Below are 57,671 nucleotides of genomic sequence, written 5' to 3' on the forward strand. Positions count from 1 at the left end.
TGCGGCAACCCAGCAACCGGAACATCACGAGAGGTGTCGATCCACTCCCCCAACACCAAACCCCGCTCGGCATCCGAGAGCACCTCCACACCACCAACCCGCACACCCGGATCACCAGCCACGGCCTCCAACACCCGCACCAACCGCCCCGCCAACGCCTCCGCCGACTCGCGGTCGACGAGGTCGGACTGGAAGTCCAATCGGAAGCGGAGTTCCTCACCGGGGTGGGCGACGAGGCCGTAGGTGTAGTGGATCGCCGAGCGGCTCTGAGCGGAGGCCAGGCGCAGGCCGCCCACGTCGGCCGAGGAGTCGAGGCCCGCGCTGTCGAGGGGGTAGTTCTCGAACACCATGGAGGTGTCGAAGAGTTCGCCCTTGCCGATGGCCCGCTGGAGGTCGGCCAGGCCGAGGTACTGGTACTCCAGGAGGGCGGACTGTTCGCGCTGTAGGCGCCGGAGGAGGTCGCCGAGGGACTCGGCGGGGTCCAGGCGCAGCCGCAGGGGCAGGGTGTTGATGAAGAGGCCCACCATGTCCTCGACGCCGGCGAGGTCGCCTGGGCGGCCGGAGACGGTGACGCCGAAGGCGATGTCGGTGCGGCCGAGGAGGTGGGACAGGGCAAGGCCCCAGGCGCCCTGGACGACAGTGTTCAGAGTGACGCCGAGGGTGCGGGCGCGGTCGGCCAGGACGCGGGTGGCCTCGGCGGGCAGGCTGAACTCGACCTTGTCCGGGACGACCGGGGTGCGGCCGGGGGCCGCAGGGGCGATCCTGGACGGTTCGTCGAAGTCCTCGAAGGCATGGGTCCAGGCGTCCAGCGCGGCGCTGCGGTCCCGCCCTGCCAGCCAGGCGAGGTACTCGCGGTAGGGGCGCGGGCGGGGCAGGGCGTCGGCGTCGCCTCGGGAGACGTACAGAGCGAGGAGTTCGCGCAGGAGGACCGGCAGTGACCAGCCGTCGAGGACGGCGTGGTGGACGGCGAGCGCGAGCCGGTGCCGTTCGGGGGCGAGGCGTATCAGGGTGAACCGCAGCAGCGGCGGCCGGCCGATGTCGAAGCGGTGGGCGCGGTCCTCGGTGATGATCCGCTCCGCCTCGGCCTCGCGGTCGGCCTCGGGCAGGCCGGCGAGGTCGGTCTCGGTCCAGCTCGGTGGGGCGTCGCCGAGGACGACCTGGACCCACTCGCCGGTCTTGCGCTGGCGGAAGCCCGCGCGGAGGTTGGTGTGGCGCCGGACGAGGGCCTGCGCCGCGGTGTGCAGCGCGGCGGAGTCCAGGGTTCCTTCGACGTCGAAGACGAGCTGGACGGTGTAGATGTCGGCGCCGCTGTCGTCGTAGACGCTGTGGAAGATGAGACCTTCCTGCAGCGGCGAAAGGGGCAGGATGTCCTCGATGGAACGGGACTTACGGCTCACGGCTTTCCTCACTCGTCTTCCTGGTCTGCGAAGAAGTCGTCTTCGAATGCGTCGATCTCGTCCTGGCTGACGGTCACCAGGGACACGTCCGACGGGGTGAGACCCCCCGCGTCGGGATGCCGGGCGTGCTCGGCGAGGCCCCGCAGGGCGGCCAACCAGCCCTCGGCCACCTGGCGTACCTCGGTCTCGGACAGCAGCCGCCGGGCCCAGGTCCAGGTGGCGACGAGTTCTGGCCCGTCGGTGCCGTCCTGGGTGAGGGCGTTGAGTTCCAGCACATGGGTCAGGGGTGTGCCGGGGTCGTCGCCGGGGACGAGTGCGCCGACGCCGGGTACGGCGGTGAAGTCGGCGGCCTCCAGGGCCGTGACACGGCCCAGGTAGTTGAATCCCACCTGCGGTCGCGCGAGTTCGGCGAGCACGGTCTTCGTCTTGGGGTTGAGGTGGCGCAGCAGGCCGTAGGCGACTCCGTTGTCGGGGACGGCGCGCAGCTGCTCCTTGACGGTCTTCAGGACGCGGCCCGCGGTGGGGCCGCCGGCGAAGGCGTCCTCGTGGGCCGTGCGGTCCAGCGGGCCCGGGTCCAGGCGCACGGGGTAGAGGCTGGTGAACCAGCCGACGGTGCGGGACAGGTCGGCGCCGGGGACGAGGTGTTCCTCGCGGCCGTGTCCCTCGACGTCCACGAGGAGGCCGGGGCCGCCGGGGCCGGGCCGGTCGGCGAGAACCAGGGCGAGGGCGGTGAGGAGTCCGTCGGTGACACCGGTGCCGAAGACGGAGCCCACGGTGGTGAGCACGGTCTCGGTGACGTCCGCGGGCAGCGTGAGCGTGAGAGAACCGGACGTGGCGTGGGTGTCGCGTGCCGGGTCCAGGGTGTCCGTGCCGAGCGGCGGCTCGCTGCCGCGCAGGGTGTCGGCCCAGTGGGCGAGTCCGTCGGTGCGTGCCGGGTCCGTCGCGGCGGTGTGCAGGGCGGTGGCCCAGTGCCGGAAGGACGTGCCGACGGGGGCGAGTTCAGGGGTGCCGCCGGTGGCGGCCGCCTGCCAGGCCTCGGCCAGGTCGGAGACGATGATGCGCCATGAGACCCCGTCGACGACCAGGTGGTCGGCGAGGAGCAGGAGCCTGCCGGGCGTGTGCGGGCCGCGGTCCAGCCAGACGGCCTGGAGCATGACGCCGTCGGCGGGCGCGAGCCGGTCGAGGCCTGCCTGTGCGTGCTCGGTGAGCAGCCCGTGCAGGGTGCCGGGGTCGGCGTCCGCGGCGTCGACGCGGGTCAGGAGGTGCGCCGCGTCGAGGGTGCCCGGCTGCGGGATGTCCGCGTGCGGCAGACCGGAGTCGTCGGTGGCGCAGCGCATGCGCAGGGCGTCGTGCCGGTCCAGTACGGCTTGCAGGGCGCCGCGCAGATCGTCGTGGGCCATGCCCGCGGGGACCTGGATCACGACGGACTGGTTGAACCGGTCGAGGCGGCCGCCGCGTTCGGCGAGCCAGTGCATGATCGGGGTCAGCGGGACGGGCCCGGTGGCGGGTACCTGCGGGGTGTCGTCGACCGCGGCGGGTGTGCGGCCGGTGATCGCCTCGGCGAGCGCAGCGACCGTGCGGTGGTCGAACACGTCGCGCGGGGTGAGTGTGAGCCCGGCCTTGCGGGCCCGGCTGACGAGCTGGATGGAGACGATGCTGTCGCCGCCGAGGTCGAAGAAGCTGTCATCGACGCCGATCCCGGGCACGCCCAGGACCTCGGCGAAGAGCGCGCACAGCGTCTCCTCCACCGGCCCCGTGGCGGCCCGTCCGGCCAAGCGGGGGGTGTAGTCGGGGGCCGGGAGCGCCTTGCGGTCCAGCTTTCCGTTGGTGGTCAGGGGCAGTTCGGGCAGCGGCACCAGGGCGGTGGGCACCATGTAGTCGGGCAGCCGGGCGGCGAGGTGGGCGCGGACCTCGGTGAGGTCGACAGGCGCGTCCGCTAGGACGACGTAGCCGGTCAGGCGCTTGTCGCCGGGCTGGTCCTCGCGGACGACGACCGCACTCGCCCGGATGCCCGGGTGGGCGGCGAGGGCGGCCTCGATCTCGGCGAGTTCGATACGGAAGCCGCGCACCTTGACCTGGTCGTCGGCGCGGCCGACGAACTCCAGCTGTCCGCCGGTGTTCCAGCGCACCAGGTCTCCGGTGCGGTACATGCGCTTACCGGGCGCGCCGAACGGGCAGGCCACGAAGCGTTCCGCGGTGAGGTCCGGGCGCGCCCAGTAGCCGCGGGCGAGGCCGCTGCCAGCCACGTACAGCTCGCCGGGGACGCCGTCGGGCACGGGATGCAGGGCGGTGTCGAGGACGTACATGCGCATGTTGTCCAGCGGGCGTCCGATGGGGACGACGCTGGGCAGCCGCTGGGCGTCGGCCGCGCCGACCGGGTTGCGGGTGGCGAACACGGTGGTCTCGGTGGGGCCGTAGCCGTTGACCACCTCGATGTGCGGGCAGCGTTCCAGGACGCGGCGCACGGCGGCGGGTGGGACGACGTCGCCGCCGGTCCACACCTGGCGCACGCCCCTCAAGCAGTCGGGCTGCTCCTCGGCGAGGACCGCGAACAGGCCGGCGGTCAGCCACAGTCCGGTGATCCCGTGTCCGGTGATGAGCGCGCCGATGGCCTCGACGCCGAGGTCGCCGGCGGGCGCGACGACGACGCTGCCGCCGCACAGCAGGGCGACCCAGAGTTCCAGGGTGAGTGCGTCCCAGGCGTGCGGGGAGTGCAGCAGGACGCGTTCGGCGCAGTCGGACGTCCACCACTGGTCCTGGGCGAGGTCGGCGATGTTCCGATGGGTCGCGGCGACGCCCTTGGGCAGGCCGGTGGAGCCGGAGGTGAACATCACGCAGGCCAGGTCGTCGGGTGTGGGGACGAATACAGGTGCGGAGGTGTCCTCCTGGGCGAGGGCGTCGGCAGTGGCCGGGTCGTCGACGACGAGGACGTCCAGCGGGCCGGCGACGGTCTCGGCCCGCTCCCGCTGGGCCCGGTCGGTGATGATCAGCGGGGTGCCGGTCTCGCCGATGATCCAGCGCAGCCGCTCGTCCGGGTAGGTGGCGCTGAGCGGCACGTAGACGCCGCCGGCCTTGAGGACGGCGAGGACGGCGACGACCAGGTCGACGGAGCGTTCCGTCAGCAGGGCGACCCGGGTCTCGCGTCGCACGCCGGCCCGGCGCAGCCGGTGTGCCAACTGGTGGGCACGGGCGGAGAGTTCGGCGTAGGTCAGCTCGGTGCCGTCGCCGACGACGGCCGTCTTGTCCGGCGTGGCCGCGGTGTTGGCCTCGAAGAGCCCGAGCAGCGTGGCCGCCGGGGTGGGCCGGGCGGTGTCGTTGCGGCCGTCGACCAGCAGCCGGCGTTCCTCGGCGCCGAGGACGTCGACCCGGCGGACGGGGGCGTCGGGGCTGGCGAGGACCGCTTCCAGGACGCGCACCAGCCGGTCGGCGAGGGTGCGGGCCGTGGTCCGGTCGTACAGGTCGGCGGCGTATTCGAGGCGGCCGGTAAGTCCGGGTCCGTCCGTGTGGGCGCGGACGAAGCCAAAGGACAGGTCGAACTTGGCGACGCCGGTGTCGAGCCGGTACGGGGCGACGTCGAGTCCGGGCAGGTCGGCGACCTGGGCGAGGGCCTCCTGTTCGGCGGTGTCGTCGAGGGTGAGGACGGTCTGGAACAGCGGGTGCCGGGAGGTCGAGCGGGTGACGTCGAGCGCATCGACGAGCCGCTCGAAGGGCACGTCCTGGTGGGCGTACGCCGCCAGGTCGAACTCCTTGACCCGCCCGACCAGTTCATGGAAGGACGGCTCGCCGGACAGGTCGGTGCGCAGCACCAGCGTGTTCACGAAGAACCCGACCAGGTCCTCCACCGCGTCGTCGGCGCGGCCCGCGATCGGCGTACCGATCGGGATGTCGGTGCCCGCGCCCAGCCGCGACAGCAGCGTGGCCAGCGCGGCCTGGAGCACCATGAACGGGGTGGCGCGCAGTTCGCGCGCCAGCGCCGCCAGCCGCTCGTGCAGGGCCGCCGGCACCTCGAACTCCACGACGTCACCGGTGTACGACGCCGTGGCCGGACGGGGCCGGTCGGCGGGTAGGTCGAGTTCCTCGGGCAGTCCGACCAAGGCCTCCTGCCAGAAGGCGAGCTGGCGGGAGACGAGGCTGTCCGGGTCGTCCTCGGAGCCGAGCACGTCGTTCTGCCACAGCGTGAAGTCGGCGTACTGGACGGGCAGTTCGTCCCGGTCGGGGGCGTGACCGGCGCGGCAGGCCGTGTAGGCGGCAGCGAGGTCGCGGGCGAGGACGAGGGCGGACCGGCCGTCGCCGGCGATGTGGTGGAGCACTACCAGCAGGACGTGCTCGCGGTCGCGTGAGAACAGCACGGCGCGCAGCGGGAGCTCGGCACCGAGGTCGAAGGCGTACCGGGCGGCCGCGCGCAGTTCCGTCTCGAAGGTGACCGAGTGCAGCGCGGGGCGCGCCTGGTCGAGGACGACCTGGTACGGGCCCTGCTCGTCCTCAGCGAAGACGGTGCGCAGTGTCTCGTGCCGGGCTGCCACGTCGGCCAGGGCCGCTTCCAGGGCCGCCCGGTCGAGGTCGCCGGTCAGGCGCAGGGTCAGCGGAATGTTGTACGTGGCGGACGGACCCTCGAAGCGGTGTAGGAACCAGAGCCTGCGCTGGGCGAACGACAGCGGCAGCCGCTCGGGGCGTTCGGCCCGGGCGACCGGGCGGAGGGTGCCGCTCGCGGTCGGGTCCAGGACCGGTGCCAGGCCGGCGACGCTGGGCGCCTCGAACAGGTTCCGCACCGACAGCTCCGCGCCGAGCGTGGCGCGAACGCGGTTGACCAGGCGGGTGGCCAGCAGCGAGTGACCGCCCAGATCGAAGAAGCCGTCGTCGGTACCGACCCGCTCCACACCGAGCACCTCGGCGAACAGACCACAGAGGATCTCCTCGCGCGGCGAGCGCGGAGCGCGGTACCCGGCCGCGTCCGGCGTGCCGTACTCGGGCGCGGGCAGCGCCTTGCGGTCCAGCTTGCCGTTGACCGTCAGCGGCAGCGCGGCGAGGGGCACGACTGCCGACGGCACCATGTACTCGGGCAGTTCGGCCGTGAGTCGGGCCCGTACGGAGGCGGTGTCGAGAGTGTCGCCGTCGGGTACGGCGTAGGCGACGAGGCGCTTGTCGCCGGGCCGGTCCTCGCGGACGACGACGGCGGCCTGGGCGATCCGCGGGTGGGCCAGGACGACGCTCTCGATCTCGCCGAGCTCGATGCGGAAGCCGCGGATCTTGACCTGGTCGTCGGCGCGGCCCAGGTACTCCAGCTCGCCGTCCGCGGTCCACCGCGACAGGTCGCCGGTGCGGTACATACGCTCGCCCGGCGCCCCGAACGGGCAGGCCACGAACCGCTCCGCGGTCAGCCCGGGACGGTTCAGGTAGCCGCGTGCCAGACCGGCACCGGCGACGTACATCTCGCCGGTGACGCCGGCCGGGGCCGGGCGCAGGGCGTCGTCGAGGACGTACACCCGCAGGTCGCGGATGCCCCCGCCGATCAGGCTGCGGTGCTGGGCCGTCCAGGCGGTGGAGTCGAGGGCGCGCACGCTGACGTGGACGGTCGTCTCGGTGATGCCGTACATGTTGACCAGCACCGGGTCCGTGTCGCCGTGTCGGCGGCCCCAGCTCTCCAGCCGGCCGAGGTCGAGCGCCTCGCCGCCGAAAACCACCCAGCGCAGCGCGAGCCGGTCGCCGAGGCCGGGGTGGTCCCGGTCGGCCTGCATCAGCTGGTAGAAGGCTGAGGGGGTCTGGTTGAGCACGGTGACCCGCTCGCGCACGAGCAGCCGCAGGAACTCCACCGGGTTGCGGCTGACCTCGAACGGCACGACGACGAGCCGGGCGCCGTGCAGCAGCGGACCCCACAGCTCCCACACCGAGAAGTCGAACGCGGCGGAGTGGAACAGGGTCCACACGTCGTCCGGGCCGAAGCCGTAGGTGTCCTCGGTCGCGGTGAACAACCGCACCACGTTCGCGTGCGGGACCACGACGCCCTTGGGGCGGCCGGTGGAGCCGGAGGTGTAGATGACGTACGCGGGGTGCGCCGGGCCAGCCGGGAGGCGGTCGCCCGCGCCGGCGGCGGGCTGCCCGGTGGCGGCCGTGGCGAGCCACTCCTCGTCGACGACCAGGACGGGGGCGGTGTCCTGGAGGATGTAGGCGATGCGCTCCTGCGGGTAGCCGGGGTCGACCGGGACGTACGCCGCCCCGGACTTCACGACCGCCAGCAGGGCCACGACGAGGTCGAGGCCGCGCGGCAGGGACACCGCGACGAACCGCTCCGGGCCCGCGCCGTGCGCCACGAGGTGGTCCGCCAGCCGGTCGGCCCGCTCGTTCAGCTCGCGGTAGGTCAGCGACCGCTCGTCGCAGGTGACGGCGACCGCCTCGGGGGCGAGGGCGACGCGCTCCTCGAAGAGCTCGGCGAGCGACCGGGCCGGAGCGGGCGTGCCGCCGGTGCCGGCCGCGGCCAGCAGCCGGGCGCGCTCGGCGGCGTCGGTGACGTCGATGCGGGTGACCGGCCGCTCGGGGTCGGCCAGCACGGCCTCCAGGACGCGCACCAGGCGCCGGGTGAGGATCGCGGCACTGTCGTGCGTGTACAGGTCGGCGCTGTAGGCGAGGCTGCCGGAGAGTCCCGCGGGGGTGCCGTCGGCGGTACGCCGCTCCTCGAAGACGAGGGACAGGTCGAACTTCGCCGCCGTGGTATCCACCGGCTCGGGCCGGACGGCGAGGCCGGGCAGGCCGCGCAGCGCGCCGAGCGCCTGCTCGGTGGTGTCGTTCCAGGTCAGCGAGGTCTGGAAGAGGGGGTGGCGGGCCATGGAGCGGGCCGGGTTGAGGGCGTCGACGAGCCGTTCGAAGGGCACGTCCTGGTGGGCGTAGGCCGCCAGGTCGAACTCCTTGACGCGGCCCACCAGTTCACGGAAGGACGGCTCGCCGGACAGGTCGGCGCGCAGCACCAGCGTGTTCACGAAGAACCCGACCAGGCCTTCCAGGGCGTCGTCGGCGCGCCCGGCGACCGGGGTGCCGATCGGGATGTCGGTCCCGGCGCCCAGCCGCGACAGCAGGGTCGCTAGGGCGGCTCGCACCACCATGAACGGGGTGGCGCGCAGCTCGCGCGCCAGCGCGGTCAGCCGCTTGTGCAGGGCGCCGGGCACCTCGAACTCCACCACGCCGCCGGTGTACGAGGACACGGCGGGCCGGCGGCGGTCGGTGGGCAGCTCCAGCTCCTCGGGCAGACCGGCCAACGCGTCCTTCCAGAACGTCAGCTGGCGCGCGAGCAGGCTGTCCGCGTCGGCCGCGGAGCCGAGCGTACGGCGCTGCCATAGGGCGTAGTCCGCGTAGTGCAGCGGCAGTTCGTCCCAGCTCGGGGCGTGCCCGGCACGGCGGGCCGCGTAGGCGGCGGCCAGGTCCCGCGCGAGCGGTCCCACCGACCAGCCGTCACCGGCGATGTGGTGCAGGACGAGCAGCAGCACATGCTCCCGCGTGCCGAGCTCGAACAGCCGCACCCGAAGGGGGAGTTCGGCTGCCAGATCGAAGGCGTGGCGGGTCTCTTCGGCCAGCCTCTCACCAAGTACGGCGTCGTCGGCGGCCTCGGCCCGAAGGCGGGGTGCGGCCTCGCGGGCGTCGAGCACCCGCTGGTAGGGGCCGTCGGCGTCCTCGACGACGACAGTGCGCAGCGGCTCGTGCCGGGCCACCACATCGGCCAGCGCGGCTTCCAGCGCGGCGCGGTCCAGGTCGCCGGTCAGCCGCAGCGCGGCCGGGATGTTGTAGGTTGCGGACGCCACGTCGAACTGGCTGAGGAACCACAGGCGTTCCTGCGCGAAGGACAGCGGCACCCTTTCGGGGCGCTCGTCCGCCCGCGCGGCGGCGCGGGAGGGGCCGGTGCCCTGCCAGGCGGCGAGTCCGGCGACGGTGGGCGTCTCGAACAGGCGGCGTACCGGCAGCTCCTCGCCGAGGGTGGCACGGATGCGGTTGGCCAGTCGGGTGGCCAGCAGGGAGTGGCCGCCCAGGTCGAAGAAGCCGTCGTCGATACCAACCCGCTCCACGCCGAGCACCTCGGCGAACAGGCCGCACAGGATCTCCTCGCGCGGGGAACGCGGGCCGCGGTATCCGGCCGTGGACATCGCCGCGTATGCGGGGGCGGGCAGGGCCTTGCGGTCCAGCTTGCCGTTCGGGGTGATGGGCAGGTTGTCGAGGGCGACGAACGCCGAGGGCACCATGTGGGCCGCCAGCCGTTCGGCGGCGTGCCGGCGCAGGCGCACCGGGTCGGCGTCCGCGCCGGGTGCGGGCACCACGTAGGCGACCAGGCGCTTGTCACCGGGCTGGTCCTCCCGTACGACCACCGCCGCGCGGGCCACGGCGGGGTGGTCCGCCACGACGGCGGTCACCTCACTCGGCTCGATCCGGAAGCCACGGATCTTGACCTGGTCGTCGGCGCGGCCCAAATACTCCAGCTCACCGTCCGCGGTCCAGCGGGCCAGGTCACCCGTGCGGTACATACGCTCACCGGGTGCGCCGTAGGGGCAGGCGACGAAGCGCTCCGCGGTCAGCTCCGGGCGGTTCAGGTACCCGCGGGCCAGACCCGCGCCCGCGATGTACAGCTCGCCCGGCGTACCGACGGGAACCGGCCGCAGAGCCGGGTCCAGGACATACAGGCGGGTGTTGACGATCGGGGCGCCGATCGGCGGCACGATCGCACCGGCCAGCGGGGTGCTCATGCTGGCGCACACCGTCGACTCCGTCGGCCCGTACGCGTTGATCATCCGCCGGTCACGGGACCAGCGCGCCACCAGATCCGGCGGGCAGGCCTCACCCGCCACGACCAGGGTTGTCACCGTGGGCAGCGCGTCGTCCGGGAGCACCGCCAGCCCGGACGGCGGCAGGGTGATGTGGGTGATCCCCTCCGCACGCACCAGTTCGGTCAGCGCCGGGCCCGGCAGCAGCCGCTCCGCAGGCGCCAACACCAGCGTGGCACCCGCGAGCAGCGCCATGCACAGCTCCGAGACGGCCGCGTCGAAGCTCGGCGAGGCGAACGACAGCACCCGGCTGTCGGCGGTGACGGCGAAGCGCTCGATCTGCCCGGCGGCCAGGCTCGCGGTGCCGTGGTGGGAGACCGCGACGCCCTTCGGACGGCCGGTCGAACCCGAGGTGTGGATGACGTAGGCGAGCGACGTCACAGCGACCGACGGGAGATCGTCCGCGGCGTGGCCCGCGATGTCCGCCGCGGCCAGCCACGCCTGGTCGACGACGAGTACGGGCGCGACGTCGTCGAGGATGTGCGCGATGCGCTCGGCCGGATACTCCGGATCGACCGGGACGTACACCGCCCCCGCCTTCATCACCGCCAGCAGCGTCACCACCAGATCGGCCGAGCGTGGCAGCGACACCGCCACACACCGCTCCGGACCCGCACCCCGCTCGACCAGCAGCCGCGCCAGCCGGTTCGCCCGCGCGTTCAGCTCCGCATAGCTCAGCCGGACACGCTCGAACACCACCGCCGTCGCATCCGGGGTACGCGCCACCTGTGCCTGGAACAGCCCGGGAAGGCTGTCGCGACGCACCGGACGCTCAGTGGCGTTGAAGTCGTCCAGCAGCATCCGACGCTCATCGGCGCCGAGCGCGTCGACGCGTCCGACGGGCAGCTCCGGTGCCTCGGCCATGGCCGTCAGGACGCGCAGCAGGCGGTCCATGACAGTGTGTGCCGCCTGCTCGGTGACCGGGCCGGGCTGGTGGTCGAGGCGGAAGTGCAGTTCGTCTCCGGGAGTGGCGACGAGGCCGTAGGTGTAGTGCACGGCGTCACGGGTGCGGGCCCTGGTGAGCTTGAGGCCGGTGCCGGCCGCGACCGTGTTCAGGGTCTCGGCGTCCAGGGGGTAGTTCTCAAACACGAGGGAGGTGTCGAAGAGTTCGCCGAGGCCGATGGCGCGCTGGATGTCGGCGAGCCCGAGGTGCTGGTGCTCCAGCAGCCGCGCCTGCTCGCGCTGGGCACGCGCCAGAAGCTCGCCGAGGGGCTCGGCTGGGTCGATGCGCAGCCGTGCCGGAACGGTGTTGATGAACAGACCGATGGTGTCCCACGCGCCGTCCGCCTCGGCCCTGCGGCCGGAGACGGTGACGCCGAACGTCACGTCGTCGCGGGCGAGCTGGCGGGCGAGGACCAGTCCCCAGGCCGCCTGGACGGCCGAGTTGAGCGTCACGCCCAGGGCCCGCGTCCGCTCGGTGAGCCGTGCGGTGACCTGGGCGGGCAGGACCGCCTCCACGGTGCCCGGGAGCAGCAGGGTGCGGCCGGGGTCGGGGGCGGCGACGAGCGTCGGCTCCTCGAATCCGGCGAAGGCCTCGCGCCAGGCGGCCTCGGCGGCGGCTCGGTCCTGGCCGGCCAGCCACGCGAGATGGTCCCGGTAGGGCCTGACCGGCGGCAGCGGGCGCTCGCCCCGGTACAGCTCCAGCAGTTCGCGGACGACGACGGGCAGCGACCAGCCGTCCCACAGCACGTGGTGCGAGGTGATCGCCAGCCGGTGGCGCCTGTCGCTCAGCCGCAGCAGGGTGAACCGGACGAGCGGGGGCCGGGTGGGGTCGAAGCGGCGGGTCCGGTCGGCGTCCAGCAGCCGCCGGTCCTGCCGCTCCCGCTCGGCCTCGGTCAGCGCGCCGAGGTCGGCCTCCTGCCAGGGCAGCGGGACATCGCGCAGCACGGCCTGCACGGGGGCGCTCAGGTTCTGGTGCAGGAAGGCAGCCCGCAGGTTGGGGTGGCGCCTCAGCAGCGCGGCCGCGGCGGCGCGCAGCCGGTGGGTGTCCGGCTCGCCCTCGATGTCGACGGCGAGCTGCACGGTGTAGACGTCGCCGGACTCCTCGTCGAAGGAGTGGTGGAAGAGCAGCCCCTCCTGCAGGGGGGACAGCGGCAGGACGTCCTCCAGGCCGCCGGCGAATCGCCGCTCCAGTTCCTCGATCTCGCGCTGGCCGAGCCGTGCGGGGGCGATGTCGGAGGGCGTCAGACCGCCCGCGTCCGGCCGGTTTACCAGGGCGGCGAGGCCGCGCAGGGCCTCGAACCACTCCTCGGCCAGCAGGCGCACGCGGTCCTCGTCGAACAGGCGGCTCGCCCAGGTCCAGGTAGCGACGAGTTCGGGCCCGTCGAGGCCATCCTCGGCCAGCGCGTTGAGTTCCACAGCATGGGCGAGGGGCAGGCCGGCGTCGGCGGAGCCGCCGATGCCGTTGCTGCCGGGCACGACACCGAAGTCCGACGCGTCGCCCGTGGAGGCGCGGCCCAGGTAGTTGAAGCCGAGCGCGGGCGAGGGCAGCGCGGCAAGTTCGGCGCGAGTCTGTGCGTCGAGGTGGCGCAGGACGCCGTAGCCGAGGCCGTGGTCGGGCACCGCGCGCAGCAGTTCCTTGGTGCGCTTCAGCAGCCGGTCGGCCTGGGGGCCGCCCGATCGCAGTCCGGCGCGCGCCTCGGCGTCCAGCACGCGGGCGTCGAGCCGTACCGGGTACAGGCTGGTGAACCAGCCCACGGTGCGGGAGACATCGGCGTCGTCCGCGCCCATCGCGTCACGGCCGTGGCCCTCCAGGTCGACCAGCACGGTCGGGTCGTCGGTGCCGCGCCAGGCGGTGACGGCCGCCGCGAACGCGGCGAGCAGGACGTCGTCGGGCCGCACCCGGTAGCGGGCGGCCGCGGTGGCAAGAACGGCCCGGGTCACCTCGACGGGCAGCCTGAGTCGCAGCGAGGCGGCGGTGCCGTGCGTGTCGAGCACCGGATCGAGAGCGGGGACACCGTCGGCCACCGGATCTGGGGCCGGCATGTCCGTCGTGGCCGCGGATCCCGCCAGGACCTCCCGCCAGTAAGGCAGTTGGTCCCGGTACGTCCCGTCGGCGGCTGCCGCGTGGCGGAGTCGCGACCACGAGCGGTAGGACAGGCTCGGCGTGGCGAGCGCGGGGGCACGGCCCGTGCCGGCCGCCTGCCAGGCCTCGGCGAGGTCGGGCAGCAGGACGCGCCAGGACACGCCGTCGACCACCAGGTGGTGGGCGACCAGGACCAGTCGGCCGGACGCGGCCGGGCCCCGGTCGAACCACACGGCCTGGAGCATCACGCCTTCGCGGGGCGCGAGCCGGGACCGGGCGGCCGCGGCGTGCTCGGTCATGAGTTCGTCCAGCTCGGCGTCACCGGCCCCCTCCGCGCCGACCCGGCGCAGCAGGGCACCGGCCGCCACCGAACCGCGTTCACCGACCGTGAGCGACCAGGGCTCGCCGTCGGCCAGGCGCATTCGCAGGGCGTCGTGGTGGTCGAGGACGGCCTGCAGGGCCGTCAGCAGGTCCCGGCGGCCGAGTGCGGCGGGCACCCGCACGGCGAGGGACTGGGCGAATCCGTCGACGGGACCGCCGCGTTCGGCGAGCCAGTGGGCCATGGGCGGCAGTGGCAGCGCGCCTACCGCGACATCCGGTTCCCCGGTGGCGCCGGATCCGGCCCGCGCCGCGACGGCGGCGAGTCCTTCGACGGTGCGCTGCTCGAACACGTCGCGCGCGGTGAGGACGAGCCCCTGCTGCCGGGCGCGGCCAACCAGCTGGATCGACATGATGCTGTCGCCGCCGAGGTCGAAGAACCCGTCGTCGACGCCCACCGCGGGCAGACCGAGCACCTGCGCGAACAGGGCGCACAGGGCGCGCTCGGTCTCGGTGCGCGGCTCCCTGCCGCCGCCGGAGGCCGGCAGCTGCGGGGCGGGCAGTGCCCTGCGGTCCAGCTTGCCGTTGGGCGTCAGCGGCAGTTCGTCGAGGGTGACGAAGGCGGACGGCACCATGTAGTCGGGCAGCGTCGCGGCCAGGTGGTCGCGCAGCGCGCCGTGCTCGACCGTGCCGTGCGCGGTCAGGACGTAGGCGACCAGGCGGCGGTCGCCGGGGCGGTCCTCGCGCACCACCGTCTGGGCCCAGGCCACGCCCGGGTGGCCGGCCAGCGCGGCGTCGATCTCGCCGAGTTCGACTCGCAGGCCGCGGATCTTCACCTGGTGGTCGGTGCGTCCGAGGTACTCCAGCGCGCCGTCGGCTCGCCACCGGGCGACGTCACCGGTGCGGTACATGCGCGTGCCAGCGGGCCCGTGCGGGTCGGCGACGAAACGCTCGGCGGTAAGGTCGGGGCGGCCGAGGTAGCCGCGGGCCAGGCCCGTGCCCGAGATGTACAGCTCGCCGGGGGTACCGACCGGTACCGGCCGCAGCCCGCTGTCCAGCACCCGCATCCGGATGTTCCAGATGGGCCGGCCGATGGGCACCGAGGTGCCGGTGTCGTCCGGGGCGCAGTCCCAGGTGGTGACGTCGACGGCGGCCTCGGTGGGGCCGTACAGGTTGTGCAGTCCGGCCGGCAGGAGCCGGTGGAACTGCTGCTGCAGGTCGCGCGGCAGGGCCTCGCCGCTGCACACGACGCGGCGCAGCGAGGTGCAGTGGGCCGCCGTGGGCTCCTGGAGGAAGGCCTGGAGCATGGACGGCACGAAGTGCACGGTGGTGACCTGCTGCGCCTGGATCAGCCCGGCGAGGTAGGCGGCGTCACGGTGCCCCTCGGGCCGGGCGACGACCAGGGCCGCGCCCACGGCGAGCGGCCAGAAGAACTCCCACACCGACACGTCGAAGCCGAACGCGGTCTTCTGCAGGACCCGGTCCGTGGCGTCGAGCCGGTACGCGTCCTGCATCCACAGCAGGCGGTTGGCGATGGCCGCGTGGCTGACGACGACGCCCTTGGGCCGACCGGTGGAGCCGGAGGTGTAGATGACGTAGGCGGGGTGGGCGAGGCCGAGCGGCGCGGTGCGGTCGGCGTCGGTGAGGTCGGCGCCGGACAGTCCGGCGGTGTCGGCCTCGTCGACGAGCAGGTGGGCGGCGGCGGACGCGGGCAGCCGGCCGGCCACGTCGCCTCGGGTCAGCACCAGTTCGGGGGCGGCGTCGGTGAGCAGCCGGGCGATGCGGCTCGCCGGGTAGTCGGTGTCGACGGGCAGGTAGGCGCCGCCCGCCTTCACCACCGCGTGGATGGCCACGACGAGGTCGAGGGAGCGGGGCAGGGCGATCGCCACCCGCCGCTCGGGGCCGACGCCGTGCCGCACCAGGAGCCGGGCGAGCCGGTTGGCGCGCTCGTTGAGCTCGGCGTACGTCAGCCGGGTGTCCTCGAAGACGACGGCGGTGGCGTCCGGGGTGCGGGCGGCCTGCGCCTCGAACGCGGCGGGCAGGGTGGCCGGCGCGATCTCGTGGGCGGTGTCGTTGAAGGTGTCGAGCGTCAGCCTCCGCTCGTCGGCGGTGAGCACATCCAGGCGTCCGGTGGGCCGGCTGGGCCGGTCGGCGAGCGCCTGAAGGACGCGCACCAGCCGGTCCGCGACGGCCTGCGCGGTGGCGCGGTCGACGAGGTCGGGCTGGTGGTCCAGGCGCAGCCGCAGGGTGTCGCCGGGGACCGCGATCAGGCCGAGCGGGTAGTGCACCGCGTCGTGTGCGCGGACCTCGCCGACCCGGAGGCCGGCCGTTGCGGTGAGCTCGGTGAAGGCGGCGGCCTCCAGCGGGAAGTTCTCGAACACCACGGAGGTGTCGAAGAGTTCGCCGAGCCCCGCCCACCGCTGGATGTCGGCGATCCCGGTGTGCTGGTGCTCCAGCAGCCGCTGCCGCTCGTCCTGCACGCGCCGCAGCAGGTCGCCGAGCGGCTCGGCGGGGTGCAGGCGCACGCGCAGCGGCACGGTGTTGATGTACAGCCCGACGCCGTCCTCGATGCCGTCGATCTCGGCGGGCCGTCCGGAGACGGTCACGCCGAAGGTGACGTCGTCGCGGCCCAGGGTGCGCGACAGCGTGAGCGCCCAGGCCGCCTCGACCACGGAGTTGAGGGTGACGCCCAGGGCACGGGCGCGGGCGGTGAGGGCCGCCGTGGCGGGCGCGGGCAGGGAGGTCTCCACGCGTTCCGGCCGGACCGGAACCCGGCCGGCGGGCGCGGCGGCGATCCGCGTCGGCTCCTCGACGTCGGCAAACGCCTCCCGCCAGGCCCGTTCGGCCGCGTCCCGGTCGCGGTGCGCGAGCCAGCGCAGATGGTCGCCGAAGGGTCGCGCCGCGGGCAGCGCGGAGGTGTTGCGGTACAGCTCCAGCAGCTCCCGCAGCAGCACGGGCAGCGACCAGCCGTCCAGTACGGCGTGGTGCACGGTCAGGGCCAGCACGGCGCGCTCGGTGCCGGTGCGGGCGAGCAGGAAGCGGACGAGCGGGGGCCGGTCGAGGTCGAAGCGGCGCTCGCGCTCGCCGGCCAGCTGCCCGTTCAGCGCCTCTTCGCCCGCGGCCTCGGTCTCCTGCCAGTTCAGCGGTACGTCGGCGTGGATCAGCTGCACGGGGCGGCTGAGACCCTCGGTGGGGAAGCCGGCGCGCAGCGCGTCGTGCCGGGCGAGCAGCGCGGCGGCGGCCGCCTTCAGGGCGGGCACGTCGAGCGCGCCGAGGAGTTCGACGGCGACCTGCACGGTGTAGACGTCGGGGGCGTCCTGGTCGAAGACGCTGTGGAAGACCAGGCCCTCCTGCAGCGGGGTCAGCGGCAGCACCTCGGCCGATGCGGGCAACTGCGCGCGAAGCGCGGCCAGTTCGGCCTCACCGAGGGGAATGCCGAGGGGGGTGTCGCCGGATACGTCGGCCACGGCGTCGTCCGCTTCCTGCGGTACGGCCTCGGCGAGCGCGGCGACCGTGCGGTGGGCGAAGACGTCCTTGACGGCGATGCGCAGTCCGGCCCGGCGGGCCCGCCCGACCAGGCGGACGGCGACGATGCTGTCGCCGCCGAGGGCGAAGAAGCTGTCGTCGACGCCGACGTCGGGCACGCCGAGGACGTCGGCGAACAGGGCGCACAGCGTCTTCTCCAGCGCGGTGCGGGGTGCCGTGTCCGAGACGGCGCCGGCGAAGTCGGGGGCGGGCAGGGCCGCCCGGTCCAGCTTGCCGTTAGGAGTCAGCGGCAGCGCGTCCAGCGTGACGAACGCCGACGGGACCATGTACTCCGGCAGGGTCCGCGCCAGGTGGGCGCGCAGCTCCTCGGGGGCGGCGGTGCCCACGGCGTATCCCACCAGGCGCTTGTCGCCGGGGCGGTCCTCGCGCACCACGACGGCCGCCCGGGACACCGCCTCGTGGCCGAGCAGGACGGCCTCGATCTCGCCGGGCTCGATGCGGTGGCCGCGCACCTTGACCTGGTGGTCGACGCGGCCGAGGTACTCCAGCTCGCCGTCGGCCGACCAGCGCACCAGGTCACCGGTGCGGTACATGCGGGTGCCGGGCGTGCCGTGGGGGTCGGCGACGAAGCGCTCGGCGGTGAGGGCGGCCCGGTCCAGGTAGCCGCGGGCCAGGCCCGCACCGGCGATGTACAGCTCGCCCGCCACTCCGGCGGGCGCCGGGCGCAGCGCCGCGTCCAGCACGTAGACGCGGGTGTTGCCGATGGGGCGGCCGATGGAGCCGCGTGCGGCGCTGTGGCCGGCGACCTCGCCGGCCGTGGACCAGACGGTGGTCTCGGTGGGGCCGTAGAGGTTGGTGACCGACCGGGCGGTGGCCAGCAGGCGGTCGGCGAGGTCGGCGGGGAGTGCCTCGCCGCCGACGAGGACGTTCAGCCCGGCGGGCGCCGTCGGGAACTCGTCGACGAGGGCGCGCCACAGGCTGGGCGTCGCCTGCATCACCGTCGCCCGGGAGGTGCCGATCAGTTCGGCCAGGGCGTGCGGGTCCCGGGTGGTGTCCTTGTCGGCGAGCACGACGCGTGCGCCTGCCAGCAGCGGCAGGTACAGCTCCAGGGCGGCGATGTCGAAGCCCACGGTCGTGACCGCGAGGAGCCGGTCATTGGCGGTCAGGGCGAACAGCCCGGCCATCGAGTCGAGGAAGTTGACCAGGGCGGCGTGCCCGACGACCACGCCCTTGGGGCGGCCGGTTGAACCGGAGGTGTAGATCACGTAGGCGGGGCTGTGCGGCGGGACCGGGGCCAGGTTGTCCGGTGCGCGGTCCTCGGTGCGGGCGGCCTCCAGCCAGCGCTCGTCCACTACGAGGACGGGCCGGGAGTCCTCGATCATGTACGTGATGCGGTCGGCGGGGAAGTCCGGGTCGAGCGGTACGTACGCCGCACCCGACTTGGCCACGGCGAGCAGCACGGTCACCAGGTCGGCGGAGCGCGGCAGCCGGACGGCGACCCTGCGTCCGGGGCCCGCCCCCTGCTCGACCAGCAGCCTGGCCACACGGTTGGCGCGGGCGTTGAGCTCGCCGTAGGTGAGTTCCCGTACGCCGCAGACCACGGCCGTGGTGTGAGGGGAGCGGGCCGCGACGGCCTCGAAGAGCTGCGCCAGCGCCTCTGCGGGAACGGTGCGGCCGGTCGCGTTCCACGTGTCGAGCAGTGTGGCGCGCTCGGCGTCGGCGAGGACCTCCGCGCGTCCTGCGGGCGTCGAGGGGCCGGTCGCGAACTGCTCCAGGACGCGGGCGAGCCGGGCGACGGTCCGCTCGGCCTCGGCAGCATCGATCAGGTCGGGCTGGTGGTCGATCCGGAGCCGGAGCCGCTCGCCGGGGTGGACGACGAGGCTCAGCGGGAAGTGGGCACCCTCATGGGCGCGGGCGTCCACGAGCCGCAGGCCGGCCTCGCCGGCCAGGGTGCCGAGGGCGGCCCGGTCCAGGGGATAGTTCTCGAACACCATGGAGGTGTCGAAGAGTTCGCCGAGCCCGGTCCACCGCTGGATGTCGGCGAGACCGACGTGCTGGTGCTCCAGCAGAGCCGCGCGCTCGTGCTGGATGCGTGCAGCGAGGGAGCCGAGGGGTTCGGCGGGGTCCAGCCGGACGCGCAGGGGCAGCGTGTTGATGAACAGGCCGGCCATGTCCTCCACGCCGCCGAGTTCGGCGGGGCGGCCGGCCACCGTGGTGCCGAACACCACGTCGGTGCGGCCCAGCAGCTGGGACAGGACCAGTGACCAGGCGGCCGTGGTCAGGGAGTTCAGGGTGACGCCGAGTTCGCGGGCGCGCCCGGCCAGGCGGGCGGTGAGCTCGGCGGGCAGGTCGTGCTCCACGCGCGCGGGAAGAACCGGGGTACGGCCGGGCACGGCCGGTGCCAGCCGGGCGGGCTCCTCGAATCCGTCGAACGCGGCGGTCCAGGCCTGCCGGGCGGCCTCGGTGTCCCGCGCCGCGAGCCACGCCAAGTAGTCGGCGTAGGGCCGCACTTCGGGCAGGGGCCGCTCGCCCGCGTAGGCGTGGAGCAGGTCACGGACGACGACGGGCAGCGACCAGCCGTCGACGACGGTGTGGTGGGCGGTCAGCGCCAGTACGTGGTGCTCGGCCGCCGTGCGGATGAGCAGGAAGCGGACGAGTGGCGGCCGGTCCAAGCCGAAGCGCGTGGCACGTTCCCGGGCGAGCAGCACGTCCACCGCCTGCTCACCGTCGGTGGTCTCCTCCCGCCATTCCAGGGGGACTTCGGCCGGTACGACCTGGACAGCGCGGCTCAGTCCCTCGTGCCGGAAACCGGCGCGCAGCGCGTCGTGCCGGTGCAGCAGGGTCGCCGCTGCGGCGCGCAGGGCGGCGGTGTCGAGGGGGCCGCCGAGTTCTAGGACGGCCTGGACGGTGTAGAGGTCGGGCTGGTCCTCGTCGAAGACGCTGTGGAAGAGCAGGCCTTCCTGCAGGGGCGCCAGCGGCAGGACACGGGCGCCGGACGGGGCGTCGACGAGGGCGAGTTCGTGCGGGGGCAGGGGGTCGGGGAGGGTGTACGTCCCGGTGTCCGCCACGGTGCGGGCAACCGCGGCCAGGGCTTCGACGGTGCGGTGCACGAAGACGTCACGGGCGGTGAGGGCAAGATTCGCGCGACGGGCACGCGAGACCAGCCGCAGGGCCAGGACGCTGTCGCCGCCGAGGTCGAAGAAGCTGTCGTCGACGCCGGCTTCGGGCACGCCGAGGACCTCGGCGAACAGGGCGCACAGCCGGGCCTCGGTGGCGGTGCGCGGGGCGCCGCCCCGTGCGGTGTAGGAGGGTGCGGGCAGGGCGGCCCGGTCCAGCTTGCCGTTGGGGTTGAGCGGCAGCGCCCGCAGCGTGACGAAGGCGGACGGCACCATGTAGTCCGGCAGGGCGTGGGCCACCCGGGCGCGCAGTTCGCCGGTGTCGGCGTCGCCGACGACGTAGGCCACCAGCCGCTTGTCGCCAGGTCGGTCCTCGCGCAGGACGACGGCGGCGTGCTCCACCGCGGGGTGGGCGGCGAGGGCCGCCTCGATCTCGGCCGGTTCGACGCGGAAGCCGCGCACCTTGACCTGCTGGTCGGCGCGTCCGAGGTATTCGAGCTGCCCGTCGGCGGTCCAGCGGGCCAGGTCGCCGGTGCGGTACATGCGCTCGCCCACGGTGGAGAAGGGGCAAGCCATGAACCGTTCGGCGGTCAGGCCGGGCCGGCCGAGGTAGCCGCGGGCCAGGCCCGCGCCCGCGACGTACAGCTCGCCGACGGTGCCGGCCGGGACCGGGCGCAGGGAGTCGTCCAGGACGAAGGCGCGGGTGTTGGCGATGGGGCGGCCGATCCGGACGGTGCCATCGGTGACATCGGCGTACAGGCTGTCACCGCTGGCCTCGGAGGATCCGTAGAGGTTCAGCAGGCGGGCGCCGGGCAGCGCGGCGCGGAACCGGTCGGCGTAGGCCGGGGGCAGGGCCTCGCCGCTGGTCACCCACAGCGTGCACGGCGCGAGCGCAGCGGTGTCGTCACCCTCCAGCAGCTCGGCGAGCAGGCTGGGTACGAGGGTGATGCGTCCGATGCCGTGCCGGGCGACGAGGTCGGTCATCGCGGCGGCGCTGCGGGCGGCCTCGGGGCCGCAGAGCATGACGGGCGCGCCGTGCACGAGCGGGCCGAGGAGTTCGGTGGTGCCGTCCACGAAGCTGAGGGAGCTCTTGGCGAGCACGGGCCGTCCGTCGAAGGGGAACTCCTCCCCGAACCACAGCAGCCGGTTGACGGCGCCCTCGTGGAGGCCGGCCACTCCCTTAGGAACGCCCGTGGATCCGGAGGTGTAGATGAGGTACGCCGGGTGGGCGGGGGTCAGCGGCCGGGGGCGGTCGGCGTCGGTGGGGTTGTGCGCGGGCCGGTCGGCGGTGTCGAGGCCGTCGAGGATCAGCGCGTCGCCGCCGTGCGGCGGCAGGCCGGCGGCGAGTTCCGCGGTGGTCAGGACGAGGCCGGGGCGGGCGTCGCCGAGCATGTGAGCGATGCGGTCGGCCGGGTAGTCCGGGTCGACGGCCAGGTAGGCGGCGCCGGACTTGAGGACGGCGAGCAGCGCGACGACCAGGTCCGCGGAGCGCGGCAGCACGAGTCCGACGTGCTGGTCGGGGCTCGTCCCCCGGGCGATGAGCAGGTGGGCGAGGCGGTTGGCCCGGGTGTTGAGTTCGGCGTAGGTGAGCGTGCCGCCGTCGTGGTGGAGGGCGGGCGCGTCGGGGGTGCGGGCGACCTGCGCCTCGAACAGCACGGGGAGGGTGGCGGCCGTGCGCTCGCGCGCGGTGGCGTTCCAGGCGCCGAGGAGCGTGTTGCGTTCGGTTTCGGTGAGCAGCTCCAGGCCGGCGACCGGTTGACCGGGGGCGGCCGCGGCGCGCCGCAGAAAGGCGATGAACCTGTCCTGGTGGCGGGCGAGTTCGTCCTCAGGGTAGAGCTCGCGGTTGCCGCAGAACTCCAGCTGCGTCTCCCCGGTGCCGGGTGTGCGGTAGACGTTGACGGTGAGGTCGGCGATGGGGCCGTTGGCGAGCTGGCGGCGCACGGCGGTGCAGGCACCGAAACGGGTCTCCTGCTCGAAGGCCATCACATTGATCTGCGGGCCGGTCAGGGCGCCGGCCTCGGCGGACAGGCCGAGCCGGGCGCGCAAGGTCTCGCCGCGGTGGCGCTGGTGCCGGATGGTCCGGCGGATCCGCTCCTCCGCCTGGTCCACGAGGTCGCCGAAGACGGTATCCGGGTGGACGGTGAGGCGGACGGGGACCTCGTTGGCGAGCATCGCGGGTGTGCCGAGTTCCGCGCGCGAACGCCGGGCGGCCATCGGCATGTTGACAATGACGTCGGAACGGCCGAGCAGGCGGTGCACATAGGCCGCGGTGGCGGCGACGACCGTCGCGGACAGGCGGCCGACACCGCCGTCGGCGAATCCGCCGAGGACCTCCGGCGACAGGGCTGTGACTAGGCGCAGGGTGCTCGGTGTGGCGGCGGCGACCCGCCCGGCGAGCGGGGTGCCCTCGTGGTGGTCGGCGAACTCGGCCAGCCAGTGGGCGGCGTCCGTGGCATGCCGGGGGGAGGCGAGGTAGGCGGCGTCCTCGGCGAGCAGGTCGGCGAGGGGTGCGGCGGTTGACCGGGACGGGGCCATGCCCTGTTCGAACGCGGTGTACAGCTCCGCGAGCCGCCGGATGTAGAGGTGCTGGCCGAAGCCGTCCAGGATGATGTGGTGGTAGCGGAAGTACAGGACGCTGCGCTGCTCCCCGGTGGTGAACAACGCGTGCGTGTAGGGCGCTTCATGGCTGAGGTCGGTGGCCCGGGCGAGGTCGGCGGCGGTCCATGCCTCGATCTCGGCCTGCGGGTCGGTCCGGTCCGTGAGGTCGACGACGTGCAGTTCGGGCTCGCCGGCCGGCTCGATGGTCAGCCGGGGGCCGTCCGCCGTGTCGTGGAACCGGGTGCGCAGCGTCTCGGTCTCGGCCACGGCCTGGGTGACGGCCCGGCGCAGGACGTGCTCGTCGAGCCGTCCGGTGAGCGTGTAGGTGACACCGCAGTTGTATAAGGGGTTGTCGGGTGCCATGCGCTGGGCCACCCAGATGCCAGTCTGCGCGGCGGACACGGTGTGGAACGTGTTGCTGACGTCGGACACGGGCTTCCCATCCCCCAGGGCGCTGCGGTGTGCGTGGACGGCGGTGTGCGTGAAAAAGGTGTGGTGCGGCGCGGCAGGCCGCTCAGGCGGCTTCGCTGCGGGCACGCTCCTCGCCGACGGCGGCGAGGAGGGCGTCCACCGTGGGGTTGTCCCACATCATGGTCGGGTCGACGGCGAAGCCGAGGTGGTCCTCGATCTCGGCGGCCACGGACAGGGCGTACACGGAGTCCAGGCCGTAGTCGCTGAGCGGTACGTCGGACCGGATGTCGGCGGCCTGCATCTTCAGGTGCTCGGCGACGCGCTCCACCAGCCAGCCGCGCAGGTCGTCGTTGTCGGCGGCGGTGGCGCTCGGGACGGTGCTCTCGGACATGGGGATCTCCCGTCGGGATGTCGGTAGGACAGCGGTCGGTCGGCGCGGACCGCCGTGGCGGGCCCGCTGCCGTGCTCGGGTCTGGACCCGAGGAGGTGGGTCGGGTGGGCTCAGTCGGCGAGCGGCCGGGGCAGCAGACCGAGGCCCTGCGAGCGGGCACAGCGGTCCAGCAGCTCGTCCCACAGGGGCTGTTGGAGGTGGTCGGGCAGTGAGGGCGGCTGCGTGCCGAGCGGGGTGCGCAGCCGGTGCAGGGCCGCGGCCGCCCAGGCCGGGTCGGCGAGGAAGGTGTCGTCGGTGCCCTGCGCGTGCCGCCAGGTCTCGAAGCAGGCCGCGGCGACGAGGACCTTCACATAGCGGGTGGTCAGGTCGTAGGCGGCCGAGCTCGCCCCGACCGACAGCTCGGCCGGGGAGAGCACGGCACACTCCTCGGCCATGGCGACGAGTTCGCGGGCGAAGTGCTCGCCGTGCGCGCGCAGCGCGGTGTACGCCGGACCGGTGCCGTCCGGCATGGCGGCGAGCCCGGCGGCCAGCGAGGTGCTCAGGCTCTCGCGGCCGGCGGCGCTGATGACGAGCCGGCCGAAGTCGAAGGGCGGCAGGTCGGCGCCGGGCCGGAACAGCGCGGCCGGCGCGCCGGTCTCACCGAGCCAGGACCGCCTGGCGAGCAGCGGGAGCTGGGGCAGCAGCGACACCTGGCACGCGGCGCGCGCCGCGTGCCCGAAGCCTGCGGGCTGGACGTCGCGCAAGAGCTTCTGAAAGGGGGCGGAGGCTCCCTCACAGATGTAGAAGTGGGCTCCCATCACGGCCGAGAGCTGGTTCATGACCTCCATGAGGGTCTTGGACACGAAGAACTTCACGGCCTGTGCGTGGATTGGGGTCTGCTCCGGCACCAGGTGCAGGGCACGGGTGGCCACGGTCGCGAAGCAGTCGGCGGTCATCAGGTCCGAGAACGCGGCGGCGAGCACCGAGCGCAGGTGCGCAAGGTCGGCGGCCGTACGGCCGTACAAGCGGCGGCCCTTGACGTGGCGGACGGTGATGCTCAGGGCCGTGTCGACGAGGCCGGTGAACATCGCCACCAGGGTGGTGCGGGTGACCTGGAAGGAGCGCAGCGCGGTCTCCAGTCCCTGGCCCGGGTTGCCGAGGACGGCGTTTGCGGGCAGCGGGCAGTCGCGGAACTCGATGCCGCCCAGTTGCACTCCGCGCATGCCGCTGGTGCGGAAGCGGGGCAGATAGGTCATGTGCCCGGCGGGCACCTGGGACTTGTCGACGAACAACTGGGAGTGGCTGCGGCTGCCGGGGCGTTCGGCGGTGCGGGCGAAGACCACGACGGCCTCGGCGCGCTGGACGTTGGTGATGATCTCCTTGCGGCCGTTGAGGAGGAGACCGTCCGGTCCGGGCAGTGCGGTGAACTCGGTGCCGGCCATGTCGTTGCCGTGGGCCAGCTCGTGGTAGGCGACGGCCACCCGGCGGCCGGAGCGGAGCAGTTCGGCGGCCGTGCGGCGCTGCTCGTCGCCGCCCGCGGTCCACAGGTTGACACCGGCGATGAATGAGCTGGCGCCGTAGCCCAGTCCGAGGCAGGGGTCGCGCCGGTAGACCGAGCGCATGATCTCCACGAGGTGGTCGAGCCGGTCGAGCCGGCCGCCGAGCGCGGTGGGCACGAACTCCGCGCCCAGGCCGTACTCCTGCAGTGCCTGTTCTCCGGCCTCGAACATCTCGCCGCGCTCGTCGGCCTGGAGGACGGCGCGCAGGCCGAGCGGGTTGTCGTCGGCGAAGGGGTCACCGAGCGCGGACTCCAGGGTGCGCAGCCGTGCGGGGACGGCGGTGGTGGGCGGTGCCGTGGTCACTGGACGCCTTCCTGCGCGTAGAGGGCCGGCAGGGACGGCGGCGCGCCGCCGGTGGTGGCGAGCAGCCGGTCGGCCAGCTGGTCGTAGGCGGCGGCCCGTGTCTCGTCGGCGGCGATGCCGAGCCGGTTGAGGACGAGAGCGAGGCCGGCCTGGAGCCACAGCCCGTCGTACGGGGTGCGGGCGCTGTCCAGCCACAGGTGCACCAGGGTGGCGGCCGCGAAGCACAGCTCGTACTGGGCGGCCAGGTCGAAGGCGGACTGCGGGACGTCGCGGACCGTGCGTTCCTGGTGCTCCATCCCGGTGTGCACCGCTTCGACGAGGCCGGTGAGCTCGTCCGCCATGCGGGCCGCCTCGCGCGGCAGCTGCCCCTCACGGACACCGGCACGCAGTCGCTCGAGCGCTTCGGGCAGCAGTTGTACGAGGCTGCAGCCCCGGGTCGACAGCAGTCGCAGCCGGTGCGGCTCGAAGGGCGGCGGTGGGCTGCCGGGCATTGTCGCGGTGACGGCGTCCCGGTCGGCCGTGCCGCGGCGCCAGGCACGGGCGAGGACCGGGAAGTGGTCGATGAGCAGGTTGCGGTTGACGGCGGTGCTGCCGTCGAAAACGGCGACGATGCGGTGGTCGCGGTCGAGCTTGGCGAAGGCGCCGTCGAGGTAGGTGCCGTCGCTCAGGAAGCTGCGGACGCCGAGTAGTTCGCTGAGCCGGTCGAGGGTTTCCTGGGCGAGGGTGGGCACGAACGCCTTGGTGACGGAGGCGACGACGCCCATCTCGGCGGTCAGGGTGTGGATGGCGCGGGCGGCGACGGTGGTGACCGCTTCGGCGACGATCAGTCCGGCGCAGGCCTCGCCCAGGATGCGGCGCACACGCGGCAGGTCGCTGAGCCGGCGCCGATAGAGGTGTCGGCCGAGCGCGTACTCGGCGGCGATCCGCAGTCCGTGGTCGAGTGCGCCGAGCGAGAGGGCGGTGCACACGGTGCGGGTCAGCTGGAGGGTCTTCAGGACCGTCTCGGCGCCGGCGCCTTCCGCGCCGACGAGGGCCTCGTCGGGCAGCAGGGCGCCGTCGAAGGCGATGCCGCTGATGTCGGCGCCCCGGATGCCGTGGGTGTGCACCTTGGGCAGTAACCGGTGGCTGCCGGGAGCCAGCCGGTCCTTGTCGACCAGGAAGAGGCTGAAGCCCCGTGGGCCGCCGCGCTCGTCGGTGCGTGCGAGGACGCACAGGAACCGGCCCCGCGTGGCGTTGTTGATGAGCCACTTCTCCCCGTCGAGCCGCCAGCCCTGCCCGGTGCGCCGGGCGGTGAGCTCTCCGGCGAGGAGGTCGCTGCCGTGGTGGCGCTCGGTCAGGGCCCAGGAGGCGACGGCACCGGCGCGCACCTCGGCGGCGAGCGCGGCCGCCTGCTGCTCGCTGCCCGCGACCTGGACGGGGGCGGTGCCGAGGAACGTCTTGCCGTGGGCGACGGCAACCGTCAGATCGCGGCGGGCCACGGTGCGCAGGAGCTGGACCAGTTCGTCGTGGTCGCCGAGGAGACCGCCGTGGCGGGCGTCGACGTAGTGCGCGGCGAGGCCGAAGTCGTCGAGCGCGCGACAGGCTTCGGCGGGGAAGGCCTCGGAGTGGTCCAGCACCGCCATCGTGCCGGGGCTGAGGGCGCCGTCGCCGGAGTCGGACCGGCGCAGGAACTGATCGAGTCTGAGCACAGAGGTGTGCGGCACTGTGGATCCCCCGTTGTATGGCTTCCCCGGGCCGGATGCGGCCCCCGGGGAACTGGTCGTGATCCGGCACCTGTTCGCTGCGTGCGGAGGGGCCGGTGTGCTGCGTGGTTACGCGGTGACTCGCTCCAGGCGCGGGTCGAGCTGGGCGATGAGCGCGGAGACCTCTCCGACGCGGAATAGTTCCCGCATCTGCAGACGCTGGATCTTGCCGCTCGTGGTGCGCTGTACGGCGCCGCGGCGGACCAGGGCGAGTCCGGACAGGTGCGCGCCGAACTCGGTGAAGACGGTGCGGCGGATGGAGCTGGCCAGCCTCTCCAGCTCGTCCTCGGTGTGCCGGCCGCGCAGTTCGTGGACGAGGACGAGGAGTTCCTCCTCGCGGCCCTCCTCGTCCTGGACGGGCACGGTGAAGGCAGCGCCGAACGTGCCGTGCAGTTCGGGGTGGTGCTGGCGTGCCTCGTACTCGATGTCCTGCGGGTAGAGGTTGCGGCCGCGCAGGATGAGCATCTCCTTGAGCCGGCCCGTGATGAACAGCTCGCCGTCCAGTACGGCGCCCAGGTCCCCGGTACGCAGATATCCACTCTTGGTGCCGGTGTCCGCGACCGTGCCGTTGAAGGTCCGCTCGGTGGCCTCGGCGTTGTCCCAGTAGCCCTGGCCAATGCTCGGGCCGCGCAGCCAGATCTCGCCGATCTTCCCTTCGGGCAGTGCGCGCCGGCTGTCGGGTTGGACGATGCGTACGTCGTAGTCGTGCGGGAAGCCGCAGGAGACGACGTCCCTGCCGGGGTCGGCCCCGGGGACAGGCACGAGGGTGCCACTCTCCAGACGCCGCTCGTCGACGCGGAGCACCACGGGCTCGCGGTGTCCGGAGCCGCTGACGAAGACGGTGGCCTCGGCCATGCCGTAGCAGGGGTTGAGGGCTTCGGTGCGCAGGCCCGCGGCGGCGAAGCGCTTGGCGAAGGCGGTGAGGGTGGCCGCCTGGACGGGCTCCGAGCCGTTGTTGGCGAACTTCCAGCGGGACAGGTCGAGACCCGCGAGCTGTTCGTCGGTGATCTGACGGCTGCACAGTTCGTAAGCGAAGTTGGGGCCTGCGGACCAGGCGATGTCGAATTCGTCGATCATGCGCAGCCACCAGTACGGCCGCTTGAGGAAGGTGGTGGGGCTCATGAGGACACAGGAGCTGCCGAGATACAGCGGCGGCAGCAGAATGCCCATCAGGCCCATGTCGTGGTAGTGCGGGATCCAGGAGCCGAAGCGGGTTCCGTCGTCGAGGCCGAAGGTCCGGGACAGGCTCTCGACGTTGTGCAGCAGATTGCCGTGGGTGAGGACGACGCCCTTGGGGTCGCCCGTCGAGCCCGAGGTGTACTGCAGCAGGGCGACGGAGCCGTGGTCGAGCCGGGGCAGTGATTCCACGGCCAGCGGAGGCTCGTCGAGGGTATCGGTGACCAACAGCGTGTCGCGGTCGCGGTCGAAGGCCTCGGCCCAGTCGCCGACCTCCGCGAGGGTGCGGCTCTCGGTGAGGACCGCGGCGACGTCGGCGTCGGCGGCGATGACGGAAACGCGGCGCTGGTGGTGGCGGTATCGGCCAGGAAGCGGTGAGGGCACGGCCACGACACCGGCGTAGAGACAGCCGACAAAGGCAGTGGCGAATTCCAGGCCCTCGGGGTACAGCAGCAGGGCGCGGTCCCCGGGTGCGCACCGTTTCAGCAGTGCCGCGGCCACCGAGCGGGCCCTTCGGTCGAGTTCCGCATAAGTTAGGGATATTCGACCGTCGTCGGCAGTGAAATCGGATAGGAATGTGACCGCTGTACTCGTACCGCGATCCGCGACGTTTTTGCGGATCGCCTCGGTCAAATTGGCATGCATGTACAAGATCCTCCCCCGTGGCGCCGCACCGTCCCGACACGGCTGCCATTCGTCGATCTCGCGAATCCAATCGGCGTTACGTCCACTGACGATCGTCTGATGCCCAAGGTCAACTTCTGTGACCCTAAGGATCGTTGACTGATGCAGTCAACCCCCTCCGGCGAACCTTCACAGGCGTCGGACCACCACCTCGGCCAGTATCAAACACCTACTCAAGAGCGGGTCAACCCACTTTGGTCAGCCCATGCCCAACTAAGGTCATGCACTCGCAACTGCTCGCGGCAGGACCAGAACCTCGGGTTTGTCAAGCGATTAAAAGGCCATAGCCCGAGGCCGGTCGACTTGACCTTGACACCCCAACAGAGGGGTGCATACTGTCCGATCGATCATCCAACTGCCATTCGCTGGAGAGGGTGTTTGACCGTGGGGGGAACGGTACTTATATCTGGCACCTCGTCAGATGCGCACACCTGGAATTTAATCTACGTACACCTCTTCCTTGAGGAGCGTGGATACACGGTCAGTAATCTCGGCTCCTGCGTTCCGGATGACCTTCTCGTCCATACCTGTCGCGAACTGCGGCCGGAACTCGTCGTCCTCAGCAGCGTCAACGGCCATGGGTTCACCGACGGACTTCAGGCCATCCGGGCGATCAGACAGCAGAGTGATATGCGCCATCTTCCGGTGGTGATCGGCGGCAAGCTCGGGACGGACGGGCTGCGCAATGCCGGATGCACGCGCAGACTCCTGGACGCCGGCTTCGACGCCGTCTTCGACAACGGGGACCTCGGTGCCTTCGAACACTTCCTGAACCGGCACCGCGCGGCCGCGGCATGACGGCTCCGGCGGACCACGACTTCGGCTCCTTCGTGACCACGGCCCGCTCGCGCGGCCGGCTCGTCGTGCAGCCCCGGATGGGGTTCGGCAGCCGGGCGCGGATGCGCGTCGGGCTGGAGCGCACCCGGCAGGCCGAAGGGGTGACCGTGGGCACCATCACCCTGGACAGCTACACCCGCGTCGGCGACTTCGCCGCCGCCCGGGCCGCGGTGGCGCAGAACCTGCCGCTCAACGGCTACCCGCTGCTGGCACACGGCGCGGAGGCGACCCGGGCCCTCCTCGACGGCGTCCAAGACGAGACGTTTCCGGTCCAGGTCCGCCACGGATCCGCCCGCCCCCAGGCGCTGTTCGCCGAACTGATCGCGGCAGGCCTGCATGCGACCGAGGGCGGCCCGGTCTCCTACTGCCTGCCCTACAGCCGTACCCCGCTGCGCGAGTCGGTGCGGCACTGGGCGGAGAGCTGCGAGCTGCTGGCCGCAGCGGGAGGACCGGACACTCAGCCGCATCTGGAGTCGTTCGGCGGCTGTATGCTCGGCCAGCTCTGCCCGCCCAGCCTGCTGGTGGCGCTGAGCGTGCTGGAAGGACTCTTCTTCGCCCAGCACGGGCTGCGCTGCATCTCCCTCAGCTACGCCCAGCAGACCAGCGCCGAGCAGGACGCGGAAGCACTGGCGGCGCTGCACCGGCTGGCCGCCGAGGAACTGCCCCACGACGTGCGGTGGCACAGCGTCCTGTACGCGTACATGGGCCTGTATCCCGGCACGGTGCGGGGGGCGCAGCGTCTGCTGGAGTCCGCGGCCCGGCTCGCCGTACAGGCGGGAGCCGCCCGGCTGATCGTGAAGACCGCGGCCGAGGCCCATCGCATCCCGACGATCGCCGAGAACGTGGCCGCTCTCGAACTGGCCGCGCACACCGCGGAGCACAGCCGCCCGGAGGGACCGGGGCCACCGCCGGCCGAGGCCGACGGCACGGTCTACGCGGAGGCCCGCGCGCTCGTGCACGCCGTCCGCGAGCTGCACCCGGACCTGGGCACGGCCCTGGTCCGCGCCTTCGACCGGGGCCTGCTGGACGTGCCGTTCTGTCTGCATCCGGACAACCGGGGCCGGACCAGGAGCCTCATCGACCCCCGGGGCCGGCTGCGCTGGTCCGCCACCGGCGACCTGCCCCTGCCTCGCACGGCAGGACTACCGGACGCGGCCACCATGACGGCGGCGGGGCTGCTGGACTCCCTGACCTTCGTCCGGCGGGCGTACGACTCATGAACGACAGCCCGCTGTTCGGATCACTTTCGGCAGGCCGCATACGTGCCGAGCGGAAGGGGCAGGTCATGCCCTTCCGCAGAGGTGACAGGCACGCGCCGCGGGGATCTTGGACCCATGAACCTGCGCCGCCCCCTCCCCCTGTTCGCCGCCCTGTCGGCGGCGGCCGTCGTGCTGCTACTCGCCGGCCTCTGTCTGCAGCCCCCGCCGTCGCCCGCCTCCCGTACCGTCCGTGCCGACCCGGCGGCCACCGTGGTGCCCCGGCTGCCGGCGCCCAATGGGCCGTACGCCATCGGCCGGGCGGATCTCAGACTGGTCGACCGGCAGCGGACCGATCCCTTCACGCACCACGGCCCGCGGGAGCTCATGGTCAGCGTCTGGTATCCGGCGGGCGACACGGCCGGGCGGCCCCGGGCCCGCTGGATGCCAGCCGGCGTCGCCCGGGACTTCTCGGCGGCCGCATCCCGCATCCTCGGCCTGCCCACCGGGCGGGTCGACTGGTCCGCGGTGACGACGCACGCGGCTCTCGGCGCGCCGCCGGCCGAGCCCGCCCGGAGCCGGCCGGTGATCCTGTACTCGCCCGGCCTGGGCACCTCCCGTTCCTGGGGCACGGTGCTGGTCGAGGAACTCGCCGGCCGCGGCTACGTAGTGGTGACGATGGACCACACCTACGAATCCCTCGGGGTGGATTTCGGGCACGGCCGGATCGCGCGGGCCCTGCAGACGGGCGACGGCAGCGACGAGGAACTGGCCCGGCGCATGCGGGTGCGCGCCGCGGACACCGCATTCGTCCTGGACGCGCTTGCCTGGCCCGGCACGCGGCGCGCGTTGCCCGCAGGCCTGGGCGCACAGCTGGACCTGGACCGGATCGGGATGTTCGGTCACTCTGCGGGCGGCATCACCGCGGCCGAGACCATGGCACGGGACCCGCGGATCGACGCGGGGCTGGATCTCGACGGGTTCCATGTGACGCCCGCCCGGCGCTCCTGGCCGGAGCTGGACCGCCTGGTGCGCAGCGGGCTCGACCGCCCTTTCCTCATGGTGGGATCAACGGCGACACCCGCCGAGGCGCTGCCGGCCCGACTGCACGACAGCTCGCCGGCCTCGGTGTCCGTCCGTCGGCTGGAGGGCACCGCGCACTACTCGTTCAGCGACTTCCAGGCACTGCTGCCGCAGCTGCGCGGCCGGGCGGGACTGCCCGCGTCGCGCACCGCCCGGCTGATCGGCACCGCCGCCCCGAAGACGGTGGTGAACCGCGAACGCGCGATCGTCACCGACTTCTTCGACCTTCACCTGCTCCGCCCGGGTCGCTCGGGCGGCTGAACCGGCCGGACCGACGGGGGAATGCATGGCCGCATCGATGATCAGCACGAGGGACCTCACCAAGTCCTACGACGGGGTGCACGCCCTGCGCGGGGTCAGTCTGGAGGTGGCGGAGGGCAGGGTGCTCGGGCTGCTCGGGCACAACGGCGCCGGGAAGACCACGCTCGTGAACATCCTCGCCACGCTGCTGCCGCCGAGCGGCGGGAGCGCGACGGTGGCGGGCCACGACGTGGTCCGCGACAGCCGGGCCGTCCGCGGCTGCATCGGGCTGACCGGCCAGTTCGCCTCCGTCGACGAGAAGCTGTCCGGGTACGACAACCTGGTGCTGATCGCCCGGCTGCTGGGCGCCAGTGCACGGCAGGCCCGGGAGCGGGCCGACGAGCTGCTGGAGGTGTTCGACCTCACCGCGGCCGGGCGCCGGCTGTGCCGTACCTACTCCGGTGGGATGCGCAGGCGGCTCGATCTCGCCGCGAGCCTCGTCGGCCGGCCGCGGGTGATCTTCCTCGACGAGCCGTCCACCGGGCTGGACCCGGCCAGCCGGATCTCGCTGTGGGAGACCGTCGAGGCCCTGGTCGCGGACGGCACCACCGTGCTGCTCACCACGCAGTACCTGGAGGAGGCGGAGCGCCTCGCCGACACCGTGGCCGTCCTTTCCCAGGGCACCGTGGTGGCGGCCGGCACACCGAGCGAGCTGAAGTCCCGGGTGGGTGAGCGGCGGGCGCAGCTGTCGACGACGCGGCGCGGGGACGCCGTCAAGGTCGCCGAGGCGCTGTGCCGGTCCGGCTTCGCCGCCGTACAGACACCGGAGGAGGGCACGGTGAGCGTGCCGGTCGCCGACTTCGACGACTTCGCGCAGCTCGTCCGGGCCGTCGAGGAGGCCGCGGTGCCCGTCACGGGGCTCACCCTGTCGGAGCCGTCGCTGGACGACGTCTATCTCTCCATCGCCGCCAAGGCCGAGACCGCGGCCCGTTGACCCTCCGAGGAGTTACCACCATGACTGTCACGGTTCCCGCCGGCCGCGCCCGGTCCGCGGCACCCGGGCGCTGGCAGCCGGCGAGCGCACGCGCCCAGTTCGCCGTGCTGACCGGGCGCAGCCTGCGCGGACTGGTCGCCGACCGCAGGCTCGTCGTGCTCACCCTGGTCCAGCCGCTGATCCTGCTGGTCATCTTCAGCCAGGTGTTCGGCAGCATGGCCTCCCAGGACCACTTCCCGGCGGGCGTGAGCTACATCGACTACCTGATGCCGGCCATTCTGGTCACCAGCGGGATCACCTCGGCCGTCGGCTCCGGCGCCGAGTTGATCCGGGACATGGACAACGGGGTGCTGACCCGCTTCCGTTCGCTGCCGGTGGGGTTGCACTGGATCCTGGTCGCCCGCGCCGTCGCCGACGTGCTGCGCACCACCGCCCAGACCGTGCTGCTGCTGGTGTGCGCCACGCTGTTCTTCGGTTTCGACCCGGCCGGCGGCATACCGGGCAGCGCCGCGGCGCTGGCCCTGTCGCTCCTCGTCATCGCGGCGCTGACCTGGGTCTTCATCGCCCTGGGCACCTGGGTGCGCAGCGCGCGGATCATGCAGAGCGTCAGCGGTCTGGCCCTGTTCCCGCTCATGTTCGCCTCCAGCGCGTACGTCCCGCTGGACGCGCTGCCCGGCTGGCTGCGCGCGGTGGCGGTGGTCAACCCCGTCTCCTACGCGGTGGATGCCACCCGGGCGCTGGCGCTGGACTGGCCGCTGGGCGGCGATGTACTGGGCGCGGTGGCCACCAGCCTGCTGGTGATGGCCCTGGCCCTGGGGGCGGCGGTGGCCGGGTTCCGCAGGCCGCTCACCCGCTGACCTGTTCCGGGCACGTGAAGGGGGCGGGACGCCGACCGGGCGTCCCGCCCCCTTCGCGCTGTGGAGCGTCAGTCGGTCATCGCGACCAGGACCCGGCGAGCACCGGTGAAGGAGCGCCGGCCGTGTCCCACGGCGAGGTTGTCGATGACCATCAGGTCGCCCTGGTGCCACTCGACGTCGACGGCGTTCTCCAGGCCCCGGTCCCGCACCTGGAGGACGTACTCCGCCGGAATGGCCTTGCCGTCGGCGAAGGTCACCGACTGCGGCAGCTCTTCCTCCGGCAGGATCTGCGCGAGTTCGGCGGCCGTCTCGTCACCGAGGGACGCCGGGTGCCACTGGTCGGACTGGTTGAACCAGACCTCGACGCCGGTCTCCGGGTGGGCGATCGTGGAGTGCCGCACCTGGGTGATGCGCAGCGTGCCGTCGGGCAGCCACTTCCAGTCGGCCTCCGCACCGCGCAGAAACGCCTCCACGTCCGCCCGGTCGGTGGTCTCGAAGGTCTCCTGCCAGCTCTTGCCCAGCCCCAGGCCGTCGTGCAGGTTCTGCGTGTAGCGCACTCCGCCGGCGTACGCCTCGCGCACCTCGGGGTCGAGGGAGGCGAGCCACAGCTCCCCGTCGACGATCGGCGTGGCGCCGCCGGTGGCGGGTGCCGTGGCACAGAAGAAGACGAGCCGCGAGGGCCAACGGTGGCCGTAGCTCAGCTCGTTGTGCATCGAGATCGTCAGTTCCTGGGGGTACTCGGTCGAGGTGTACACATTGGAGCCGACCTTGGTGCGGGGCGAGTTGCCGTGCACATAGGCGAGACGGTTCGGCAGCAGGAGGTCCAGGACGGGGTCCAGGGTCTCCTCGGTGAGCTGGAAGCCGCGGAACACGACGGCCTTCTCACGGGTGAGCAGGCCCGCGAAGTCCTCGTGACCGCGCAGCAGTTCGGCCAGCGCCTCGGGAGTGCCCTGCCCGCCGTCGGCGGCGATCTCGAAGGGCTTCCAGGCGCGCAGTGCGGCCAGGTCGGTCATCCGGGTCATCCTTCCTGCCTGAAGAACTCAATGATGATCTTGTTCACGGTGTCCGGGTCCTCCAGATAGCCGTAGTGCCCGCAGTCCGGCACGAGGTCGTACGTCGCTCCGGGGATGGCGTCCGCGACTTCCCGGCCCAGATGGGCGGGGGTGATGAGGTCGTCGGCGAAAGAGATCACATGGCATGGCCGGCCGATCCCCGCGTAGGCCGCGAGCCGGTCGGCCATGGCCGAGAACTCCATGTGGACACGGTCGCCCCGACTGGTCGGCGCCGACATCTCGAACAGGTCGAGCCAGTCCGAGATCTGTCCGGAGTCGGCCAGCGTCCGCGGCGAGAGGTTCTGCAGGGCGCGCACCACCGCCGTGTATTGGGGAGGCAGCCGCAGCCCCGAGTCGTGCAGCGCGATCTCCGCCTCGGCCAGGGCGCGCCGCATCGTGTCGGACCGGCCGCGGGTCGCCATCAGTACGGCTCTGCGTACCAACTCGGGTCGCAGTAGCGCGAGTTCCTGCACGATCTGGGCGCCCATGGAAGTGCCCACGAACAGACAGGGCCCGAGATCGAGGTGCTCGACCAGGGCGGCGGTGTCCGCCACCATGTCCTCGACGGTGAAGCCTTCGGCGCACTCCTCCGTGGGCGGGATCCCCCGGTTGTCGAAGGTGATGACGCGGTGGCCGGCGGCGACGAGCGCGGGCACCTGGTGCAGGTCCCAGACCCTCCCCCGACTGCCGCTCCCCATCACCATGACGACCGGCTGCCCGTTGCCCTCGGAGTCGTAGTGCATCCGTATGCCGTTCACGGCTGCCCACGCCATGTTCCCCTCCCCTTCATGTCCCTGGACTGGCGCAGAGCGACGGAGGGGGTTACAGCTCGTGAAGTCCGAGAAGAGCGGACACCATAGGTCGCCCCCCCTTGAGCTCTCCCCCGTGGCTGCAGTATTCCGCACAGCACACTAAGTGGATCTTCAAGCCACCGTCAAGACATTTCTCCTGGCGCCAGAATGCGTATTTCGAACCGCCGGTTTCCTGTCAAGCGACCTTCGCCATCGACCTGCCCAACGAAAGTTGTGCACGCGGCAGTCCCCCTGGAACCCGGAGGGGAATAGACTGTCGAAAGGAACCAGCGTCAAATGTAGAATCCACGCTCTCCGTCGAACAATCCGACGCAGGTGTTCCGCCCCTCAGCGCGGCGGCACCGGACTCCCGCCCCGAACGACCACACCGAAGGAGCAGCCGTGCGTCTTGGCGTCGCTGTCGCGTACTGGCCCTGGTTCAGGCTCAAGGAGCAGATCGAAGTCGCCCGGCTCGCCGACGAGCTCGGACTCGATTCCGTGTGGGTCGCCGAGACCTGGGGCCAGGAGGCGGTCTCCCTGCTGGGCCACCTGACGGCCGTCACCGAACGCGTCCGGCTCGGCGCCGCCGTCCTGCAGATACCGGCCCGGCAGCCCACCACCGTGGCGACGGCCGCCGCCACCCTCAACGACCTGTCCGGCGGCCGATTCATGCTCGGCCTGGGCCTGTCCGGCCCCCAGGTCTCCGAAGGGTGGTACGGCGTGCCGTTCACCCAGCCCCTGGCCCGCACCCGGGAGTATCTCGAGGTCATCCGGGCAGCGCTGAGCGGGAAGCCGGTGGACCACCAGGGCGAGCAGTGGACCATCCCCGCCTACGGCCAGGGCCTCGGGCAAGGCCAGCCGTTCAAGCTGCTGACACCGCCGGCCGACCGACGGGTACCGCTCTACCTGGGCGTCTCCGGAGCCCGGACCGTCGAGCAGGCCGGTGCCGTGGCCGATGGCTGGCTCCCGTTCCTGTTCAGCCCCGCCCACGCCGAGGAACTGACCGCACCGCTCCTACGCGGCATCAAGAAGGCCGGCCGGGACCGCTCGGACGTGGATGTCGCCCCGATTGTTCCCATGGCGCTCGCCGACGACCTGGCCACCGCGCGCAACCAGATCCGCCCGTTCATCACCTTCTACCTCGGCGGCATGGGGTCACGGGAGAAGAACTTCTACGTCGACCTCGCCGACCGCTACGGACACGGCGCGTCGGCACGCGCCTGCCAGGAGCGGTTCCTCGCCGGAGACCGACGCGGCGCCGCCGCCGAACTCTCCGACGACCTGATCGACCTCGTCTCCCTGCCCGCCACGACCGACACTCTCCCGGACGGACTCGCCCGCTACGAGGCCGCCGGAGCCGACACCGTTATCGCCATGCCGTTCGGTAACCGCACCCGCCTCCTGCGAGCCCTCGCCGCGCACCGCACGGTTTGACCGGATCGCCGGGGATCCGCCGTCAACCGACTTTCGTTATGGGTTGTCCTCAACCAAAGTCTCGGAAGCGGAGAATCCTTATCAATTTGACGGAAGACCCGAACCGCAAAGCCTTGCCAAAGGACCGGAGTTTGTTCCGGCACTGTTTTCAAGGCGGACTGCGAATTGGCTGGGCAGTGACTGTAGTATCCGGAACCGCATCTGCTCGGCACGGCACAGTCAGGGAACATCTCAGGACGCCGCGCGCCGCCGAGGCGTGTTACGGAAGGCCGGCACGATCCATGACGGGGACCGCGACCATCGACGATCTCTGGATACGCCGGTACCAACACGCGGATCCCGGGGAGGCGCAACTGTCTGCCTTCCGCACGCCGGCGGCAGTGCCGCCTTCTTCCTCCCGATGACCCGCGGACTCGACGGCCGCCGCGAGGTGCTGGCGGTGCAGTATCCCGGCCGGCAGGACCGGCGCTCCGAGCCCCGGCTGGAGTCGGTCGACGAGATCGTCGACGCACTCCAGCCCGTACTGCGGCGCCAGGCCCGCGGACCGGTCGCCCTATTCGGCCACAGTCTGGGCGCCACCGTCGCCATCGAACTGGCCCTCCGCCTGAAGGCGTTGGGCACGGCGCCGGACGCGCTCTTCATCTCCGCCCGGTCGGCCCCTTCCCGTCATCGCGCCGGCGGCACGGTCCACCTCGGCACCGATGCCCAGCTGATCGCACGGCTGCGTTCACTGAGCGGCACCGCCGAACAGGTCCTCGGTGACGAGGAGCTGCTGCGTCTGACGCTGCCCGCGGTGCGCAGCGACTACAAGGCCACCGAGACCTACCGATACCGCCCCGGCCGGCAACTGAGCCGTCCCGTACACGTCTTCATGGGCCACGAGGACCCGGATGGTCACCGAGGAAGAGGCACGTGCCTGGAGCGACCACACCACGGGGTCCTTCGCGCTGCACGCCTACAGCGGCGGGCACTTCCACCTCACCGACCACCAGGAGGAGATCCTCGGGGTCATCGACGAGCAACTGCTCCTGTGAATCCCACACACCACATCGACGCACGATCACAACTGCGACGGCCCAAGCCCCATGGGCTGGTTTGAGTCCATCGTCCTCGGTCTGGTCCAAGGCCTGACCGAGTTCCTCCCCGTCTCCTCCAGCGCACACCTGCGGCTGATCGCGGCCTTCGCCGGCTGGAACGACCCCGGCGCGGCCTTCACCGCGATCAGCCAGATCGGCACCGAGACCGCCGTGCTGATCTACTTCCGGCAGGACATCGCGCGCATCGTCACCTCCTGGTGCCGCTCCCTGGTGAACCAGAAGATGCGCCAGGACCAGGATGCCCGGATGGGGTGGCTGCTCATCATCGGCTCGATGCCCATCGGGGTGCTCGGCGTCACCCTCAAGGAGCAGATCGAGGGCCCGTTCCGCGACCTGCGCCTGACCGCGACCTTGCTCATCGTGATGGGCATCGTCCTGGGGATCGCGGACCGCCGTGCCGCGAGCGACGAGCGCGGCGGCCGCCACCGATCGGCGATCCAGCGCAAGACCCTCTACGACCTCAACGCCAAAGACGGCCTCATCTACGGCCTGTGCCAGGCCATGGCCCTCATCCCCGGGGTGTCCCGCTCCGGCGCCACCACCAGCGGCGGCCTCTTCATGGGCTAGACCCGCGAAGCCGCCGCCCGCTACTGCTTCCTGCTCGCCATCCCCGCCGTCCTCGCCTCCGGCCTCTTCGAGCTCAAGGACTCGGTCAAGGAATTCTTGTCCCCTGCCGAGCGGGGGACAGTACATGGGGGGAATCGTGAAAATGAGCTGCACCCCGTTGCATGAAGTCCCTGTTGCCAGGGTTACGATCCTGGCGAAGGAGATCCGCCGGCACCATGGCAGCACCGCGTAATACCCCGACGAGCTTCGCGAGCCCGCAATCCGTGAGGTCCGGCCCACCGGCCGACCCGTGGCGCATGTCGCGCGGATCTCGGGATCCATCCCGAAGCCCTGCGCGGCTGGGTCCGCCAAGCCGAGGCCGACAGCGGCGAGCGGGACGACCGGCTGACTATCGCCGAATGCGACGAGCTCAAGCAACTCCGCAAAGAAAAGCGCGGAGTTGAAGCGGGCGAACGACATTCTCAAAGCGGCCAGTATATTTTTTGCCCAGGAGATCGACCGTCCCCGGACGAGCCCGAGCAAGTGATCGACCACCTACGCGAGCAGATTCTCGGGGTCGATCCCGTCTGCCGGGTGCTGGAGCCGTCGCCGTCCACCTATTTCGCCCGCAAAAGGCGGCCGAAGTCCGCCCGCCGGCTCCGCGACGAGCAGCTGATGCCGCTGATCGAGGAGTCCACGCCGAGTCCGGGGCCACCTAAGGGGCCCGATGGATGTCCCGTGCCCTGCAGGGCAAGGGCATCGAGGCGGCGTATGCCCGCACCTGGTCGGGCTGGGTGTACATGGCGTTCGTCCTGGACGTGTACTCGCGGGTGATCGTCGGCCGGCAGGTCGCGAACCACATGCCCACCGAACTCCCGCTGGGCACCCTGGAGAGGCCCTGTGGAGACACAGGATCAAGACGGACTCCGGCCTCATTCACCACAGCGACAGGGGCTCGCAATACGTGTCGATTCGCTAGACCGACCGCCTCGCATGCGTCACCTGGTACAACGAAGAACGTCTGCACCCCGCCCTCGACTACGTCCCGCCCGCCGAGTACGAAGGCGAGTTCCGGCGAAACCAGGAACACCCCACAGTCCGCCTGAAACAAGATCACCGGACTCTACAAAACTCGGGGCAGCTCAGCTGCCCTGCTGCGGCTCAGCAGCAAGACAAACGTGAGCGTACGAGGAAGCCGGCCAGCTCGCCTCCGCACCTGTTCCAGCCCCTCCAACGACCTGACGGCCTTTCAGCCCGTGCGTCATTGGTGCGTCAAGCCGCAAGAACCAACGGGCTCCGCCACCTCCACACACCCCTCCCCTCAAACGAATGCGCAGGTCACGCGACACCGTCCGCCTCCACCCGTTCCCACCTCCCAAACAGGTCGAGCCGACGAAAGAAGTCAGAAAACCGCAGGTCAGGAGCCTTTTCCAGCGGGTTCCAGGATCGCGACGCACTCCACATGCGCCGTCATCGGAAACAGGTCGAACACCCGCAGCGTCCGCACCCGGTACCCCCCGTCCCGGAAGTACGCCAGGTCCCGTGCCAGCGCCGCCGGGTCGCAGGCCACGTATGCGATCCTGCGGGCGCCCAGGGACGAGAGGTGGGCCACCGTCTTGCGGCCGGCTCCGGCGCGGGGTGGGTCGAGGACGACGAGGTCGACCTCCGTGATGCCGGTGCGGGGCAGGACCGACTCGACCTTGCCCTGTTCGATGCGGACGCGGGGGAAGTCCGCGAGGTTGTGGCGGGCGTCCTCCACCGCGCGCTTGGCGGACTCGATGCCGAGCACCGCGCCCGCCTCGCCGACTCGGTCGGCCAGGGCGCCCGTGAACAGGCCGACGCCGCAGTAGAGGTCGAGGGCCATGTCCCCCTTGCGGGGCAGCAGGCCCTGCATGACCGCGGTGACGAGGGTGTCGGGGGCCTTCGGGTGGACCTGCCAGAAGCCGCCGCCGGAGACGCGGTAGGTACGGCCGTCCGCGCGTTCGCGGACGAAGGGGCGGCCGTGGACACGGTGGATCTGGCCGTTGCGTTCGTCGACGCGCAGGACCGAGACGGGGCGGTCCAGTTCGACCAGGGGGAGGCGGGCGCCCGGCTTGGGGGTGAGGACCACCTGGCGGTCCTGGGAGCCCGTCGCGGCGATCGCCTCGACGGAGTCCATGCCCGTCCAGTCCCGCTTCTCGATGCCCAGCTCGCTGACGCCCTCCGCCGCGATCAGGCAGTGGTCGATCGGCTCGACCTCGTGCGACCGGTGCCGGCGCAGTCCCGCGCGGCCGTCGGCGGTGACGGCGTACTGCACGCGCGTGCGCCAGGCCGGGACCTGCCCCGGGGGGACCTTGTCGCCCTCGGCCGGCATCACGGTGCCGTCCCAGCCGGCCTCCTCCGGCGTGAGCCCGGCCAGTCGCCGCAGCTGCTCCGCCACGACCTCGCCCTTCAGGCGCCGCTGGGCGCCCGGCTTGGCGTGCTGCCAGTCGCAGCCGCCGCAGCGGCCGGGACCGGCGAACGGGCAGGGGGCGTCGATGCGGTCCTTGGAGGCGTCCAGCACCCGCACCGCGTCCGCGCGGAGGAAGCGCGCCCCCTCCTCACCCTCCGTGACCTGCGCGATCACGCGTTCGCCGGGCAGGGCGTGCCGGACGAAGAGGACCTGGCCCTCGGACGTACGGGCGATGCAGTGGCCGCCGTGGGCGACGGGGCCGACCTCGACCTCGTACTCCTCCCCCACCAGTGATTTCCTCGGTTCTGCCTGCATGGCGGGGTGACTCCACAACATCGAGAGCGGACCGGCCCCTAGGGGCCCGGGACAACAGCCCACCAGTCTACGTGTCCGTGGAGGAGTCCTTTGCTCGTTCGGCCGGGCCGCGGCGCACCGAGCCGGGTGCCGCCCATTCCTGCCGCCTGCGGGCCCGCCGCTTGGCCTTCTCGGAGGATTCCAGCTGGTAGGGCACCGAGGTCACCATCACGCCCGGGGTGAACAGCAGCCGGCCCTTGAGCCGCAGCGCGCTCTGGTTGTGCAGCAGGTGCTCGTACCAGTGGCCGACCACATACTCGGGGATGATCACGGACACCACGTCGCGCGGTGACTCCTTGCGGAGGCTCTTGACGTACTCGATCACCGGGCGGGTGACCTCGCGGTAGGGGGAGTCGAGCACCTTCAGGGGTACGTCGATGCCGCGCCGCTCCCATTCCTCGCGCAGTGCCCTGGTCTCGTCCGGGTCCACGTTGACGCTGAGCGCCTCCAGGGTGTCGGAGCACATGAGCTTGGCGTAGGCGAGCGCGCGCAGGGTGGGGCGGTGGATTTTGGAGACGAGGACGACGGAGTGGACCCGGGACGGCCGTACGCTGTCGTCGGTCGGGGTCTCCGGGGCCGCGATCTCCTCGGCGACCCGGTCGTAGTGCCTGCGGATCGCGGTCATGGTCGCGTAGAAGATGCACATGCCGAGCAGCGCGACCCAGGCGCCGTGGGTGAACTTGGTGACGAGCACGACGACCAGGACCAGGCCGGTGAAGAACGCGCCGAAGGTGTTGATGGCCCGGGAGCGGATCATGTGGCGGCGCTTGGCCTGGTCTTTCTCCGTGGCCAGCAGCCGGTTCCAGTGCCGGACCATGCCGGTCTGGCTGAGCGTGAAGGAGACGAACACGCCGACGATGTAGAGCTGGATCAGCCGCGTGGAGTCGGCGCCGTAGATCCACACCAGAAGTCCGGCGGCGCCCGCGAGCAGCACGATGCCGTTGGAGAAGGCGAGGCGGTCGCCGCGCGTGTGGAGCTGGCGGGGGAGGTAGCGGTCCTGGGCGAGGATCGAGCCGAGCAGCGGGAAGCCGTTGTAGGCGGTGTTCGCGGCGAGGAACAGCACCAGCGCGGTGGCGGCGGCGAGGATCATGAACAGCAGGCTGTCGTGGCCGAAGACGGCCTCGGCGACCTGGGAGATCACCGGGTCCTGAACGTAGTCGGGGCCGAGCGGGGCGCCGTCGTGGATCAGGTCCTTGGCGGGGTTCTCGGCCATGCGGACGTCGGTGGCCATGGCCAGCCCGATGATGCCGCAGAACATGGTGACGGCGAGCAGGCCCATCATGGCGAGCGTGTTCGCCGCGTTGCGCGACTTGGGCTTGCGGAAGGCCGGGACGCCGTTGGAGATCGCCTCCACGCCGGTGAGCGCGGCGCAGCCGGAGGAGAAGGCGCGCAGGAGCAGGAAGACCAGGGCGAAACCGGCGAGGCCCGGGTGTTCGGGTTTGATCTCGAAGTCCGCGGTCGGTGCCCGCATGTCGTCACCGAGCACGACCCCGCGGAACGCTCCCCACGCGATCATCGTGAAGACGCCCGCGACGAAGACGTACGTGGGGATCGCGAAGAGCGTGCCCGACTCCTTCACCCCGCGCAGGTTCATCAGTGTCAGCAGCCCGATCACGCCGATCGCGCAGGCCACCTTGTTCTCGACGACGAACGGGATCGCCGAGCCCAGGTTCTCGATCCCGGAGGAGATCGACACGGCGACGGTGAGGACGTAGTCGACGAGCAGGGCGCTGGCGACGGTCAGTCCGGCCCTGGGGCCGAGGTTGGTGTTGGCCACCTCGTAGTCGCCGCCGCCGCTCGGGTACTCACGGACGTTCTGGCGGTAGGAGGCGACCACGGTGAACATCAGCACGACGACCGCGGCGGCGACCCAGGGGCTGAAGTGGTACGCCGACAGACCCGCGATGGACAGGACCAGCAGCACCTCGCCGGGGGCGTAGGCCACGGAGGACAGCGGGTCGGAGGCGAACACGGGGAGTGCCACGCGCTTCGGCAGAAGCGTTTCCCCGAGCCGGTCGCTGCGTAGTGCGCGCCCGATGAGGATCCGTTTGGGCACGTCGGTCAGTTTGGACACAACAGTGGATCGTAAGCCGTCGGCCAAGGGGTGCCCCACCCGCCACCCACATCCATACGGCATTCATACGCCCTGTGCTCTCCGGGTGAACTCACCGGGGGCCGGGGCGCGGATTCCGCAGGTCGCGGAAGTGTCATGCCTGGATGAGCGGAAGTTCCGTGCTCATATGACCAGTCACCCGGCCGATATGACCGGCCGCCCGGCCGTCATCACCACGCCACGTGGAGGTCCCATGCACACGACCGCAGAACTCATCGGCGCCACGGCCGCGCTCATCGGCCTCGGCATCCTCACCGTGGCAAGCGTGCGCAGCATCACGCGCCGCTGACCGTGCCGGGGCCGGATGCGGCGACTCCGGCGAGCAGTGCCCACGGTCCGATGGCCGACGCCCGCGCCCATATCCGGGCGCAGTGACGGGGCGGCTCGCCGCGGAGGGGGCCATAGAGGAACGCGGCCGCGAAGGCGTCGCCGGCCCCGTTGGAGTCCAGGACCGGTGCCGAGGGCTCGGCGGCGGGGAAGCGGGTCGCCTCACCGTCGGCGAGCAGCAACGCTCCCTCGGGCCCGGCGGTGGCGATGACGATCCGAGCCCTGCCGCGCCCGGCATCCTGCGCATGGTGGCCTCCGGGTCGGGCAGGGCCGCGGCGGGGAGGAAGACGAGGTCCGAGATCTTCACGCCCGCCTCGCGCAGCAGGGGCAGGGCCCCCGCACAAGGCTGGGTGATGACGACGGGGGCGTGCCGGCTGACGGTGGCGAGACGACGCACGGCGCCCCGCTGTCCCGCGCGGGTGACGATGCCCGGCCGGATCATGTGGCTGTCGGCGAGCGCTACGGGCAGCTCGGGCACATGCATGATCGTGTCCGCGCCCGCGCCGCCCATGACGAGGACGTCTATCTCCACGGTCATGGCCGGTTTGCTCCTCACCCGGGTCTCGGGCGTTCCCCGGTGGGGCGGATACGTTGGAGTCCGGCACGCGGACGCGATGGCCGGGCCCCGGAGGGCGTCAGGACCGCGATCCCCCGGCATGATGTTGCCTTGCGGCCGGTTTCTCCGGGCCGCGATGTCCCGCCTGGCGAGCCGGAAAGAGAGACATGAGCACGAAGGTCATGAAGGTCGAAGGGCCTGCAGGAAGCGCGGTGTGAGGCGATGCACATTGTCATCATGGGCTGCGGAAGGGTGGGTTCCGCCCTGGCCCAGGCCCTGGAGGAGCAGGGGCACACGGTAGCCGTGGTCGATCAGGACCCGACCGCCTTCCGCCGGCTGGGCTCCTCGTTCGGCGGCCGCCGGGTTACCGGGGTCGGCTTCGACCAGGACACCCTGCGTGAGGCGGGCATCGAGGAGGCGGGTGCCTTCGCCGCCGTGTCCAGCGGCGACAACTCCAACATCATCGCCGCGCGGGTGGCCCGGGAGATGTTCGGCATCGAGAACGTGGCCGCCCGCATCTACGACCCACGCCGCGCGGAGGTCTACCAGCGCCTCGGCATCCCCACGGTGGCGACGGTCCGCTGGACGGCCGACCAGATGCTGCGCCGGCTGCTCCCCTCGGGCGCCGAGCCGCTGTGGCGCGACCCCACCGGCGGGGTCCAGCTGGCCGAGGTGCACACCTCCCCGGCCTGGGTGGGCCACCGGATCAGCCGGCTGCAGGACGAGACGGGTGTGCGCGTGGCCTTCCTGACCCGGCTCGGCGAGGCGATTCTGCCCACCTCGCAGACGGTGCTGCAGGAGGGCGACCTGGTGCATGTGATGATGCGCACGGATGAGATCGACCGGGTCGAGGCGGCGTTCGCCAAGGGGCCCGAAGAGGAGGGCGGTCACTGATGAGGGTCGCCATTGCCGGAGCCGGTGCGGTGGGCCGCTCGATCGCGGGCGAACTGCTGGAGAACGGCCACGAGATCCTGCTGATCGACAAGGCGCCGACCGCCATCTCGGTGGAGCGCGTACCGCAGGCGGAGTGGCTGCTGGCCGACGCCTGCGAGATCACGTCCCTGGACGAGGCCGCGCTCCAGCGCTGCAACGTCGTCATCGCCGCGACCGGCGACGACAAGGTCAACCTCGTCGTCTCGCTGCTCGCCAAGACCGAGTACGGCGTTCCGCGGGTCGTCGCCCGGGTGAACAACCCGAAGAACGAGTGGCTGTTCAACGAGTCCTGGGGCGTGGACGTCGCCGTCTCCACGCCGCGTCTGATGTCGGCCCTGGTGGAGGAGGCGGTCAGCGTCGGCGACCTGGTCCGGCTGCTGCGCTTCAGCCACGGTGACGCCAACCTGGTGGAGCTGACCCTGCCCGAGGAGTCGGCGCTGGCCGGCACCCAGGTCGGGGACGTCGAGTGGCCGCAGGACACCTCCCTGGTCACCATCATCCGAGGCACACGCGTGCTGACGCCGACGCGGGAGGATTCCCTGGAGCCGGGCGACGAACTCCTCTTCGTGGCCGCCCAGGCTCGCGAGGAACAACTGGAGGATCTGCTGTCGGTCCGCAAGGAGCTGTGAAAATGAGAAAAGGGGACGCCCGAAAACTCCGGGCGCCCCATCTCAGCCCGTCCGGCGTCTGAGGACGAGGCCCGTTCAGGGCCGAAAGGAAATCATGGGGCGCCCGCACAACTCCGGGCGCCCCATCTCAGCCCGTCCGGCCTTTGAGGACGAGGCCCGTTCAGGGCCGAAGCGGGGGCCTGGGGGCGGCGGCCCCCAGAGAGCAAGGCGCGCCTACTCGGAGGCGGCAGCCTTGCGTTCCTCCTCCGCCTCCATCTCCGCGAACACATCGATCGGCGGCGGCGCCTTCGCCAGGAAGACCCAGGTCAGATACACGGCGAGCAGGAACGGCGGGATCTTCAGCGCCACCAGGACCCAGCCCAGCTGCGTCGTGTCCGCCCACCAGTACAGCGGAAAGAGGATCGCGCTCTTGCCGAGCAGGATGAGTCCCCAGGCCCAGCTGGCCTTGGTGTACGCCTTCTTCCGGCCGGGGTTACGGGTGCGCCAGGAGAGGTTCTCCTTGAAGACGGGGCCGAGCATCAGACCGATCAGCGGGACCCCCGCCATCGCCGTCACGATGTACGCCAGGGCCAGGCCCAGCGTGTAGAGCATGCCCGGCAGGTAGAAGTCCTTGGCGTTGCCGGTCATCATCGCGAAGACCACACCGAAGGCGACCCCGAAGACACCACTGAAGGCGTGCTTGACGGTGTCCTTCCGGGCCAGCCGGACCACGACCATCACCAGCGCCACGGCGAGCGCCGCGATCGCCGACATGTGCAGGTTCTTGTTGACCGTGTAGATGCTGACGAAGAGGAGCCCGGGCAGCACCGTCTCGACCATGCCCCGCACCCCGCCGAACGCCTCGAACAGGGCGGCCTCCGTCACCGCCCGGGCGTCATCCGCGGATGTGTCTTCGGTTGTCGGCTTGTCGAGCGACGTCACCGGCTACTCCCCTCCGAGGGGTCTCAGTTCGTATTTGGGATTGAACAGCACCCGGCGGCCCCGGCTCATGGAGATCCGGCCCGATGCGATCAGTTTGCGCCCCGGCTCGATCCCCAGGATGGAGCGCCGGCCGAGCCACACCACGTCCAGCGCGGCGGAGCCGTCGAACAGCTCGGCCTCGAGGGCCGGGACTCCCGCGCGCGGCCGCAGCGTGACCGTGCGCAAGGTACCAGTAACCGTCACGATCTGCCGGTCCTGACAGTCGCCTATCCGCGTACAGCCGGCGGTCTCGGCGTCCTCACGCAGCTCCTCGGACTCCAGGTCCTCCTGGGACGAGGAGAGCCGGTCGAGCATGCGCCGGAACCGGCCTGCCGGCTTCTCGGAACGAGAAACAGCACTCATATCTGAAGCGTACCGGGGGCCACCGACGGTTCCGTACCCCCTGCGCCCGTGGTCCGAACCGGCCGCACCCGGGCGCCATCGCAGACGGCGCTTCCCAGCTTCACTTCTCGAAGCGGTACCCCATGCCGGGCTCGGTGATGAGGTGCCTGGGATGGGACGGATCCGCCTCCAGTTTCCGCCGCAGCTGCGCCATGTACACGCGCAGGTAGTTGGTCTCCGTCCCGTAGGACGGCCCCCACACCTCCCGCAGCAACTGCTTCTGCGCCACCAGACGGCCGCCGGCCCGCACCAGCACCTCCAGCAGATGCCATTCGGTGGGTGTCAGCCGTACGTCCTTGCCACCCCGGTTGACCTTCTTGGCGGCCAGGTCGACGGTGAACTCGTCGGTCTCGACCACCGCATCGCCCCCGTCCCCGGCGGGCTCCGCGCGGCGTACGGCGGCCCGCAGCCGGGCCAGCAGTTCGTCCATGCCGAAGGGCTTGGTGACGTAGTCGTCGGCGCCGGCGTCCAGCGCCTGCACCTTCTCGTCGGAGGCGTGCCGCGCGGACAGCACCAGGATGGGCACCCGGGACCAGCCGCGCAGTGCCCTGATCACCTCGACGCCGTCCATGTCGGGCAGGCCCAGGTCGAGGACGACCACGTCGGGATGGTGCTCGGCGGCCGTACGCAGGGCCCCCGCACCGGTGTGGGCGGAGTCGACCTCGTACGAGCGGGCCTTGAGGTTGATCACGAGGGCGCGCACGATGGCCGGATCGTCGTCGACCACCAGCACACGGGTCATGAGGACTGCCTTTCGGGTTCTGCAGGTCCCACGGCTTTCGTGGCTGCCGCGGCACCGGCCCCGCGCGGGGGCGCCACCATGCCGCTGGAAGGATTCAACGATACGTTCCCCCCGGCCAGGGGTCAGTGCTCGACGATCTCGCCGTCGCTCAGCTCCAGCACGCGGTCGGCCAGGTCGAGGAGCGTGGCGTCGTGCGTGGCGACGAGCGCGGTGACGTGCTCGCTGTGGACGACCGCGCGCAGCAGCTCCATGACGGCGTGCCCGGTCTCGGCGTCGAGCTGGCCGGTCGGCTCGTCGGCGATGAGGAGGGAGGGGCTGTTGGCGAGGGCGCGGGCGATGGCGACCCGCTGGTGCTGGCCACCGGACAGCTCGCCGGGCCGCTGTGCCGCATGGTCGGCGAGCCCGACCAGGGAGAGCAGCAGTTCGACGCGCTCCTCGCGCTCGCGCGGGTCGGCCCGGCGCAGCCGCAGCGGTACGCCGACGTTCTCGGCGGCGGTGAGGATCGGGATGAGGCCGAAGGACTGGAAGACGAAGCCGACGTGGTCCCGGCGCAGGGCGAGCAGCCCGTTCTCGTCGAGCCCGGCGAGATCGCTCCCGTCGACGTGGACCCGTCCCCGGTCGGGGGTGTCGAGTCCGCCGACGATGTTCAGCAGCGTGGTCTTGCCCGATCCCGAGCGTCCCTTGAGGGCGACCAGTTCGCCGCGCGGGACCTCGAAGGAGACGCCGCGCAGCGCGTGGACCGCGGCGGCCCCACTGCCGTACGACTTGTGCACGTCCTCGACGCGCACCATGGCGTCGGTGATCACCTGACTCATATGGCTGCCCTCCCCCGTGAACCCGGGCGCCAGTATCCCCGTCCGGCAGCCGGCCGATCAACGGTCCGCGCACGAGAAAGGGCCGCGTCCCTGGGGGACACGGCCCTGTGAGCTCGAGGCGCCGAAGACTCAGCGCACCTCGGTGATCTCCGGTCCGCGCTGGAGCTGGCCCATGCCGCCGGCGAAGCGGGAGCCGCCCTCCTCCTGCTGAACGTTCTCGGGCACCATCTGGGCGTCGTTCGGCAGCTTGAGGACGATGGGGTCGCGCGGCGCCATGGGGCCCTCGCCGCGCACCACGACCGTGTCCCGGAAGATCTGCTCGAGGAGCCCGGCGGCCTGCGGCTGCACCGCGCCCTGACCCGAGATCACCCCGCGCAGGAACCAGCGGGGGCCGTCCACACCGACGAACCGCACGACCTGGAAGCCGCCGGTTCCGTCCGGCAGCTGCACCGGCACCTGGGCGCGCAGCTCCCAGCCCAGCGGGCCCTCGACCTCGTCGATGATGCCGCCCTGCTGGGTGATGCCGGTCGCGATCTCCTCGCGCACCTCGCTCCAGATGCCCTCGCGCTTGGGAGCGGCGAAGGCCTGCAACTGGATGGCGCTGTCCTGCAGCACGACGGTGGCCGCGACGATCGCGTCGCCCGCGACCTCCACCCGCAGCTCCATGCCGTCGACTCCGGGCACGAACAGCCCGCCCAGGTCGACCCGGCCCTCGCCGGGCGCACGGACCTCGGAACTGTCCCAGGGTCCGTCGGGCCGCGGCGCCGGCTCGAGCCTCAGCCGCTCGGCCTCCTCGCCGTCCGCCTCAGTGTCGACACCGTCGACGACCTGCTCGGCCTCGCCGGCCGCACCGTCGGCGGCATCCTTCTTCTTGCGACGTCCGAACACGTCACTGTCCTTCCCGGTCGGATACGACCGAAGCGTATCGATTCCCACCCGCTGTACCGCCTACGGCGGCCTGAACGCTTGTGCCGCTCTTACCTTCTTCTTCCATCGCGGCATGGCCGCCGGTGGACCCGAAGCCCCCCTCGGCCCGGACCGAGGGGGGAAGCTCCGCGACCGACACGAAGCGGACCCTCTCGACCTGCTGGACGACCAGTTGGGCAATCCGGTCGAAGCGCTCGAACCGCACGGTCTCGCGCGGATCGAGATTCACCACGATCACCTTGATTTCCCCACGGTACCCGGCATCAACCGTCCCCGGGGCATTCACCAGGGCCACACCGCAGCGGGCCGCCAGACCGGATCGCGGATGCACGAAGGCCGCGTACCCCTCGGGGAGCGCCACAGACACCCCGGTGGGCAGTACGGCCCGTTCGCCGGGAGCCAGTTCGCAGGCCTCGGTGGTCCGCAGATCGGCCCCCGCGTCGCCCGGATGCTCGTACGCCGGAAGCGGTACGTCGGGGTCGACACGCCTGATCAGCACCTCGAGCGCGCCGGGGCGGGGCGCGCTCACGGGTTCACCTCGAAGGCACGCGCGCGCCGGACCTGGTCGGGGTCGCTCATGGCGGCCCGGATCTCCTCCTCGCGGCCGTGGTCGATGAAGTGGTCGACCTTCACCTCGATGAACACGGCGTCCGCACGGACCGCGACGGGTCCCTCGGGGCCGCCGATGCGTCCGGTGGCGGTGCAGTAGATCTTCCGTCCCGCCACTGCCGTCACCTCGGCCTCCAGGTGCAGCACGGTGCCCACCGGCACGGGCCGGACGAAGTCCGTCTCCAGTCGGCCGGTCACGGCGATGGTGCGCAGCAGCCAGTTCAGGGAGCCGAGCGTCTCGTCCAGGGCGGTGGCGAGCACCCCGCCGTGCGCGAGTCCCGGGGCGCCCTGGTGGGCGGCCTGCACGGTGAACTCGGCGGTGATCGACACGCCTTCGCCGGCGCGGGCTTGGAGGTGCAGTCCGTGGGGCTGTTCGTCGCCGCAGCCGAAGCACTGGCCGTAGTGGGAGCCGAGGAGCTCGCCGGGTGCGGGCGCGTCCGGATGGCGCACCGGTTTCACGGCGTCGGCAGGGGGCTGAAGAGCTGGGGAAGTACCACTCACAGGCGCAGACCTTACCCGCGCGCGTGTGCGCTCCCGTCACCGTGCCAAGCTTGGCTTCATGCCGCTCTCCGCCACCCCGTACGAAGAACGCCTCACCGCGCCCCGTTCCTGGTGGCTGATGTGCTTCCTGGTGGGGGTCTCGCTGGCCCTGATCCTGCTCCCGTTCGGCACGCTGCCGACGCTCGGCGGGCTGGCCGGGGGTACCGCTGCCGCGGCGGTCGTGGCCAGTTCGTACGGCTCGGTGCGGATCCGGGTCGTGGGCGGGCATCTGATCGCGGGGGAGGCGAGGATTCCGGTGTCGGCGCTGGGTGAGGCGGAGGTGCTGGATGCGGAGGGGGCGCGGGCCTGGCGCGGTCACAAGGCGGACCCGCGCTGCTTCATGCTGCTGCGGGCGTACATTCCCGGCGCGCTGCGCGTGGACGTCACCGACCCCGAGGACCCGACTCCCTACGTCTTCCTGTCGACCCGCACCCCGGAACGCCTGGCCCAGGCACTACACGCGGCGCGGCAGAACAACACCGAGACCCCCTCCAACCCCGCCCACTGACGCACCGACGTCCAGCAACGCCGCGCAGTTCCCCGCACCCCTGAGGGTGCCACTCCCACCCCAGTCGGTGACGTGACCGGCGTCCAACCACCGTCGCGCAGTTCCCCGCGCCCCTGAGGGGAGCTGCTCCCGCGCCAATCGGTAACCCACCCGGCGTTCAACCACCGTCGCGCAGTTCCCCGCGCCCCCCCGGGGGGTGTGATGTCAGCCCGTCCGGCGTTTGAGGACGAGGCCCGTTCAGGGCCGGAAGGGGGGTTCGGGGGCGCAGCCCCCGGGGACGGGACGGGAAGGGGCGGCGGGGGCGAGAGAAACGGCGTTCAGGACGCCTAGCCAAGTTCCTTCAGCGCGTCCTCGGGCAGGACGTTCCCCGGCCGCTCCAACGCCGGCAGATCCTGCAGCGCCTCCCACGGCACCTGAATCCTCCGCAGGTCATTCCGAATCCGCGCCGCAAGCTTTCTCGTATCCCGGCGGTTCATCACCGCACCCACGGCGGCCCCGACCAGGAACGGCATCAGATTCGGCAGATTACGGACCGTACGCTTCATGATCCGCTGACGCAGTTCCCGCTTCATCCGGCTGTTCAAGGCCGCACTCACCGTAGACGGCTTCGTCGCCTCGACCCCCCGCTCCTCCGACCAGGAGTTCAGGTACACGGTGCTGCGCTGGACAAGCCCACCCGGCGGCCGTACGCCGTACACCTCGTGGAGTTCGGCGATCAGCTTGAGTTCGATCGCGGCGACACCGGTGATCTCGGCAGTCAGCTCCGCCGGCATAGCGGGCGGCACGGGCATCATCGCCGCGGCACCGACCCCGGCCCCCACCGTCGCCGTGGCCTTCGCCGCGCCCGCCACGAGCGCGTCCGCGAGCTGCTCGGGCCCGAGCCCGGGGAACTGCCGCCGCAGCGTCTGAAGGTCTCTGACGGGCACACGCGGGGCGATCTCGATGATCCGGTCGGCGAGATGCCACAGTCCCGCTCTGGCACGTGCACCGCCCTTACGGGCGCCTTCCCGGGCCTTGTCCCGGAGGACGGCGGCGCGCCGGTGCGCCACGGGCGCGGTGACCTCCAGGGACGCCGGGAGGTCACCCCGGCCGGGTGCCGCTTCGAGCGAGGCCGCCCCGGTGCCGGTTGAGCCTCGCTCTTGGTCACGCGTGTCGTGCTGCGGGCCCGTGTCGGGCCCTTGGTCCGCTCCTCTCGTGAAGAAGCGGCGCTTCCGCGGAGGGGTCGAGCCAGTCACGGCCGACCCCGCCTCAGTCGCAGTCGCGGCAGATCGGCTGGCCGTTCTTCTCGCGGGCCAGCTGGCTGCGGTGGTGCACCAGGAAGCAGCTCATGCAGGTGAACTCGTCCTGCTGCTTGGGCAGGACCCGGACGGCCAGCTCCTCGTTCGAGAGGTCCGCTCCGGGCAGCTCGAGGCCCTCGGCGGCCTCGAACTCGTCGACGTCCACGGCCGAGGCCGACTTGTCGTTCCGCCGGGCCTTCAGCTCTTCCAGGCTGTCCGAGTCGACGTCGTCATCGGTCTTGCGTGGAGTGTCGTAGTCGGTTGCCATATCGCTCTCCCCCTCTGGGTGTATGCGGTGTCTCCAGCGCACGTAACGCGTGAGAGGCCGGACTTGTGCCCGACCTGAGGCGGAGATTTTGCCTCACATCAAGGTCTGTTACTCAATCGACACCCAACCGGACTCCTCATGAGTGATCGGCTTGGATGGCGATGGGGACCGTACACGGTCCCGATGCCGCGCATCAAAGGCGCCTCACCGTGTACTTCCCGTGATCAGGGTCCCTGAAAACTGGGACTTTCCCGACCTTCCGACGGCAACCATGATCACGGAGAGTGGATGGCCGAGAAATCGCTCTTGTGATCGATCCCACACGGGGACGCCGGTGGTGCGCCCCGGAAATTCCGCTCAAAGTGAACACCCCGTCGTGTCGGGGGCATGATGTCAGATCGGAAGGGTGACGCGCATCACGAGCCCTCCCCCTTCGCGCGGCTGTGCGTAGATGTGCCCGCCGTGCGCCCGGGCGACCGACCGCGCGATGGACAGACCGAGTCCGACACCCTTGTCGCTGCCCGTGCGCTCGCTGCGCAGCCGGCGGAACGGCTCGAAGAGGTTGTCGATCTCGTACGCCGGTACGACCGGACCGGTGTTGGACACCACGAGGACCGCCTGGCCGTGCTGGACCTCGGTGGTGACTTCTACCCAGCCGTCCTCCGGCACGTTGTAGCGCACCGCGTTCTGCACCAGGTTCAGGGCGATGCGCTCCAGCAGCACACCGTTGCCCTGGACGACCGCGGGTTCGCGGTTGCCGCGGAGCACCACACCCTTGGTCTCGGCCTCGGCGCGTACCTGGTCGATCGCCTGACCGGCCACCTCTGCGAGGTCGACGGGCTTGCGCTCGACGATCTGGTTGTCGCTGCGGGCGAGCAGCAGCAGGCCCTCGACGAGCTGTTCGCTGCGCTCGTTGGTGGACAGCAGCGTCTTGCCGAGCTGCTGGAGCTCCACCGGCGCGTTCGCGTCGGAGAGATGGACTTCCAGAAGTGTGCGGTTGATCGCCAGCGGCGTGCGCAGCTCGTGCGAGGCGTTGCCCACGAACCGCTGCTGGGCCGTGAACGCCCGCTCGAGCCGCTCCAGCATGTCGTCGAAGGTGTCGGCCAGCTCCTTCAGCTCGTCGTCGGGGCCGTCCAGCTCGATCCGGCGGGACAGGTCCGAGCCGGCCACCGCGCGGGCGGTGCGGGTGATCCGGCCCAGCGGCGACAGGACCCGCCCGGCCATGGCATAGCCGAAGGCGAAGGCGATGATCGCGAGACCGAGCAGGGCGAGCAGCGAGCGGCTGAGCAGATCGTCCAGGGCGTGCTGCCGCTGCTCGTTGACGCATTCGTTGAGCGCCCGGTTGAGGTCGTCCGCGGGCAGCGGCGAACTGCGCAGGTTGCAGACGTCGCTGGACACCTCTCCCGAGAGGATCCGGAACGGCAGGTCGCTGCCCACGTTGAGCGCGTTCGCGGCGAGCAGGTAGATGATCGACAGCAGCATTATCCCGGCGATCAGGAACATGCCGCCGTAGAGCAGGGTCAGCCGTATCCGGATGGTCGGGCGCAGCCAGGGAAAGGGCGGTACCGGCCTGCGGGGGTCCCAGGTGGGCTTCGGCGGGGCCTGCGGGGACGCCGGTGTGGGGGTGGCGGCCATGGGGATCAGATCCGGTAACCCGAGCCGGGCACGGTCACGATGACCGGCGGCTCGCCCAGCTTGCGGCGCAGGGTCATCACGGTCACCCGGACCACATTGGTGAACGGGTCCGTGTTCTCGTCCCACGCCTTCTCCAGCAGCTGCTCCGCGGAGACGACGGCCCCCTCACTGCGCATGAGCACCTCCAGTACGGCGAACTCCTTCGGCGCCAGCTGGACCTCCTTGCCGTCGCGGAACACCTCGCGGCGGTTGGGGTCGAGCTTGATCCCGGCGCGCTCCAGGACGGGCGGCAGCGGCACGCTGGTTCGGCGCCCGAGGGCGCGCACGCGCGCGATGAGCTCGCTGAACGCGAAGGGCTTGGGCAGGTAGTCGTCGGCGCCGATCTCCAGGCCCTCGACCCGGTCGCTGACGTCGCCGGACGCCGTGAGCATCAGCACGCGCGTGGGCATGCCGAGCTCGACGATCCTGCGGCAGACGTCGTCGCCATGCACGAGCGGGAGGTCGCGGTCGAGGACGACCACGTCGTAGTCGTTGACGCCGATGCGCTCCAGGGCGGCCGCACCGTCGTACACGACGTCGACGGCCATGGCCTCCCGGCGCAGCCCGGTGGCCACCGCATCGGCGAGCAGCTGCTCGTCCTCGACGACGAGTACGCGCACGTCGCTTGTCCTTCCTCATGTCCCGCCCGCGCAGCGCCGAAGGGCGTACGCGGGCAGGGGTGTGGTGGGTGTGTTGCCTCCATCCTGCCCTTTTCGGCCATAAGTCGGCAGTAAGGCGAGTGGGCGAACGGTGGCGGAGGGGCCGGAACGCGGGAACCTCCGGGCGAACGGGGCGGGAACTACGAGATTTTCTGGCGCAGCGAGGTTTCCGCGGAAGGCAGCTTGGGGAGGACGGGTTTTACATCCCGCGATCACGCTCTGCATGTACCGCGCCACCATGCGGTGCGATGCAGTCCGCTTCCGCAGAGCGGGCATGGATGTCCGGCACCGTCGCCGCCCGGCCGAGTGGCGCAGGGCATCCGCTTCGGACGTGATCGTCCCTTCCGAACGGCACATCCCCGTGCCACCGACCCACCGACCCAGGACGAGGGGGCGCAGCATGGACGCATTCACCGCAGGACTTCTGCAGCGCATAAAGGCGACCGAGTCCGATCTGTCGCGGGCCCGCGACGAGGGCGACGACTTCCTCGTCGACGTGGAACAGGGCGAACTCGACGACCTGCGCCGCCTCGCCGCCGAGCATGGCGTGGAGGTCGGCTTCCACAGCGTCTGATCAGCCGCACGTGAGCGGGCCCCGGCGAATCCAGCGCCGGGGCCCGTTTCCTTGTCGCGACAGCGGGCGGCCGGGGTCAGGGCGTCCCGTCGTGCCAGGCTCCCAGGTCCTCCAGGAGCCGCTGGAGGGGCCCGAAGACGCCGGGACTGGCGGCGACGGTCAGAGCACGCGAGGGGGCGTCTCCCGGGCGGCCGCCGGTCAGCGCTCCCGCCTCCCGGGCGATCAGGTCCCCGGCGGCGAGGTCCCAGGGGTGCAGTCCGCGCTCGTAATAGCCGTCGAGGCGGCCCGCGGCGACGTCGCACAGGTCGATGGCGGCCGAGCCGCCGCGCCGGATGTCCCGCACGAGCGGGATCAGCTGCCGTACGACGTCCGCCTGGTGGGCGCGGACCTCTCTGACGTAGTTGAAGCCGGTGGAGACCAGGGCCTGGTCCAGGGGCGGTGAGGGGCGGAAGCTCAGCTCGCGCTCGCCGTCCCAGGCACCGGTGGCCCGGGCCCCGCCGCCGCGCACGGCGTAGTAGGTCTCGCCGCGCATGGGGGCGGCCACCACCCCGACGACGGTCTCGCCGTCCTGTTCCGCCGCGATGGAGACGGCCCAGGTGGGCAGGTCGTACAGGTAGTTCACCGTGCCGTCGAGCGGGTCGATCACCCAGCGGATGCCGCTGCTGCCCTCGGTGGCGGCGCCCTCCTCGCCGAGGAAGCCGTCGTCCGGGCGGCGCTCGGCGATCATCGTGGTGATCAGCTTCTCCGCCGCCAGGTCCATCGCGGTGACGACGTCGACCGGGCTGGACTTGGTCGCGGCGACCGCCAGGTCGGCCGGGCGGCCGTCCCGCAGCAGCTCGCCCGCGCGGCGGGCGGCTTCCCGGGCCAGTTCCAGCAGTTCCGCGTGCAGGGGGTCGGTCACGGGGCTCCTCATGCGTAGGGGCTGTCGGCGCCCGCCGCGGCGGGACGCGGGGTGCGGGCGGGGCAGCAGCCGACGGGGCAGACGTCGTGGCTCGGGCCGAGCGCGCCCAGGGCGCACCGGGCGACGTCCTGCCCGCGTTCGGTCGCCGCGCGCTCCAGGATCAGCTCACGGACGGCGGCGGCGAAGCGGGGGTCGTCGCCGACGGTCGCCGAGCGGCGCACTGGCAGTCCCAGCTCCTCCGCCTTGGCCGTGGCCTCGGTGTCGAGGTCGTAGAGGACCTCCATGTGGTCGGAGACGAAGCCGATGGGGGCCATCACCACGGCCGGGACGCCGGCGGCGTGCCGCTCCTCGAGGTGGTCGCA

General features: G+C 71.9%; 34 protein-coding genes and 3 pseudogenes (1 of these 37 running past the window's edge). 13 read left to right on the plus strand and 24 right to left on the minus strand.

Going from position 1 to position 57,671, the window contains the following annotated elements:
• From AB0L56_RS18890 to AB0L56_RS18915, 6 genes are all read right to left on the minus strand, one after another.
• Positions 1–1,397: condensation domain-containing protein (locus AB0L56_RS18890; protein ID WP_365424660.1), on the minus strand; the 1,397-nt coding region annotated here is incomplete at its 3' end.
• Between the two features lie 8 nt (positions 1,398–1,405).
• On the minus strand, positions 1,406–23,170 hold the full coding sequence (locus AB0L56_RS18895; protein ID WP_365424662.1) for a non-ribosomal peptide synthase/polyketide synthase: 21,765 nt from the start codon (positions 23,168–23,170) through the stop codon (positions 1,406–1,408).
• A gap of 82 nt (positions 23,171–23,252) precedes the next feature.
• The gene (locus tag AB0L56_RS18900; RefSeq protein ID WP_365424664.1) at positions 23,253–23,540 is read right to left on the minus strand and encodes an acyl carrier protein; all 288 of its coding nucleotides are present in this window, start codon (positions 23,538–23,540) and stop codon (positions 23,253–23,255) included.
• A 110-nt stretch (positions 23,541–23,650) separates the two neighbouring features.
• On the minus strand, positions 23,651–25,381 hold the full coding sequence (locus AB0L56_RS18905) for an acyl-CoA dehydrogenase family protein (RefSeq protein WP_365424666.1): 1,731 nt from the start codon (positions 25,379–25,381) through the stop codon (positions 23,651–23,653).
• Positions 25,378–27,084: an acyl-CoA dehydrogenase family protein gene (locus AB0L56_RS18910; RefSeq protein ID WP_365424668.1), complete on the minus strand. Its 1,707-nt coding sequence runs from the start codon at positions 27,082–27,084 to the stop codon at positions 25,378–25,380. The genes AB0L56_RS18905 and AB0L56_RS18910 overlap by 4 nt, the downstream gene beginning before the upstream one ends.
• Before the next feature lie 108 nt (positions 27,085–27,192).
• Positions 27,193–28,944: a fatty acyl-AMP ligase gene (locus AB0L56_RS18915; protein ID WP_365424670.1), complete on the minus strand. Its 1,752-nt coding sequence runs from the start codon at positions 28,942–28,944 to the stop codon at positions 27,193–27,195.
• Between the two features lie 423 nt (positions 28,945–29,367).
• On the opposite strand from AB0L56_RS18915, the gene AB0L56_RS18920 reads away from it, so the two are divergent.
• The 5 genes from AB0L56_RS18920 to AB0L56_RS18940 all read left to right on the plus strand — a co-directional run bounded on the left by AB0L56_RS18920 (position 29,368) and on the right by AB0L56_RS18940 (position 34,190).
• The gene (locus tag AB0L56_RS18920) at positions 29,368–29,781 is read left to right on the plus strand and encodes a cobalamin-dependent protein (protein WP_365424672.1); all 414 of its coding nucleotides are present in this window, start codon (positions 29,368–29,370) and stop codon (positions 29,779–29,781) included.
• Complete coding sequence (locus AB0L56_RS18925) at positions 29,778–31,040, plus strand: methylaspartate mutase (protein ID WP_365424674.1); 1,263 nt, start codon at positions 29,778–29,780, stop codon at positions 31,038–31,040. Before AB0L56_RS18920 ends, AB0L56_RS18925 begins: the two co-directional genes overlap by 4 nt.
• 114 nt (positions 31,041–31,154) lie before the next feature.
• Positions 31,155–32,360, plus strand: a complete 1,206-nt coding sequence (locus AB0L56_RS18930; protein ID WP_365424676.1) for a lipase — start codon at positions 31,155–31,157, stop codon at positions 32,358–32,360.
• Between the two features lie 37 nt (positions 32,361–32,397).
• Entirely contained in the window at positions 32,398–33,333 is a 936-nt protein-coding gene (locus tag AB0L56_RS18935) for an ATP-binding cassette domain-containing protein (RefSeq protein ID WP_365424678.1), read from the plus strand.
• Positions 33,334–33,353: 20 nt separating this feature from the next.
• Complete coding sequence (locus AB0L56_RS18940) at positions 33,354–34,190, plus strand: ABC transporter permease (protein WP_365424680.1); 837 nt, start codon at positions 33,354–33,356, stop codon at positions 34,188–34,190.
• A gap of 68 nt (positions 34,191–34,258) precedes the next feature.
• Here AB0L56_RS18940 and AB0L56_RS18945 read toward each other — a convergent pair whose 3' ends face one another.
• Positions 34,259–35,203 (minus strand): TauD/TfdA family dioxygenase, encoded by a 945-nt coding sequence (locus AB0L56_RS18945; protein ID WP_365424682.1) that lies wholly within the window; start codon positions 35,201–35,203, stop codon positions 34,259–34,261.
• Between the two features lie 5 nt (positions 35,204–35,208).
• Positions 35,209–36,015: an alpha/beta hydrolase gene (locus AB0L56_RS18950; RefSeq protein WP_365424684.1), complete on the minus strand. Its 807-nt coding sequence runs from the start codon at positions 36,013–36,015 to the stop codon at positions 35,209–35,211.
• A 420-nt stretch (positions 36,016–36,435) separates the two neighbouring features.
• On the opposite strand from AB0L56_RS18950, the gene AB0L56_RS18955 reads away from it, so the two are divergent.
• From AB0L56_RS18955 to AB0L56_RS18970, 4 genes and pseudogenes are all read left to right on the plus strand, one after another.
• Positions 36,436–37,467: an LLM class flavin-dependent oxidoreductase gene (locus AB0L56_RS18955; protein WP_365424686.1), complete on the plus strand. Its 1,032-nt coding sequence runs from the start codon at positions 36,436–36,438 to the stop codon at positions 37,465–37,467.
• A gap of 400 nt (positions 37,468–37,867) precedes the next feature.
• Positions 37,868–38,501 (plus strand): annotated as a pseudogene (locus AB0L56_RS18960) (alpha/beta fold hydrolase).
• 51 nt (positions 38,502–38,552) lie between these two features.
• Positions 38,553–39,218 (plus strand): annotated as a pseudogene (locus tag AB0L56_RS18965) (undecaprenyl-diphosphate phosphatase); the annotation flags it as partial.
• Positions 39,219–39,461: 243 nt separating this feature from the next.
• Complete coding sequence (locus tag AB0L56_RS18970) at positions 39,462–39,944, plus strand: hypothetical protein (RefSeq protein WP_365424836.1); 483 nt, start codon at positions 39,462–39,464, stop codon at positions 39,942–39,944.
• 583 nt (positions 39,945–40,527) lie between these two features.
• Here AB0L56_RS18970 and AB0L56_RS18975 read toward each other — a convergent pair.
• The 3 genes and pseudogenes from AB0L56_RS18975 to AB0L56_RS18985 all read right to left on the minus strand — a co-directional run bounded on the left by AB0L56_RS18975 (position 40,528) and on the right by AB0L56_RS18985 (position 44,873).
• Positions 40,528–41,856: a class I SAM-dependent RNA methyltransferase gene (locus tag AB0L56_RS18975; RefSeq protein WP_365424688.1), complete on the minus strand. Its 1,329-nt coding sequence runs from the start codon at positions 41,854–41,856 to the stop codon at positions 40,528–40,530.
• A gap of 67 nt (positions 41,857–41,923) precedes the next feature.
• On the minus strand, positions 41,924–43,969 hold the full coding sequence (locus AB0L56_RS18980; RefSeq protein WP_365424690.1) for an APC family permease: 2,046 nt from the start codon (positions 43,967–43,969) through the stop codon (positions 41,924–41,926).
• 314 nt (positions 43,970–44,283) lie between these two features.
• Positions 44,284–44,873: pseudogene (locus AB0L56_RS18985) on the minus strand (PfkB family carbohydrate kinase).
• 240 nt (positions 44,874–45,113) lie between these two features.
• Between AB0L56_RS18985 and AB0L56_RS18990 the strand changes: the two are divergent.
• Complete coding sequence (locus AB0L56_RS18990) at positions 45,114–45,785, plus strand: TrkA family potassium uptake protein (protein WP_361026177.1); 672 nt, start codon at positions 45,114–45,116, stop codon at positions 45,783–45,785.
• Entirely contained in the window at positions 45,785–46,453 is a 669-nt protein-coding gene (locus tag AB0L56_RS18995) for a TrkA family potassium uptake protein (RefSeq protein ID WP_361026174.1), read from the plus strand. The genes AB0L56_RS18990 and AB0L56_RS18995 overlap by 1 nt, the downstream gene beginning before the upstream one ends.
• Before the next feature lie 213 nt (positions 46,454–46,666).
• Here the strand turns inward: AB0L56_RS18995 and AB0L56_RS19000 are convergent, their stop codons facing one another.
• The 7 genes from AB0L56_RS19000 to AB0L56_RS19030 form a co-directional block, all read right to left on the minus strand.
• Complete coding sequence (locus tag AB0L56_RS19000; RefSeq protein ID WP_361026171.1) at positions 46,667–47,374, minus strand: DUF3159 domain-containing protein; 708 nt, start codon at positions 47,372–47,374, stop codon at positions 46,667–46,669.
• A gap of 3 nt (positions 47,375–47,377) precedes the next feature.
• On the minus strand, positions 47,378–47,776 hold the full coding sequence (locus AB0L56_RS19005; protein ID WP_361026168.1) for an OB-fold nucleic acid binding domain-containing protein: 399 nt from the start codon (positions 47,774–47,776) through the stop codon (positions 47,378–47,380).
• Positions 47,777–47,876: 100 nt separating this feature from the next.
• The gene (locus AB0L56_RS19010) at positions 47,877–48,557 is read right to left on the minus strand and encodes a response regulator (protein WP_361026165.1); all 681 of its coding nucleotides are present in this window, start codon (positions 48,555–48,557) and stop codon (positions 47,877–47,879) included.
• Positions 48,558–48,679: 122 nt separating this feature from the next.
• Entirely contained in the window at positions 48,680–49,372 is a 693-nt protein-coding gene (locus tag AB0L56_RS19015; protein ID WP_365424694.1) for an ABC transporter ATP-binding protein, read from the minus strand.
• A 129-nt stretch (positions 49,373–49,501) separates the two neighbouring features.
• Positions 49,502–50,260 (minus strand): DUF3710 domain-containing protein, encoded by a 759-nt coding sequence (locus AB0L56_RS19020; protein WP_365424696.1) that lies wholly within the window; start codon positions 50,258–50,260, stop codon positions 49,502–49,504.
• A gap of 1 nt (position 50,261) precedes the next feature.
• Positions 50,262–50,828: a dUTP diphosphatase gene (dut, locus tag AB0L56_RS19025; RefSeq protein ID WP_365424698.1), complete on the minus strand. Its 567-nt coding sequence runs from the start codon at positions 50,826–50,828 to the stop codon at positions 50,262–50,264.
• Positions 50,825–51,409 (minus strand): PaaI family thioesterase, encoded by a 585-nt coding sequence (locus AB0L56_RS19030; protein ID WP_365424700.1) that lies wholly within the window; start codon positions 51,407–51,409, stop codon positions 50,825–50,827. Before AB0L56_RS19030 ends, dut begins: the two co-directional genes overlap by 4 nt.
• 58 nt (positions 51,410–51,467) lie before the next feature.
• Between AB0L56_RS19030 and AB0L56_RS19035 the strand changes: the two genes are divergently transcribed.
• Complete coding sequence (locus AB0L56_RS19035) at positions 51,468–51,956, plus strand: DUF3093 domain-containing protein (protein WP_365424702.1); 489 nt, start codon at positions 51,468–51,470, stop codon at positions 51,954–51,956.
• 326 nt (positions 51,957–52,282) lie between these two features.
• Here AB0L56_RS19035 and AB0L56_RS19040 read toward each other — a convergent pair whose 3' ends face one another.
• The 4 genes from AB0L56_RS19040 to AB0L56_RS19055 form a co-directional block, all read right to left on the minus strand.
• Positions 52,283–53,191 carry a hypothetical protein gene (locus tag AB0L56_RS19040; RefSeq protein ID WP_365424704.1) on the minus strand — a complete coding sequence of 303 codons (909 nt, stop codon included), beginning with the start codon at positions 53,189–53,191 and terminating at the stop codon, positions 52,283–52,285.
• Positions 53,192–53,204: 13 nt separating this feature from the next.
• Complete coding sequence (locus tag AB0L56_RS19045; protein WP_003993510.1) at positions 53,205–53,501, minus strand: DUF4193 domain-containing protein; 297 nt, start codon at positions 53,499–53,501, stop codon at positions 53,205–53,207.
• A gap of 393 nt (positions 53,502–53,894) precedes the next feature.
• Positions 53,895–55,136 carry a HAMP domain-containing sensor histidine kinase gene (locus AB0L56_RS19050; protein ID WP_365424706.1) on the minus strand — a complete coding sequence of 414 codons (1,242 nt, stop codon included), beginning with the start codon at positions 55,134–55,136 and terminating at the stop codon, positions 53,895–53,897.
• 5 nt (positions 55,137–55,141) lie between these two features.
• Positions 55,142–55,795: a response regulator transcription factor gene (locus AB0L56_RS19055; protein WP_007387794.1), complete on the minus strand. Its 654-nt coding sequence runs from the start codon at positions 55,793–55,795 to the stop codon at positions 55,142–55,144.
• Positions 55,796–56,234: 439 nt separating this feature from the next.
• On the opposite strand from AB0L56_RS19055, the gene AB0L56_RS19060 reads away from it, so the two are divergent.
• Positions 56,235–56,408 (plus strand): hypothetical protein, encoded by a 174-nt coding sequence (locus AB0L56_RS19060; protein WP_361026141.1) that lies wholly within the window; start codon positions 56,235–56,237, stop codon positions 56,406–56,408.
• Positions 56,409–56,484: 76 nt separating this feature from the next.
• Here the strand turns inward: AB0L56_RS19060 and AB0L56_RS19065 are convergent, their stop codons facing one another.
• Positions 56,485–57,309, minus strand: a complete 825-nt coding sequence (locus AB0L56_RS19065; RefSeq protein WP_361026138.1) for an inositol monophosphatase family protein — start codon at positions 57,307–57,309, stop codon at positions 56,485–56,487.
• An 8-nt stretch (positions 57,310–57,317) separates the two neighbouring features.
• Positions 57,318–57,671, minus strand: partial view of a ferrochelatase gene (locus tag AB0L56_RS19070; RefSeq protein WP_365424709.1) — the final stretch only. The gene runs 774 nt beyond the window's last position; only the last 354 of its 1,128 coding nucleotides appear in the window; its start codon lies beyond the right edge, outside the window; its stop codon occupies positions 57,318–57,320.

The organism is Streptomyces sp. NPDC052079 (assembly GCF_040680275.1).
In the GTDB taxonomy this organism is placed as follows: Bacteria; Actinomycetota; Actinomycetes; order Streptomycetales; family Streptomycetaceae; genus Streptomyces.

Bases quoted from the DNA above. Each gene is read 5' to 3' on its own strand.
- AB0L56_RS18940 (WP_365424680.1), top strand. From the start codon at position 33,354: ATGACTGTCACGGTTCCCGCCGGCCGCGCCCGGTCCGCGGCACCCGGG.
- AB0L56_RS18935 (WP_365424678.1), top strand. From the start codon at position 32,398: ATGATCAGCACGAGGGACCTCACCAAGTCCTACGACGGGGTGCACGCC.
- AB0L56_RS18945 (WP_365424682.1), bottom strand. From the start codon at position 35,203: ATGACCGACCTGGCCGCACTGCGCGCCTGGAAGCCCTTCGAGATCGCC.
- AB0L56_RS18925 (WP_365424674.1), top strand. From the start codon at position 29,778: ATGACGGCTCCGGCGGACCACGACTTCGGCTCCTTCGTGACCACGGCC.
- AB0L56_RS18995 (WP_361026174.1), top strand. From the start codon at position 45,785: ATGAGGGTCGCCATTGCCGGAGCCGGTGCGGTGGGCCGCTCGATCGCG.
- AB0L56_RS18950 (WP_365424684.1), bottom strand. From the start codon at position 36,015: ATGGCGTGGGCAGCCGTGAACGGCATACGGATGCACTACGACTCCGAG.
- AB0L56_RS18915 (WP_365424670.1), bottom strand. From the start codon at position 28,944: ATGCATGCCAATTTGACCGAGGCGATCCGCAAAAACGTCGCGGATCGC.
- AB0L56_RS19005 (WP_361026168.1), bottom strand. From the start codon at position 47,776: ATGAGTGCTGTTTCTCGTTCCGAGAAGCCGGCAGGCCGGTTCCGGCGC.
- AB0L56_RS19045 (WP_003993510.1), bottom strand. From the start codon at position 53,501: ATGGCAACCGACTACGACACTCCACGCAAGACCGATGACGACGTCGAC.
- AB0L56_RS19050 (WP_365424706.1), bottom strand. From the start codon at position 55,136: ATGGCCGCCACCCCCACACCGGCGTCCCCGCAGGCCCCGCCGAAGCCC.
- AB0L56_RS19060 (WP_361026141.1), top strand. From the start codon at position 56,235: ATGGACGCATTCACCGCAGGACTTCTGCAGCGCATAAAGGCGACCGAG.
- AB0L56_RS18930 (WP_365424676.1), top strand. From the start codon at position 31,155: ATGAACCTGCGCCGCCCCCTCCCCCTGTTCGCCGCCCTGTCGGCGGCG.
- AB0L56_RS18900 (WP_365424664.1), bottom strand. From the start codon at position 23,540: ATGTCCGAGAGCACCGTCCCGAGCGCCACCGCCGCCGACAACGACGAC.
- AB0L56_RS19015 (WP_365424694.1), bottom strand. From the start codon at position 49,372: ATGAGTCAGGTGATCACCGACGCCATGGTGCGCGTCGAGGACGTGCAC.
- AB0L56_RS19035 (WP_365424702.1), top strand. From the start codon at position 51,468: ATGCCGCTCTCCGCCACCCCGTACGAAGAACGCCTCACCGCGCCCCGT.
- AB0L56_RS18990 (WP_361026177.1), top strand. From the start codon at position 45,114: ATGCACATTGTCATCATGGGCTGCGGAAGGGTGGGTTCCGCCCTGGCC.
- AB0L56_RS18975 (WP_365424688.1), bottom strand. From the start codon at position 41,856: ATGCAGGCAGAACCGAGGAAATCACTGGTGGGGGAGGAGTACGAGGTC.
- AB0L56_RS19010 (WP_361026165.1), bottom strand. From the start codon at position 48,557: ATGACCCGTGTGCTGGTGGTCGACGACGATCCGGCCATCGTGCGCGCC.